This is a genomic window from Arcicella rosea, from assembly GCF_040543805.1.
GTDB classification, from domain to species: Bacteria; Bacteroidota; Bacteroidia; order Cytophagales; family Spirosomataceae; genus Arcicella; species Arcicella rosea.
Map to the genome: position 1 here is coordinate 1 of NZ_JBEUMS010000007.1, position 57,671 is coordinate 57,671.

Here is a 57,671-nt window from a genome sequence, read left to right on the forward strand (position 1 = left end):
CATTTGAAGACAGAATTTCACAAGTTGATTTATTGAGTTAGGGGGCTAGCCCCCTAACTCAATAAATCAAATGACACAGTTTAATGAACACTCCCCTTCAATGATTTTTATTTTTATTCTGCCAAGAGGTTTTTCCCTCAAGTTTATACCTTATTTTTGTGTATTAACTTAATCTACTATACATCGATGAATAAATTTTTACAAGCACTTATTGCAATTAGTTTCTGCTTTTTTCTTTCTCATCACTCAAGCGCCCAGCAATGGAAGCATTATGGGGCAAAATCAAAAGCAAATTGTTTTTTGGTTGCCAAAGATTCTACTTTATGGGTCGGTACAGATGGAGGAGTAATCCATTATGATAAAAATTATAAGGTAATTGAGTCAGATAATCATTCCAATGGTCCTGATAGCAATGTGGTTTCACTAATTCAAGATGTCAAAGGAAATATTTTAGCAAGTATTAGGATTAATCCATCTCTTTTCTTCTGGTTTGATGGTTATTCTTGGCAAAGTACTGGAAAAATGAAAATACCATTTCAACCTGAGAAAACTACTCTTTTTGAAGCTTATAATAATGGTGATGATAGGTGGAATAGTGACTTATGGCTTAGTTATGATAAAGGAACTAAGTTTATACAATTCAGTCTGGATTCTATTTACAACCAAAATGCTTTTGTCAATAAGAATATAATTGAATTTAAAACGAATTCTGTTACTGATGACGATTCGAATAATATATGGATTACCAATTATAAGTCTTTGTATTTGTTTAATGGAGCAAAATGGATTACTTACAATACTAAAAATAGCTCTCTTCCTGATTTAGCATTTCATAGCCCAATTGCGGATAGTGATAGTTCGGTTTTATTGTTGACTTCGGAAGGAGTAATTAGATTTAACTCTAAAAGTGCTAGTTACTTTTTAATTAAAACGACTAATCCTACTCATTTAATCAAAACAAAGAATGGGAAAATCTTTGTAGCTAGAGAAAAACAAATTTTAGCACTTAATGGAAATGTTTTAACTGAATATTTAACAGATAATTCATTAGCGGGTGTTACTGCTTTTGCTTCTGATGCAGAAAACAGGCTAATTATCGGTACAAATACTAGTAACTATCTTTACGACGGACAAAAACTTACGACTCTTGATTTACCAAAATTAAATCTTGAGGGAAACAACATAGGCATGATTGAACCAGATACAAAGGGAAGTATTTGGGTTGCTACATATTGGCCATCTAAACTGTTTAAAATTAATGACAGTAAAAATGAAATTCAATCATTTCCATACAGTATTGGAGCAATGGCAGTTGGGAAAGATAATACTTTTTGGATTGCTGAAGGCCAACCAGGTACTCTAAAACAATATGATGGGAATAAATGGATAAGTTATACACTAAAGGAAAATTCAAGGATAGTTAAAATAGTTGTAGATGAAAATAATTATGTATGGTGTAATGTATTTAACTGGAATAATTATCAATCTTCATTATTTTGGTTTGATGGAAATATATGGAAATCTTTAGATTTAGAAGAAAATTATTTAGGGTATGGTTTTGATATTGCACCCAAAGTGGGTGGTGGTATATGGATGAATGATTACAATTTACTCAAATCATTTGATGGTACTACTTTTACTTCGTATCCTAGTAATTCAGAAAATAAGCTGCCTGATAGAAATTTACTATTGTTGAAAACAAGTTCTAATGGAACACTGTGGATAGTTTCAGATGAAAAAAGTATATATAAATTAGATGGTAAGATTGCTCAGAAAATCCAATTCCCAACAACAATAAACTTTGATTATATCTATGATGGTCTTTTTATTGATAAAGATGAAAACCTTTGGATAGGGAGTACACATAATCTTTATAAATATGATGGTAAAACATGGAAAAAGTTTGATGCTGGAGAGGGGCCTATTAATATTACGTCTATTACACAATCAAATGATGGAAGAATTTGGGTTGGTACTTACAACGGACTTTATGTAATGACTGATTGTGTTTCAAAACCTACCATTACGCTTCAACCTAAATATACTAGTGTTTTTGAATTCCAAAAGGCTCAACTTGAAATAAAAGCCGAATCAGCTAACAGTTTTGAATGGCAATTAAGTAAAGACAAAGGACTCACTTGGAAAAATATTAGCAATTTTGATACCAGTTATGTAGGTCATCGTACAAATATCTTAACGATTAAATCATCCAATCTCTCACAAAGTAATGATATTTATCGTTGTCAAATAAGCAACGAGTGTAGTTCAGTTAACTCGGATACTGCCAGTGTAACGATAAAAAAATGTTTACAAACCCCACAAATTATACAACAACCTAATCCCCAATCTGCTATTGAAAATAGCGGTGTTCAATTTACTGTTAGTTCATCAAATACATCTACTTATCAATGGGAAGTAAGTGCTGATGCTTTGGCTTGGAAGCAGATTTCAAGCCAAGATACTCTTTACAGTGGACAGCAGACTAATACTTTGAATATAAAATCGACCAATATTTTACAGAATTCATATTCATATAGATGTTCGCTTAAAAATGAGTGTTTCCAGATTTATTCTTTATCCGCATCATTAGAAGTCATAACAATTTTAGAAAACGAAGCATTGATAGAAAAGAGTTTTATTGCTTATCCTAATCCTGCTCAGGATAATTTGCATGTCAAAGCTCCGATTAAACCTTACAAACTAACTTTACTGAGTGATAAAGGTTCTGTGATTAAACAAGTGGAAAACCAAGATATTATATCGGTGAAGGACATTCCCAATGGTATTTACATTTTATTGTTGGAAACAGATAAAGGAAAGCAAAGTTTAAAAATTACTGTGCTGAAATAAATACTAATATCAGTGGAGATGATTATTCAAATAACTGGTCTTTCAGAGGAGGAGATTAGCCGTTTGGCATAGTACAAGCTTTGTCAACTTTTTGAAAGTTGACAAAGCTAAAAAACCTACTCTACATCTACATTTTGTAAGCCACCTTTCAAGGCAATACTTTTTCCATTCCAGACAAATCTTCCTGAAAGGTTAGGAGGGAGGTTTACTTCTCCCACAATACCTGTTTTTCCTTTGCGTTTTAGTTTTACTGTAATTTCTCCTGATGGATGTGGTACTTTTCCTGATACGTTTTCTAAATCGCCTAAAGCTGGTTGAATACGTACTTCTTCAAAGCCTGGAGCATCTGGCATAATCCCACAAATGGTCGATAAAAAATCGTAATTCGGAGATGCCGACCAAGCGTGACAGTCTGAACGAGTAGGGTCTGCTTGTTCTGCAAAAGTACTTAAACCTATATTCAACATATCTCGCCAAGGTGATAATGTGCTATAATATAATGAAGCATTTCCCGATTTTTTCAAGGCTTGGGTAAGATAGAAACGGAAATAAAACGTGGCTTGAGTCAGACTTTGGTCGCTCAAAATCTTATCCATAATTGCTTTTTCGTTGGCTCTTGGCACGGCATTGGCAAGTATTGCAAAAATATTGACATGCTGACTAAATGCCTTTTTGTCGGGCGTGTCGGCTACTTCATTTTTACTTTCATCCCAACATTGTTCATAGGTAGATTTTGAGAGTAAATCCGCCAAAGTACGGTAATAAATGGCTTTGTCTTTGTCGCCATAAGTTTCAAAAATAGCCGCAGCTTGTCGCAAAGTATAAGCGTATTGGAAAGTAATAATCGAAGAATTTCCATCCGTTGCACCGTCAGGAACACCGCCAATATCTGAGATTGGATTCCATTTCCAAGGTTTTGCCCAATCCACAAAAGACCACCATCTCATTGCACCCAACATATTTTTTTGTGGGTCAATTTTTCTTTCGTACCAACCTAATACTTTTTCGATATTGGGCAGAAGCGATTTGACAAAAGTGTCATCTTTGCGGTGCATCCAATAATCGTAAGTCATAGAAACCCAAAACAAAGAGAAAGTAGGAATGATTTGAGGCGTATTGCAAGGATAGCGACTTTGCGTTAAGCCTTCAGAAGTCATTGAATTATCATAATCTGTCAAGGCTTTGCGCATCAAGCGGTCATCACCAGAAACATATAATGAAATTAACGCCTGAATTCTGGTGTCGCCAGTATATTGTAATTGTTCGTAATATGGACAATCGAAATAACTTTCGCCTGCACATAAACGAGCCGTTTGCCAGCCTACTTTCCAAATATTTTGTAAACTTGGATCATTACTTGAAAAATTGCCTTTTTCTTCAAAAGGATAACCCGTCTTGATACCATAAAAATCATTGATTGTTAAAGCTTCTTCTTTGGTTTCAATAGTGATTTCTATGTAGCGATAAGTTCTAAACCAAAGCGGTCTGAAACCTCTTTTAGCTTGTCCGTCTGGGCGAAATATATCTTGAATGCCAATAATATGTTTTCCTTCAATCTCATTCCTATTACCTTTTACCCATTTATCATCAATTAAAGCTTCTGCATAAATAAAGCTAATTTTCGCATCTTTCCCTCCGCTGACAATTATTTCTGGATAGGCCACCGTTTCAAAAGTTTGGTCGAGTAAAATAGTAGTTTTACTATTGGCAGGAATGGTTAAAGTACCTTTTCCTTTTAACCAATTATCATTGATTGTTAAAGTTTTAGAACTTTCATGTCGTCTGATGCTATTGATATTTTGATGAATTTCTTCCATTTGCGGAATTGTTCTAGGCACTAAATACCATTCAGCTCCTGTACCTGTTCCTGAAATATAACCATGTTCTAAAGTACGTGCATTTGTCCATTGACTATCATCAAATGCTGGCTTTTCCCAGTCGGTGGGAAATTTACTCGCTTCTACTTCTTCACCAGCACCCACCACAATATAAGTACGAAGTTTTCTGCCATCTACTGGCAAAGGTTTATAAGCTTGATTTTGAAACACTTTCCATGTTTGGTTGGTATTTACAAGGCTTTCTAGTTCAGTATTTCCTTGCATGATAAAGCCCGTTTTATTACTCATCTGAGCGGCAGGCATATATTCTCCAAAATTCCAAACGACAGCAGCAATGGTGTTTTTACCCTGATTGAGGTATTGGGCAATATCAAAAGTTTCAAAATTCCAGTGCATTAAATCACTTCTGGCCGGACCTGTTCCGATGAAATGTCCATTCACGAAAAGTCTATAACGATTATCACCAGAAACATTGATGATAAACTGAGCAGGTTTTTGAGCTAAGTCAAAACTTTTACGGAAATGAAACACCCCAAAATCTTTCAGATTGACATTTTGTGGAGCAATCCAATCGGCTTGCCAACGCTGTGTTAAAACCTTTTGACTTGCCTGTTGCGCTGAAAGTGGAAGCGATAAAATTAAAGAGATGAACAAGGCTTGAAGTACTTTCATTGTTGTTTTTGATTGATTGTGGATAATAAAACGAAAATACAGATTTAGCTCAGTACTTCTTGCCTGTTCTTACCTGTTAAGGAATAAATAGAGAAAATCCTTGATTGCCAAAAGACAAATAATTTTACAAGTCTTGCTATGAGCGATAAAAAAAGCTTTTATAACTCATGAAATATAGTATTTTTGAGTTATAAAAATAAAACTTATCGCTCATGCGTTGGATTTGGCAAGATAAAAATTGGGCTCATTTTGAATATGACCCATCAAAGCTACTCATTTATGAGTTAGCATTTGAGCGTAATATAGGCAAAATATGGGGAGTAATTCAGCATATTGAAGCCGAAGGATTAGAAAATTTAAAGGTCGAAATTTTATCGCAAGAAGCTGTTTCTACGTCAAGTATTGAGGGAGAAATATTAAATAGAGAATCTGTTCAAAGCTCTATTAGAAAGCACTTAGGCTTGAAAAATGATTTTCGACAAGTACCGCCTAATGCTGCTGGGGTAGCTGAAATGATGGTGGATTTGTATGTAAATTATGACAAAACGCTCAACCATGAAATGCTTTTTGAATGGCATAAAATGTTAATGAATGGGAGACGTGATATAGAAACTATTGGTAGCTATCGGATACATGAAGAACCGATGCAAATTGTTTCAGGAAATTTATCTGCTCCACGAGTGTTTTATGAAGCACCGCCTTCTGGACAAGTAAAGGCTGAAATGGATACTTTTTTGAATTGGTATCAGGAGAATTTGATTAATAATCAAAAAGTTTCAACCTTGATTTTTGCAGGTATAACGCATTTATATTTTGAAATAATTCACCCTTTTGAAGATGGAAATGGACGTATCGGCAGAGCTTTGGTTGATAAAGCGATTTCGCAACGAATGGGCAAGCCAGCACTTACTTCATTTGCTAAAGTAATCGATTCACAAAAGAAAGCCTATTACCAAGCAATACAATCCTGTAATCATCAATTGAACATAGATGCTTATTTAACTTATTTTGCCGAGTTGACGTTGCAAGCACAAGATTATACCATACGAATGGTTAGTTTTCTGATTTTTAAAACAAAGTTTTTTAATCAGTATAAAGACGTGTTGAATGAAAGACAAACGAAAGTTATATTGAGGATATTTGAAGCAGGAATAGAAGGATTCAAAGGTGGATTAAGTGCCAGTAATTATAAAACTATTTCTGGTGCATCCAACGCAACTGTTACTCGTGATTTACAAGAATTAGTAAATATGAAAGCGCTTACTAAGACTGGAACATTGAAAAGTACACGATATTGGTTGAATCAATAATAGGGTAAGTTTGGAAAGTATCAAAAAAATAAAGGCTCTTTCTGACATCAGAAAGAGCCTTTATTAGCATTAAGAAATACTACTTCGTACCGTATTTCTCAGCATATTTTTTGTACAAACGCTTTTGTTTGTCGTCCAAATCTACTTTGCGACCTTGGATGAAAGCTTGTTCTACTTTCGCTGTACGCATATCCAATACATCACCAGCAGAAACTATCAAAGTAGCGTGTTTGCCTACTTCTAAAGTACCAACATATTTATCAATACCTAAGATTTTTGCATTGTTGGCAGTGATTAATTTTAAAGCATCTTCTTTATCCATTCCGTGACCAGCAACCGTTCCTGCTACGAAAGGTAAATTACGAGTTCTCCAGTTTAAACCAATATAAGCTAAGCCAACCAAAACTCCTTTTTGCTGTAATAATTGAGGCAATTTATAAGGCAAATCAGTATCATCATCCACTTTGTTTGGCAAACGGTGCGTTGTACCGACTATAACTGGAACATTGTTTTCTTTCAAGAAATCAGCCGCTAATAATGATTCTTCACCGCCGATGATTACGATTTTCTTTACTCCTTTGGCTTTAGCAAATTGAACAGCTTCGATGATTTCTTTTCCATAATCAGCAGAAATGTAAAGATTTTTTGAACCATCAAAAAGTCCTTTCATGGCTTCCAATTTCACATTAATTACCGCTGGATTTTTTACTTGTGAATATGCAATGGCATCATCAAAAGTTTTGTCGATTTCTCTTAATAATTCATCTCTTTTATCATTTCTTTTTGTCGTTGCTGTGAAAGAAGCAAAATCAAATTCACGTTTGAAATAGCCAATCCAATTGATATGAACGCCATCGTCTTTTTTCAATACTGCATCTTCCCAGTTCCAACCATCCAATTGCATGATTGATGACATCCCAGTGATAATATCACCTTGTGGAGTAGCTTGCGTCAACAAAATACCATTACTTCTTACTGTTGGAATCAATTCTGAATCTGTATTATAAGCAATCAAGGCACGAACGTGTGGGTTGAATGGCCCAATTTCAGCTTGGTCGTCAGTAGCACGAACAGCTTCAATTTCAACCATACCTAATTGGTTAGCGGGTGAAATTAAACCCGGATAAACACTTTTGCCAGCTACATCAATTACTTCTGTATTCGCTTTGTTGAAAGTAGTATTTGCATCACCAACGGCAGTAATAATTCCTTTATCAAAAACGATTACTCCGTTCTGAATTACTTTTCCTGAGGCGGTATGAATTGTTGCACCTGTCAAAGCAATGGCTTTGGTTTGTGGTGAGCCTGCTGCCTGATTTTGAGCAAACATTGTATTCGCCAGCAATAGGAATACAAGGCTGTATATGTATTTTATGTTTTTCATTGTATGTTCTTTTGAAAAAATGTTTTAATTCAGTCTATGAGTTCATGAGTTTAAAGTTGATGAGTAAATGTAATGCGATAAATCATTCATTCACCATTCACTCAATCACAACTATTAATCATGGTCATGACCTTCAGATTGAGATACACCAGTTTCTTTATAAGCACCAGTTTCTTCAGTTAGGTCACCTTCAGAATTACAAACGAATAATCTTGGTCTTCTAACTTCTGGTTTTACCGTAGCAGCTCCGCCCGCTTTAGCATTCAACATTTTTTGAGTAATACGATTACGTTCAGCAGCAATTTTTAAACGTAATTCTTTGTCTTTCTCAAGGTCGAAATAAGTAGCACCGTCGATAATTACTTTTTCTGGTTTAGCGTAAACTGAAAGTGGATTATTATTCCATAAAACTACGTCAGCATCTTTACCTACTTTGATACTTCCTAAACGATTATCTAAATGCAACATTTTTGCTGGATTTAAAGTAACCATTTTCCAAGCTTGTTCTTCTGTCATACCGCCATACATTACTGTTTTGGCAGCTTCTTGGTTCAAACGACGAGCCATTTCTGCATCATCAGAGTTGATAGAAGTATTTACGCCAACTTTCGTCATCAATGCTGCATTGAATGGAATCGCTTCTTTTACTTCCATTTTATAAGCCCACCAGTCAGAGAAAGTAGAAGCATTTGCGCCGTGCTCTTTCATTTTATCCGCTACTTTATAACCTTCCAAAATGTGCGTGAAAGTATTTACTTTAAAGCCCAATGAATCGGCAACTTTCAATAACATATTGATTTCAGATTGAACATAAGAGTGACAAGTAATGAATCTTTTCTTGTTCAAAATTTCTACTAAAGCATCCAATTCTAAATCACGTTTTACTGGTGCTAATGCAGGATTTGCCGCCGCTGCTTTTGTTGCTTTTTCATATTCCTTTGCTCTCAAGAAAGCATCCATCATAATTTGCTCAACACCCATTCTAGTTTGTGGGAAACGAATTCTAGCACGGTCACCCCAGTTAGCTTGTTTTACGTTTTCACCCAAAGCGAATTTAATAAACCCATCTGCATTTGGAATTTTTAAAGCATCTGGAGCTTCGCCCCATTTCAATTTGATGATGGCTGATTGTCCACCAATTGAGTTTGCCGAACCGTGTAATAATTGAGAAGAAGTAACACCACCAGCCAATTGACGGTAAATGTTAACGTCTTCTGAATTCACAACGTCTTCCATTCTTACTTCAGAAGTAACAGATTGTGTACCTTCGTTTACTGATAATAAAGCAATGTGCGAGTGTTCGTCAAAGATACCATTGGTTAAATGTTTACCTGTACCGTCAATTACTTTTGCACCACTTTCCGAAAGGTTTTTACCTACTTTCGCAATTTTACCATTTTGTAAAAGTACGTCTGTATTTGCGATGATACCATCTTTTTCGTTAGTCCAAACTGTAGCATTTTTTACTAAAATCGTTTCAACTTTTGGCTTTTCTTCTGTTCCGTAGCTAGTGAAAGGATATGATAATTTTCCGATTTCTGGAATTACTTTTTTCGCAGTGTCAACTTTTGCTGGCGTTTCTTTCATTGCTTCTTTGAAAGTAGCAGTGAAAACAATCGCTTGTCCGTTGGCATCTAAACCATCACCTTTAAAATTCTTTCCATCAAAATAAGTACTGATACGAGTATCGCCTTTGTCTTTTTTAGAATCAAGTTTAAAGCTTAAAGTGAAGTTTTCGCCAACTCTAGTCACTTTAGGACTTACTTTGATAGAATCTGTTACCACAATTTGAAAATCTGGTTTTTCAACTTTACCATTAACATTCAATTTCAAGCCAGTTTTGCTACCAACAGTCAAATCATAATTTGCACGAACATCAACAACGTTCATGTTTGAAATCACATAACGTTTTCCTTTTACCCAGTTTTCAAAAATTACGTTTCCATCTTTGAAAAGATTATCAGAAGTAATCAAGAAATTCGCTAACATTCCCACTTTTAATGAACCTACTAAATTATCAACTTTCATCAATTGTGCTGGCGTAGAAGTAATGGCTGCTAAAGCAATTTTTTCATCTAAACCATATTCAATCGCTTTACGAAGATTTGCCATAAAATCTGCTTTTGATTTTAAGTTAGCACTTGTAAAAGCGAAATTCACACCTGCTTTTGATAATAAAGAAGCATTTGCTGGTGCCATTTCCCAATGTTTCATTTCTGCTAACGAAACTACAGAAGCATCGTAAGGGTCTTCAACATCTGGTGTAGTTGGGAAATTCAAAGGTAAAATTAAAGTAGCACCTGTTGCTTTTACTTCGTCAAGACGTTGGTACTCGTCGCCCATGCCTTTGATGATGTATTGTACGCCAAATTCTTTAGCGATTTTATTAGCACGAAGAATTCCTAATTTATCACCCACTTCAAATACTTGTGGAATGCCTTGATTGGCATTAAAAGCATCTAAAGAAATATTAAACTCAACTTTATTTTTTGATTTTTTGAACCAATCAGCATCGTAATAAGTCTGACGAATTAATGCCACAGAACCCATCATAGAGTTTGGATAGTCTTGGGTAGATGTTCCTTTCGAGAAAGAGTAATGAGCAGAAACTTTACTTTTCAATAAAGCGTCTTGGTCACGACCATCGCCCAATGCCAATAAAGTAGAAGTACCTCTCACGATTCCGTCTTGCACGTGGCTAATAGCGGCACCAAATCCAGCTTTACGAAATTCATCTGCAGCAGTTGGGTTGATAGTGAAAAGACTTGCCGCATCTACTTCTGGTAAAATTGCTTGGTTCCAGTTGTAAGCACCTTTTTTCTTAGACTCAAATTGTGGGTCGGCTCTGAAACCTCTTCCACCTTCACTTTTATTTTCTGGTAAACCATAATTTGAATAAGCTTCTACTAAAGAAGGATAAATTCTTTTTCCTTTTAAATCAGTAATGGTAGTTCCTGTAGGAATGCTGATGCCTTTGCCAACTGCTTCAATCACTGAACCACGAATTAATAATGTTGCACCTTCAAGCGTAGTGTTGGCATCTACTACAATTGTTGCATTGGTGAAAGCGTAAAGATTAGGTCTTTCGTCCTGAACGCCATTGCGAGGGGAGAATTGGGTTTGCGCATGAACTATTGACCCCAACAGTAGTATGTTAATAAGGGTAATAAAAAGTTTTTTCATGTTTTGTTGATTTTTGTGAGTGTGATAAAAATAATAAGGTCTAAAAATAGAGTCAAAATTAGAAATATCCTATTTCACTTTTATTTTTTCGCTCAAAGAAGCCATTGTAATGATTACTGGTTTGTAAAAGTGATAATTCATAAAGAGTTTCTTTCAGAAATTAACTGATTAGTACTCTTTTTTAAAAAAGTTTTGCTGTAAACGTTTCCGTAAACGTTTACGGAAAAATATTCAAAAAAAACCTTGAAAAGTGATATTTATTTGATATATCTTTAAGAGAAAATTATACAGATACTCTTATTTTATCTATGATAACTACAAAAAAAATAATCGACGAGGTTGCATTATGGAATGAATTTAGAGCAGGAGACCATGCTGCTTTTTCTTCAATTTATCATAACTATGTTAGTTTATTGTACAATTACAGTACAAGTATTACTGCTGATAGAGAATTGATTAAAGATTGCTTGCACGACTTATTTGTAGAATTGTGGAAAAATCATCGGAATTTAGGTGAAACAACTTCTATTCGTTATTACTTGATGGCTTCTATCAAAAGAAAATTGGTACGTCATTTAGAAACTCAACAACGCCATTTCCAGCATCAAGAGGCATATTATCTTGAAAATCCTGATTTTATTACTTCGCACGAAAACCGTTTGGTTGCTTTTGAAGAAGAACAAACTTTTAGTGATACTTTGACGGAATCATTCAAGTATTTGACAAAACGTCAGCGTGAAGCAATTTCACTGAAGTTTTTTCATGATATGGATACTGACCAGATTTCTAGTAAGATGAGTATTAACCCGCAGTCGGTTTATAACCTTATTTTTGGGGCATTAAAAATTTTAAAAGAACATATTTCCGTAGAAAGACTCACAATCGCATGATATAAATTTACTTTTTGTATTCAGAGCCAAAATCACCCGATTTTGGCTCTTTTTTTTGTTTAAATATTAGATTAGTACATTTTTTAAAAAATATATTAATAAATGAGTAGAAACTGTATTTGACCCGTCTTTTACCGATAATACAAGTTTTACTTAAAATATTTATAAAATTGTTTGAGCAGCGATTCACAAAGTACAAAGATTTTATGTCTGAAGATTTTATGTCAGACAGTTGCTTTATTGAATGGGTAAAATCAGAAAATCAGCTAGTTGAAAATAATTTTTGGCAAGCATTTTTGAAAAAATACCCTGAAAAGCAAGAAGAAATCGAAATGGCAAAATTTATTCTAAACAGTCATGAAAAGAATATTTTGCCTGAAAATGAAGTAGAATCACTCTGGAGCCGTATCAATTTAACCATTTCAATAATTTAACTATCACAATTAAATCAATCAAAAACACATGGGTATGAAATCTCTACTTAAATTAAAAAGTAATGTAGGTTGGGCAATTTGTTTGTTGCTTTTATCTATCACATTCACTGGTTTTGGTCAGGATCGATCAGTAACTGGTAAAATCACATCTGCCGACGACGGGCAAGGTATTCCGGGTGTTACGGTTGCTGTAAAAGGAACAAACAGAGGAACTACTACAGATGCAAATGGTAGCTACAAAATTGCGGTAGGTACAAATTCAACTTTGATTTTCTCTGCAATCGGTTTCAATACGCAAGAAGTAGCAGTTAGTAATCGCTCAATTATTGATATCAAACTTTCTACTGACATTAAATCAATTGATGAGGTAGTAGTAGTTGGTTATGGTACGCAAAAGAAAAGCCAATTAACTGGTGCTATTTCACAAGTGTCTGCCAAACAAATTTCTGAAATGCCAATTACCAACTTAGGTCAGGCATTACAAGGAAGAACTGCTGGGGTTGACGTTTCACAATCAGGTTCAAAACCAGGAACAACGCCAAAAATCTTGATTCGTGGTCGTCGTTCATTCAACGCTGGAAATGACCCTTTGTATGTAGTAGATGGTATTCCATTATCTGCTGGTTATGAAGATATGAACCCAAATGATATTCAATCAATTGAAGTATTGAAAGATGCAACTGCAACCGCTATTTATGGTGCTAGAGGTGCAAATGGTGTGGTTTTGGTAACGACAAAAAGAGGTGGTGTTAAAGGTAAAACTACTGTAACGTATGATATGTACGTTGGTCAGTCGGAAGCTTTAAATAAAATGACTCTTTTCAATGGTCCTGAATTTGCTGAATATGTTAGAGAATCTTACCGTGCTACAGGTATTTATAAAAATGCAGCAGGAGCTATCGTTCCAACTGGTCAGTCAGACCCAGTTGCCGATTCAAAAATTGCAGTATTAGGTGGTGACCCTAACGTAGTAGAAGGTTTAGCGCAAGGAAGAAGTACAGATTACCAAGATTTAATTCTTAAAAAAGGTTTCCAACAAAACCATACAATTGGTATTCAAGGAGGTAACGATAGAACTCAATTCTATATTTCTGCTGGTTATTTCTTGGATAAAGGGATTACTGAAGGTTTGGATTATACAAGAACAACATTACGTGCTAACATTGACCATGAAATTAACAAATGGTTGAAAATTGGCTTGTCGTCTTACATGATGTTCAGTGATAGAAATGGTGAAAACTTGAACCCTTACAGTTTCACAATTCAACAAAACCCATTAGGTGCTGCTTACAAAGCTGATGGAAGTATCAACTTTACTCCAACAAACGATGCTTTATTGACAAACCCTTTGGCTGAAATTGTTACGGGTGCTCAGGTAGATAATACAAAAAAATACAGAATTTTCAACAGTATTTATACAGAAGTGAAAATCATGGATGGTTTGAAATACCGTGTTAATTTTGGACCAGATTTTACATTATCTCGTTGGGGTAGATTCATTGGAGCACAAACTAACGCTAGAAAAGGTGGTGATGCACAAGCAAGTAACGAAAACCGTTTTGGATTCAACTGGACGCTTGAGAATATCTTGAACTATTCAAAATCTTATGGAAAACATAATTTGAATGTTACTTTACTTCAGTCTATTCAAAAAGATCGTTTTGAAATTTATGGTGCAAACGTACAAGGTGTTCCTGCTGAAACACAACAATTCTATAACTTAGGAAATGCTAGTACTGTAGTAGGTGTGGGTAGTAGTTTGGTTGATTGGACGATTAACTCTTACATGGGTCGTATCAATTATGATTACAACGATAAATATTTAGTGACTGTTACAATGCGCCGTGATGGTTCTAGCCGTTTTGGTTTGAACTCTAAATATGGTAATTTCCCAGGAATTGCTTTAGGTTGGAATATGAGTAATGAGGATTTCATGAAAGATATTCAGTGGTTAGATTTACTTAAAGTAAGAGCAGGCTATGGTGCAGTGGGTAACCAAGGGGTGTCTCCATATCAAACTCAAGGTTTGTTAAGCAGAACATCTTATGCTTGGGATAATTCAGGTGCTTTCGGATATCGTCCAAATACAATTGGTAACCCAGATTTAAGATGGGAAAGTTCGGCTACTACTAACGTAGGTTTTGATTTTAGTTTCTGGAAAGGTAAAGTACAAGGTTCTTTGGAATTATATCAAACAAACACAACCGATTTATTATTATCTGACCAATTACCAGGTTCAATCGGTTTTGGAGCTGTAACACGTAACGTGGGTGAAACTAGAAACAGAGGTATTGAATTAGGGCTTACAACTGTGAATATCAATACTGGAAGCGGTTTTAAATGGACAACTGATTTCCAATTTACTAGAAATAAAGAGGCAATCGTTTCGCTTTATAATGGTGCAATAGATGATATTGGTAACAAATGGTTCATTGGTCAACCATTGAACTCATTCTTTGACTACAAAAAAGCGGGTATCTGGCAAGTAAGCGAAGCTGAACAAGCGGCTAAATATTATCCAGGTGATAAAGGAAATGCTTTGGGTGCAGGTGTTGGTCAAATCAAAGTGCAAGATACTGATGGTAATGGTGTAATTAACGCATCAGATAGAGTACTTCTTGGTTCTGATGTTCCAGACTTTTCAGCAGGTTTAACTAACCGCTTTACTTATAAGAATTTCGACTTATCGTTCTTCTTCTTTGGTCGCTTCGGACAAATGATTGTAAGTGGTTTCCACCAAAACAACAACGCTTTGGCTGGTCGTTACCAACAAATCAAAGTAGATTACTGGACACCAAACAACCCAGGTGCGGAGTATCCTCGTCCATTCAGTACACAAGAGTTCCCTCAATATAACACTACTTTAATGTACTTCGACGGTTCATTTATCAAGTTAAGAAACATCAACTTTGGTTATACTTTCAAAGATGGCGTTGCGAAGAAATTAGGCATGGAATCATTGAGACTTTTCTCTAGTATTCAACAACCATTTATTTGGTCGAAATTTATTTCGAAATACAATGGTGTTGACCCAGAAACATCTGGAACTTCAGTAAACAACGGTATTACACCAGCAACAAAAGTGTTTACTGTAGGTATCAACGCTAAATTTTAAGCAAAAAGATGAGGTACAAAAAGTGCCTAGAAACTGTAGCTAAAAAAGTATCAAACATTAAATGAAAAAAAAGATGAATATCAAATATAAAATATTTAAACATGCAAGAATCTTAGGTATTGCCACTTTAATGCTAACTGGGCAATCGTGTTCTGATTTATTGGATGAAAAAGTGATTTCAGGTATTGGTAACGATTATATCAATACTCCTAAAGGTTTTGAAGATGCAGTAAATGCGGCTTATTCAACTCTCAGATATTATTATGGTACACAGCAAGGCTTAACCATGACTGAGTACGGTACTGATATTTACGCAACTGGTGCAGATGGTGGTTATAAAGGTTTCCACTTTTATGATACACAGCTTAACCCAACGGTTGACTATCTAGCTAATACTTGGGATGAGCTTTATCGTGGTGTTAACACTTGTAATGCAATTATTGGAAGAGCACCAGCTGCAACAGTAACTGACGCCATTAAAAAAGTAAGAGTAGCTGAAGCTAAGTTTTTGAGAGGACATTACTATTTTATTTTGTTCCAACAGTGGGGTGGTGTTGACTTGAGATTGACAGAAACCTTGAGCCCGACTAAAGTAACAAAAAGAGCAACAGAGGCTGAAATGTATAATGCAATTATTAAAGATTTAACAGAAGCAATTGCAGATTTACCAAATTCGTCAACTCAGTACGGAAGAGCTACTAAGCCTGCCGCTGAAATGGCATTAGCCAAAGTTTATTTAGCAAAAGCATATTCTTCACAAAAAGCTGCTGACGATTTTTCTAAAGCTGCTACTTTGTGTACTAGCGTAGTAAATAATTATGGCTTTAAATTGTTAGATGATTTTGCAAGTGTATTTGATGAAAATAATCAGAAAAATTCTGAAATCGTTTTTGCTGTACAATATACTTCAGATCTTTTAACAAATTTAACAAACAATACAGGTTCAGTAAATGGTGGTAACAACCTACATTTATTCTATGGTATGCAGTATGACGTACAAGCAGGTATGCAACGTGATATCGTGAATGGTCGTCCATTTAAGCGTTTACGTCCTACTACTTATTGTACCGATGTAGTGTTTGGTGAAAGAGTAAACGATTCACGCTATAAGAAAACTTTTAAAGATACTTGGTATTCGAACAAACCGGGAACGTACAATACTGCATTTGATGATTCTAAGACGAGTGTAACTTTTGCATCAGGCGATACTGCGATTTTTATTCCGGGATATGAAATGTCTAAAGCAGATAGAGCTAAGAAGAAATACCAAGTTTTAGTACCAAGTAAATACTCTGAAGCTTTATTCCCAACTTTGCGTAAGTTTTTCGATACAAAACGTCCTGATATGACTTATGAATCTGGTAGCCGTGATTACTTTGTTTTCAGATTAGCGGATACTTATTTGATGTTGGCTGAAGCGCAGTTAGGAGCAGGTAATAAACAAGCTGCAACAGATGCAATCAATATGGTGCGTCGTCGTGCTGCTTGGCCTGGAAAACAAAGTGCTATGGAAGTAACATCTAACGATATGACTTTTGATTTGGTTGTAGAAGAAAGAGCTAGAGAGTTAGTAGGAGAGCAAACTCGTTGGCTGGATTTGAAACGTTGGGGTAATCTTGTTGAGCGTGTTCAAAAATACAATCCACAAGCTGCTGCAAACGTGAAAGCTTCAAACTTGGTTCGTCCAATTCCTCAAACTCAAATTGACCGTTCAGAGGGTGGAAATGCAGGTTTTTCACAGAATCCTGGCTATTAATTTTTGAATTGAATCTACGTAAAAAAACCTGATGCTTTCACATCAGGTTTTTTTATTGATTTCATTAACTGAAAATTTAATACTCTAGCTTAATCTGTCTTTAAAGCTTTCATAACCAAAAGATTTTACCAAATCAAAAGTATCATTTTCTCTCCAAATGCCAATTGAAGGTAAATTTACACCATTAAAGGTTGTCGTTTTTACCATCGTATAATGTATCATATCATCAAAAACGATTGAATCTCCAATTTTTAAAGGTTCATCAAATGAGTAATCTCCATAAAAATCACCCGCCAAACAAGTCATCCCACCAAAACGATAAGTATGTTTGCCCGCTACTGGTTCTTGATGCGCACCTAAAATTTTTGGTTTATAAGGCATTTCTAAAGTATCAGGCATGTGTGCAGCAAAACTTACATCCAAAATTGCCACATTGATTCCTTGAGAATCAAGAATATCAAGGACTGTCGAAGTCAAGTAACCAGTTCTCCAACCCACCGCTGAACCCGGCTCTAAAATAATTTTCAGATTCGGAAATCTACTTTTTAATCCTTTTAATACTGAAATTAAATGTTCAGGCTCGTAGTCAGCACGAGTAATCAAATGTCCTCCACCTAAATTCAGCCATTTAGCTTGCTTTAATAAATCACCGAAACGCTCTTCGATGGCTTTCAAAGTACGCTCCAAAGTATAAGAATCGTTTTCGCATAAAGTATGCGAATGCAATCCTTCAATACCTTCTGGTAAAGTATCTCCTAACTGATTACGAGTAATTCCCAATCGAGAACCCGCAATACATGGATTATACATATCTGTTTCTACTTCCGAATATTGAGGATTGATACGAAGTCCGCAACTAATACCGTTTGCGATTGATTTTTCTTTGAATTTTTCAAATTGATTCAAAGAGTTAAAAGAAATATGTGATGAGTAAGAAAGTAATTCATCAAATTCTTTATCTAAATAAGCAGGTGAATATACATGAGCTTTAGAACCCATTTCTTCAAAAGCTAAACGAGCTTCATGTAGAGAACTTGCGGTTGCCCCAGCCAAATACTGACGAACCATTGGAAAAGTAGAGAACATCGAAAAGCCTTTTAAAGCACAGATGATTTCGATGCCAGCTTGTTGCTGAACGTATTGTAATAGCTCTAAATTTTTACGTAATAACCTATCTTCTAATACATAACAAGGAGAAGGTATTTGTGAGAAATCAATCATATTAAATTGAAATTGATTATCAGGAAAGTAATTTACTTGCCGTTGATTGTATAATTCTTAATTATTAAAATTGCCCGTATTTTTCAACACGGGCAATGGATTTTATCATTTTGATGTAATTATAAATTCTTTCAAAAACTTGAGTACTACTAATACTCATGCGGAAGTGTTCCGTTGATTTCTTCGTTCCAAGGCAAACCATGAATATTCAACATCGCCATGAATGGATCTGGATTTAATTCTTCACAATTCCAAACGCCAGGTTTCATCCATTCTCCTGTAATCATCATCATTGCCCCAATCATTGCTGGTACACCTGTTGTATAACTTACGCCTTGTGCTTGTACTTCTTTCCAACAATCTTGGTGTTTACAGTTGTTCCAAACGTAATATGTTTTTTCAACACCATCTTTGATACCTTTGATTTGGCAACCGATTGAAGTTTCGCCAGTGTAGTTTTCTCCTAGTGAACCTGGTTCTGGAAGTACAGCTTTTAAAAATTCAAGAGGTACAATATCAACTCCTTGGAATTTAATTGGAGCAATTGATGTCATGCCAACATTTTCCAATACTTGTAAGTGAGTAATATATTGTTGACCGAAAGTCATCCAGAATCTAGCACGCTTCAATGTAGGGAAGTTTTTTACCAACGATTCTAATTCTTCGTGATACAATACATAAGATTCTTTTGGTCCAATTCCTGGATATTCAATTGGTTTATGGATTGACATAGCGTCAATCTCAACCCATTCGCCATTTTCCCAATAACGACCTTTTTGAGTAATCTCACGAATGTTGATTTCAGGGTTGAAGTTGGTAGCAAAAGCTTTTCCGTGGTCACCAGCATTACAGTCTATAATATCCAAATAGTGCATTTCATCGAAATGGTGTTTATTGGCATAAGCTGTATAAACTTGTGTAACACCTGGGTCGAATCCACAACCTAATAATGCCATCAAGCCTGCTTCTTTAAAGCGTTCTTGATAAGCCCATTGCCAAGAATATTCAAATTTAGCAACATCTTTAGGCTCATAATTAGCAGTATCCATATAATGTACTCCTGTTTCCAAACAAGCATCCATAATGGTTAAATCTTGATATGGAAGAGCCACATTGATAACCATAAAAGGTTTTACTTGATTAATCAAAGCAACCAATTCTGGCACATTATCAGCATCTACTTGTGCAGTTTCTACTTTGGTTGGTAAACCAATTTTAGCACATTCTTCAGCAATAGCATCACATTTACGTTTTGTACGGCTTGCTAAAACTACTTCAGAAAATACTTCTGGATTCATGGCACATTTCTTTACTACTACATTTCCTACGCCACCTGCACCAATAATTAAAACTTTCTTACCCATTATTTTTTGATGTTATCTGTTAGATGTTATTCGTAAATACGTTAATGTACTCACGCCAAACAAGAATATATCTGCAAAATTAGTTAAAGCTGAGAAATTATGGGAGATATATAGATTAAATTTGTATTGAGTCATTGTAATTGTATGAATTGCCCTGTAACATTTAAATGTTAATGTTTGGTAAAAAGAGTTGTTTCTAACTAAAAAAGTTTATTTTTGTTAAGAATAGCCTATGTTAGGATTAAAAGTTTTGTACGTGTAAGTTTTTATTTTCTTGATTTTTGTGATTAGAAATTTTAACCTCCTCTACAATATGCTTCCAAATATCAGCATCCTCTTTACTAAATTTAATTATTTTGTCATTAAATATTTGCAAAATAAATACTGGTATGTAGTTATTTGCTTATTGATTTTTCTCGTTTTTTCATTTATATATTTTCCAGAAATTATCAGGAAAAGGATTAGTAATGATTGGACAAGTATTGACATTTCGGTGCAACAATTTGTTAATAATAAAATAGAAAAACCTTTACAACCCACTTTGGATTTTCCTCCTGAAGACCATTTTCGAAAGCGAGATCTTAGAATTACTCCATATTTGTTGGCAAATGTATTTAGTTTAAATTCTCTTCGATTATTCTATCTTCAGATTTTATTGCTTCCTGTATTTATCTGGTTTTCAATCAAAATAATTAATCGAGTCACCAAAAATGCAGCCATAAGTTTCTGGGGAACCATTGCACTACTGTTTTCTTATGTTGGAAATTCGTTTAATTACGATACACTTTTTTACGATTCTTACGCCTACCTTGGTTTGTTGATTGCCCTGTATTTTTATAAAAGTTCAATAAGTATTGTATTTTTATTAGCAAGCTATTTTGTTGATGAAAGAAGTATCGCTCCCTCTTTGATTATTCCCTTATTTGCTGGATTGACCAATTTTTCTTTAGAGAAAACAGCAAAAGATTTTAGAACCACTTTTTCGAAGCTCATTACAGACAATAAATCATTTTGGATGGTTTGTATCAGTGTGTTGATTTACATTTTTATTCGAGCCTTATTTTATAAGAATTACCATTTAGATACGCCCATCGGAAAACATAGTGGTGTTGCTTTAGGGTTAGGTTTTATTCATGGTACAAAAATTCCTTTTGCCATTTTCTCTTCATTAAAGTTAAACTTACTACTTATTCTAGCAGCGTCTTTTTACTTAATTAAAAAGAAATATTATTTTGTAGCTTTGTGGTTTGTTGGAATTTTTACTACTTGTTTTTTAATAAGTACAGCCGTTGAAGATGTTACAAGAAGTTTGGCTTATGCCTTTTTACTTGTATATGTAGTCTATTTGTTGGCTGAACAAATCGAAGAGAAAGCAAGTAAGTTTATTTATTTTATCGCTTTTATCAATATTTTAACACCAACTTATTCATTATTATTGAGCTTATATAGAATAGAAGCTTTTAGTTGGTTCGTTCATTTTTCTCAGAAATTCTAAATTATTAATTTATAGAAGACTCTTTGTTTTCTTTCTCATTTCCATGAATCAAACCAATACCGTTTTTATTACTGCTTTGAGTATCATTTTGGTCGGATATTTTTTGAAGCGCCAAAATATTGTTTCTGAAAAAGAAGGAAAAATTATTTCTAAATTATTAATGCACACTACTTTTCCAGCGTTGATGTTTTTAACGATGAAACGTGTGCATTTTGAATTTAACCTCTTGTTATTGCCTGTTATTTCTTTTTGTTTTTCATTGCTTACGATGTTTACTGCTGCAAAATTATTCAAAAATCAGACGCAGAAAATGAAAGCGATTTTGATTATGGGAAGTGGAGGTTTTAACCTCGGACTTTTTGCTTATCCGTTGATTGAAGGTATTTGGGGACAAGCTGGAATGGTATATGCTGCCATGTTTGATTTTGGAAATTCTTTTGCCGTTTTTGGCTTAGTATATGGCACAGGGGTATTTATGTCGGATAAAAATGAAAGTGTAAGTATTTCACAAAATGCCAAAAAAGCTATCTTGAAAATATTTACTTTATTGCCTTTTCAAGCCATACTTTTGGGTGTTTTTGTAAACTTAGCAAAAATAGAAATTCCCACGATTGTGATTGATGTGATTGATGTGATGGCAAGAGGAAACAAAGTAATAGTCTTGTTAATTATGGGAATTTATTTGAATATTTCTACTTCTGGAGAGATACTCAAGAAGGTTTCTAAAGTACTTTTAATTCGTTACTTCTGGGGATTTCTGTTAGGATTTACTTTCTTTTATTTGTTGCCTGTAGAGCAATTGTACAGAAATGTGTTGTTAATTGTATTAATAATCCCCGTTGGAATGACGATTTTACCTTTCTCTGACGAATTAAATTATGATACCAAAATTGCAGGAATGCTGGTAAATGTTTCTATGCTGATAAGCTTTGCAATGATGTGGGCTTTGGTGATTGGGTTGAATTTGGCTTAGAACGGCCTACTTGCCTTAGCAAAACACCCCATCCAATATTTGCTGTAAAGATTATCTTCTCTGATACCTTTTGAAGAGGAGGAGTGAATAAACATTACTTCTGTTTTACTTCTCAATTCTGTGATTAGTCCAGCGTGATTAATATTACTTACGTTTCCTTTATTGGTTACGAAAAACACCCAATCACCAGGGCGAAGGTCATCAATTGATATTTCTTTACCAAAATCTGATTGCTGATAGGAAATTCTAGGAATTTTAAAACCAAATTGATTATAAACACAAAATAACAAACCTGAACAATCCATTCCATTTCTATCTGTTCCCCCAGCTCGGTATGGAACACCTGTATAGCTTCTTGCAGTTGAAATTAAACTATTGATTGTTTTGGCATTGTAAGTTTTAGAAGTATTAGTTGGAGGAACTGATTTTGGATGAGTAACCACAACGTTATTATCTTCTTTTTTACGAAATAATTTACAAGAATCTAACAATACAACTACACCAATTAGTACAGAAAAACGATAAAAAGTATTCAAATGGTTTTGTTTCATAAGGAATCAATAATATAAATTTGTTAAAGCTGGATTGTTCCGCTTTGAGCATTTTTTAACATTTTTACGGTAACATAAAGTTGACCAGTATGGCGTTGCGTATGTTCTGCAGCATGAAAAAGTAAGCCTAAAACATTCGTTGGTATTCGTTTTCTTCCAATTCCTCTTGCTTCCAACAATGTTTTTTCGTCTATATTTTTTAACTGTGTCAATGCCTTGTTCACTTGATTGTTAAAACGTGTAAGTAATGACTTTACGTTTACATTGTATTGATTTTTTACTGATTCTAATTGTAATAAATCTAATTGTTCTTCGCTCAACATCTGGTCGTTGGCATAAGTAAAAAGTCTATCTAACACACCCGCTAAATGCTGTAAATGAAAAGCCACTGAAGCACAACCCGCAGGAGATTCCCAAAGTAATTCTTCTGGAAAATCAATCATCATCAGATTTACTTCCTCACGAGCTTGCAAAATTGCATGAGCCACAGGTTGTAATAATGGAGCCAATCCAGCAATTGGTCCACGCATCCATACTTCTAGGTTGTTCATTTTTTGGGGGATTTTTGGAAGAGTAGCAAGATGCAAGATTAAAGATACAAGATGCAAAAGTCAGGATTAATAAAAGCGAGTTAGGTAAGTCGTTTTTATTATTTTTCCAACATCTCTTTTTCTTGCTTCTTCTGTCTTGAATCTTGCTTCTTGTATCTTAAAACCAAATACTAAACCGCCTTCATACTCAAAGCAATTCTTTTTCTGGCGATATCAACTTCCATTACTCTAACTTGTACTTGTTGTTGTAATTTCACTACCTGATTTGGGTCGGAAACGTATTGGTTGGCTAATTGGGAAATATGCACCAAACCATCTTGTTTTACGCCAACATCTACAAAACAACCAAAAGCAGTAATGTTCGTAACGATACCCGGAAGTACCATTCCTTCATATAAATCTTCTACTTTCTTCACATTTGCATCAAATTCAAAAGCTGTTAATTGTTCACGTGGGTCACGAGAAGGCTTTTCTAATTCTTTTAAAATGTCTTGAAGCGTCAGTAAACCAATTTTGTCGTTGGCATAAGCATTCAGATTTAATTGTTTTCTAAGTTCTACAGAACTCATTAAATCTTTCACAGAACACTTCAAATCCTTTGCCATTTTTTCAACAATTGGATACGTTTCTGGATGAACTGCTGAATTATCCAAAGGATTTTCTGCATTTTGAATTCTCAAGAAACCTGCACATTGTTCAAATGCTTTTTCACCTAAACGAGCAACTTTCTTAATTTGCTGACGAGATTTAAATTCCCCATTTTCTTGACGATACTTTACAATATTAGCAGCTAAAGATGGTCCCAATCCAGCAACATAACTCAATAAATGTTTAGAAGCCGTGTTTAAATTTACGCCAACGGCATTCACACAACTTTCAACGACTGTATCCAAAGTTCCCTTTAGCATCGACTGGTCAACATCGTGTTGATATTGCCCAACACCAATTGATTTTGGGTCGATTTTTACTAATTCTGCCAAAGGATCCATCAATCTTCTACCGATAGAAACCGCTCCACGAACTGTTACATCTTTATCTGGAAATTCTTCACGAGCGATAGGAGAGGCGGAGTAAATGGAAGCGCCTTGTTCTGAAACTACAAATATTTGTGGTACTTTTTTGAAAGCTAATTTCTTGACAAAATCTTCAGTTTCCCTTCCTGCTGTACCATTTCCAATCGCAATGGCATCAATTTGATACTTTTCTGCAATTGTTAAAACAGTATTTTGTGCTTCAATTGATTTGTCAAAAGGGTAAATAACAGTATCTGCCAATAAATTTCCTTGGGCATCTAATACAACAGTTTTGCAACCAGTACGATAACCGGGATCAATAGCCAATACTTTTTTCTGACCCAGTGGCGAAGCTAATAATAACTGACGAAGGTTTTGCGCAAAGATTTTAATGGCTTCGGTGTCAGCTTTTTCTTTTGAAAAACCTGCAAATTCATTTTCAATAGAAGGTCTCATCAATCGTTTGTAGCAATCTGTAATAGATTCTTCCACGATTTTTTTAGCATCTGGTAAGCCTTTCAAGAAAATTCTATCTAATGCTCCTAAAGCATTGTCTTCTTCTGGAGAAATACTTACGCTTAAAAATCCTTCTTCTTCGCCACGACGCAAAGCCAATAAACGATGTGAAGGTACTTTTTTCAAGGGTTCGTAGAAATCAAAGTAATCTTTGTACTTGATTCCTTCTTCTTCTTTGCCTTTTTTTACTTTGGCATAAACCATTGCTTCACGCTCAAATACTTTTCTAACAGCATTTCTAGCCTCCACATTTTCGTTAATCCATTCTGCAATAATATCTCTTGACCCTTGTAAGGCTTCTTCTACATTTGCTACTTTATCATTCAAAAATGCTTCTGCTTTTTTAAGTACATTAGCCTCTTTTTGTTCAAAAATCAATTTTGCTAAAGGCTCTAAACCTTTTTCAATTGCAATACTTGCTCTTGTTTTACGCTTTTGTTTATATGGTAAATAAAGATCTTCTAGTTCTTGTAAATAATAAGCATTGTTAAGCTTTTCTAACAATTCTGGCGTCATTTTTCCTTGTTCTTCAATGGATTTTATGATGCCTTCTCTGCGTTTATCAGCTTCTTTGAGTTTACCTAAAAGTTCTTTAATATCAAGGATTTGTACTTCATCTAAACTTCCCGTTGCTTCTTTTCTGTATCGTGCAATGAACGGAACTGTTCCACCTTCCTCTAATAAATTAATTGTATTCTGAACTTGTGTTTGATTTACGCCAACGGTTTTGGCAATAATTGAAAGCTGTGTTTTATTCATGAATTTGTATGAAATATAAACTTGTCGGAACAGTGATTAATACTTATCCAACAAGGTTTGAATCTTGTTTTTGGTCAAATAATGGTTGACTTAAAAAGCTTTTTCTCTAAATGATATTTGATTTTTTATTCGCTAAAATACGGATTTGTTTTATTCATTCCTCAACATTTCGATATGTTCGATGCCGTCTTCTAAATAAATTTCACTAACTTGTTGAAAGCCAAAAGATTCATAAAATTGCTTTAAATATAATTGTGCACCGATTCTGATGGGACTTCCCGCAAATATTTCTTCCATCATTTCAATTGACTTGAGCATTAAAGTTTTGCCAAAACCACCGCCACGAGCTAAGGGAGAAGTAACCACTCTACCAATTGAGGCTTCTTCGTATGAAATACCAGGTGCAATTAGGCGAGTATAGGCTACAATTTTTTGGCTACTGGTATCAAAGCCAATAAAATGAAAAGAAATTAAGTCTTTATCGTCTAAATCTTGAAAAGGACAATTTTGTTCAACAATAAAAACCTCATTACGAAGTTGTAGAATTTGGTATAATTCGATTGTAGTTAAGTCTCTGAAATGCTTGAGGTACCAGTGAATGTTCATTATGAAATTAGTTTTGATGAGTAATTGATACAATCGTGAATATACAAAGTTTATTATCTTTGTAAAACTCAAACTTTCAAATATGCTAAATAGATTTATCTGGATTTTATTGCTGCTGTTTACTTTCCAAGTAGGGAAGGCACAAAATTCGCTTCCTGAATACGAGTTAGCTTACAAAAAAGCATTAGAATTATATAAAAACCACGAGTACGAAAAAGCTAAAATTGCCTTCACGAATCTCTCCAATAATCAATTAGGAACTGTCCTAGTACCTAATTCTTTCTATTTTTCGGCATTAAGTGCGATTCATCTGAAAGAATATTCTGTAGCGAAAACTACTTTGAAGAGTTTAATGGTGGCTCACCCCACTTGGGCTGATAAAGCTGAAATTAACTTTTTGTTAACGATGTTAGCTTTTGAAGAGAAAAAGTACGCAGAGGCTTTTACGATTGCTCAGAAAATCCCTGCTGATTCCCTACAAAATGATTTGACGGAAATGAAAACATTTTATGTCCGTCAGATTGACAATTCTAAATTAGTCCAAGAATTATCTAAGAAGTTTCCCAACGAAACTATTTTGTCGGATAAAGTTCAACAAAATATCGTCATTAATACTACTTCAGCAGGTGTCACAAAATCAAGAACAACCAAAGGTTATTTGAATTTTGGATTGTTATTGCCCGTGGAAGTTGCCAATATGAGTGCTGATAAAATTAGAAGAAATCAGTATGCTTTGGATTTATATCAAGGTATGAAATTGGCAAAAAATCAATTATTGAAAGAAGGAATTACCTTGAATTGTTTTGTTTATGACATGACAAACGAGCCTGATGAAATGCTTGAATTAGTCAATAATCGTTCTTTTCAGATGATGGATTTATTGGTTGGGCCACTTTATACTGAAACCAATAAAATTGCAACGGCTTATTGTGATGCTAATCAGATTCCGATTGTGAACCCGATGTCGAACAATCAAAAGATTTTGAATGATTATAATTTGTCTTTTTTAGCACAACCTTCTTTAGTGATGCAAGCTACCAAAGCGGCAGATTTTGTAAGCAGACAAGCATTTATGGGAAGAAATACCGCTATTTATTATTCAGATGTTCAGAACGATTCTATCATGGCGGTAAGCTATCGTGAACAAATGGAAAAAATCGGGTATGAAATAGTGAAATTTGAGAAAATTAAATCTTATTCCGAGGATATCATCAGTAAATTACCTGAAAAGAGAGTAAGTCATATTTTTATGTCAACCTCTGATAAAAAAGCGGGACTTTCGATGATTACGGCTTTGAATAAAAAAGAAATAATGGCTCCGCTTGTTACAACGGCGGAGGCTTTTAATACTTATAATTTGAGTAACGGTACTTTGTCGGGAAGAGAAATTTATTGTATCAATCCAGAATTTATTGATAATGATAAACCAGAAGTAGATAGTTTTCGAAAGGAGTATTTAGGGAAATATGGCGTAATTCCTTCTTATTATGCTTTTCATGGTTATGATTTGGCACTTTTCTGGGGAAGATTATTCGGTAAAAATGGTTATAACATTCGTAAAGGCTTGGATACTCCAGCTACTTATAACAATACTTATTCTTTAATGGGTTTTAATTATTTCAAATCACAAGACAATCAAATTTGCCCAATTACTACTTTAGATAATTTTAAGTTTGTATTGGCTAAGTAAAGACTTTGGGGACTTTATGACTAGAAGACTTTAGGATTTGGTGACTGGAGGACTAAAGGACTTTAAGACAAAAGGGACTTTATGGATAAATGGATAAGATATTTTACATTGTAAAATGATATTTTCTTTAAATCCTTCAGTCATCAAGTCTTTTAGTCCTGAAGCCCTCACTTTTAATAAAAAAACAATGACACAATCAGAACAACTTTTTCAAAAAGCTAAAAACTTTATTCCGGGAGGCGTCAATTCGCCAGTGAGAGCATTTCGTGCGGTAGGTGGAAACCCAATTTTTATAAAATCAGCAAAAGGTGCATACTTACATGATGAAGATGGTAATTCATACATAGAATTAATTAATTCGTGGGGACCAATGATTTTAGGTCATGCCAATGAATTAGTAGAAAAAGCTGTTTCAGATGCTATTCAAAGTGGTTTTTCGTTCGGAGCTCCAACCCGTAGAGAAGTAGAAATGGCTGAATTGATTTGCTCAATGATTCCATCGGTTGAAAAAGTACGCATGGTAAACTCTGGAACAGAAGCAACGATGTCGGCAGTGAGAGTCGCTCGTGGCTATACTGGAAAAGATAAAATGATAAAGTTTGAAGGAAACTATCATGGACATGGCGACTCATTTCTAATCGCCGCAGGTTCTGGCGTAATGACTTTCGGTAGTCCTGATTCACCAGGCGTAACCAAAGGCGTAGCCAACGATACTTTAACCGCTCCTTACAATGATTTAGCAGCCGTTCAAACCTTAGTAGATGCCAATAAAGGAAATATCGCTTGTATCATTCTTGAACCCGTAGTCGGAAATATGGGTTTGGTAAAACCCGTTGAAGGTTTCTTGGAAGGTTTAAGAGCAATTTGTGATAAAGAAGGAATCATCTTGATTTTTGATGAAGTAATGACAGGCTTCCGTTTATCAAAAGGAGGTTTCCAAGAACGTTGTGGCGTTACTCCTGATATGACGACGATGGGAAAAATCATAGGCGGAGGAATGCCAGTAGGCGCTTATGGCGGAAAAAAAGAAATCATGGATTGTGTTTCACCAGCAGGACCAGTGTATCAGGCAGGAACATTGTCAGGAAATCCGATTGCGATGGCAGCAGGTTTAGCAATGTTGAATCACCTAAACGAAACACCTTCGGTTTATACACGTTTGGAAGAAGTAGGAGCCAGATTAACCGACGGCATGAAAGCAAACATGAGTAAATTAGGCTTGAATTATACCTTAAATCATGTTGGTTCAATGTTTACGCTATTCTTTACCGACCAAGCCGTAAACAATTTTGAAGATGCCAAAACATCCGACACTGTAGCATTCGGAAAATACTTCCAAGCCATGTTGAAAAGAGGAATTTACTTAGCACCATCTCAATATGAAGCTATGTTCCTTTCAACAGCCTTGACAGACGAACATATAGGAACCATTTTACAAGCCAATTACGAAAGTTTACAAGAAATTCAATAGCTCGGATTTGCAATCTGAGAACATTTTACCATCAAAATACTTGATGAAATGGTCATCTGGTAAGATTGAATGAGCATCTAGTAAAGTGAAATGGTCATCTAGTAAGATTGAATGAGCATCTAGTAAAGTGAAATGGTCATCTAGTAAGATTGAATGAGCATCTAGTAAACTGAAATGGTCATCTAGTAAGATTGAATGAGCATCTAGTAAACTGAAATACTCATCTTGTTAGATTAAATGAGCATCTAGTAAACTAAAATGGTCATCTAGTAAGATTAAATGAGTATCTAGTAAACTGAAATACTCATCTTGTTAGATTGGATAGACATCTAGTAAAACAATAACTGTAGGTCGGGTTTCCAACCCGACTTACCCCAAAACTTTCTAAACAAGAATTTTTTTTGGAAATTCATCCTTGTGAACGACCGCAATGTAACTCTTCATCGGGTTGGAAACCCGAGTTACGGTTTTGATTATCAACTCGACCTACAGGTTTTATGGAAAATAGCAAAAAAATATTACTCATCGAAGATGATAAAAGGGTTTCTGATAGTCTGAGAAATGGATTAGAGAAAAAGAATTATATCATCGAACCCGCCTACGATGGTTTTATGGGTGCTAGTTTGGCTACTAATAATACGTATGATTTAATTTTGTTAGACGTCAATTTGCCTTTAATGAATGGGTTTGAGGTTTGTAAAATTATTCGTCAAAATAATATTCTTACACCGATTTTGATGCTTACGGCGATGGGAGAGGTAGATGATAAAGTAAAAGGCTTAGAAGAAGGTGCTGACGATTATATGGTTAAGCCTTTTGAATTTAGAGAGCTAACCGCTAGAATTCAGGCTTTGATTCGACGTGCGAACCAACTGCAAGAGGTGAGTACGGAGATTTTACGAGAAGCCAATTTGGCGATGAATCTAAGAAGTAAAACTGTAAGCCGAGACGAGCAAATTATTGAACTAACAGCCAGAGAATTTGAACTGTTGGAATATATGCTCAGAAATAAAGGTAGAGTATTATCCAAAATGGATATTGTAGAAAATGTTTGGGATTTGAATTTTGATACCAGTACCAACATCGTTGAAGTATATATTAATTACCTTCGTAAAAAGATAGATCGTGAGTTTGAACCTAAACTTATTCATACCAAAACAGGCTTAGGATATGTATTGAAAACTCTGTAAGTCGCATCTGTAAAATAAACTACGTTCTTGTATGTAAAGTGTTGTATTAAACTTCAAAACTCATCACTCACAATTCATCACTCTTGATAATACATGCAAATTCGTTATAAAATAGCCATTCAGTTTACCATCATTGTAGCGATTATCTTGCTGATTTTCTCTGCCATAGTTTTTCTTCGGGCAGAAAATCAACGCAAAAAAAACTTTTACGACCGTCTCCAAGCTCGTTCAAATACAACCGCTCGTTTGTTGGTTGATGTCCAAGAATTTACACCAAGATTATTGAAATTAATGGATAGTAATTCGTCTTTGCGTTTATCTGACGAAGAAGTATTTGTCTATAATTTTAGAAATGAACTTTTGTATGCTAATGTAGAAAAGCGAGCAGATTATCTTAATAACCATCTATTGGAAATGGTTCGAAAGGAGGGAAGAGTAACTTTTGAAAGTAATCAAAGACAAGTAATTGGGATATTATTTGAAGGAAAATTCGACCGTTTCGTCGTATTAGCTTCTGCGACTGATAGTGTTGGAATTGAACAAAAAGAGAATCTTATCAAAACCTTGGCAATAGGTTTACTGTCGGGAATACTTATCACAATAGCTTTAGGAGTGTTTTTTGCGAGTCAAGCTCTGAAACCGATACAATCGGTAAATGAAGAAATTTCTAGAATTACGGCACATAATCTTAAAAAGAGATTAGATGAAGGCAATGGTAAAGATGAAATTGCAGCCTTGGCGGTAAATTTTAATAGTATGCTTCATCGACTAGAAATGGCATTTATTCAGCAAAAACAATTTGTATCACAGGCTTCGCACGAACTCAGAACACCCTTGGCTGCTTTAAAAACTGAAGTACAAGTAGGCTTGGATGAAGAGTATTCTGCCAAGGAATATCAACAAATATTAAAGAATATTTTGAATGATACCGAAAGACTTATTCAATTATCCAATGGTTTGCTACAATTAGCAAAAGCCACAGATGATGGTGAAAAGTTTATTTTTGAAGTACTGAGAATGGAGGATATTTTACTGAATGCCCAACAATCTGTACAGCAAATTCATCAAGATTATCGCATTACTTTTGATTTTGAAATCATTCCAGAAGAAGATAACCTTACTTTGATTGAAGGAAATCAAGTTTTATTAGAAAACCTGTTTGTCAATTTGTTGGAAAATGCCTGTAAATACTCTGCCAATAAACAAGCTAATATTTTGCTAAGTTTTGATAAAAAGTATTGTATCGTAAAAATTCAAGATAAAGGAATTGGTATTTCAAAAAGTGATTTGCCCAATATTTTTAATCCTTTTTATCGTGCCAGAAATACCAATAATATTAAAGGTTTTGGAGTGGGTTTATCGGTAGCGAAACATATTATTGAACTTCACAATGGAATCATTCAAGTAAAAAGTAAATTGAATTTAGGAACAGAATTTGTCGTAAAAATTCCTCATCAATAATATTTTGTGTTTTCTAATCAAATTCTAATATTAGATTAAGCTCTTCTTAAGGTTAGTAATAGACCTTTGTACTACAAACAGTGTTCTTCATATTTGAAATAAAGAATCAAGATTTGATATACATGAAATAATGATGGGATTTCTGTTATAACGTAGTAGAATAATTTGATCTGTTAAGGAATCACCGTTAGTTATGCTGACGGTGATTTTTGTAAATAACCATACTAAGAAATATTAACCAAATTGATATATACTTAAACCACAACGATGCAAACTTTACTGATTCTTATTTTTGTAATTGGCTATTTGGCTATTGCTTTTGAACACACTATTCATCTCAACAAAACAGCTACTGCATTAATTACTGGTGTATTATGTTGGACAATCTACATTCTTTTCGACCATCAACCTGCTACTGTTGGTGAAGAATTGTCGCATCATTTAGGCAGTGTTTCTGAAATACTTTTCTTTCTTTTAGGAGCGATGACTATCGTGGAATTGATTGATTCTCACTATGGATTCAAGATTATTACCGATAAAATTACCAGTAAAAACAAAGTGACTTTACTTTGGATAATTAGTTTGATTACCTTTTTCTTATCGGCTGCTTTAGATAATCTTACAACTGCCATTGTGATGGTTTCGGTATTACGAAAACTGATTAAAGATAAAGAAACAAGAATGTTTTTTGCAGGAATTGTTATTATCGCTGCCAATGCAGGCGGTGCTTGGTCGCCGATTGGAGATGTTACAACTACGATGCTTTGGATTGGTGGACAAATTACGGCAACCGCTATCATCAAAGGATTATTGCTTCCGAGTTTAGTTTCGCTATTTGTGCCATTGATTTATTTGTCATTTACAATGAAAGGAAATATACAAACAGCTTCAGTACAAACCTCTAAAATTGAATTAGAATCGAATACTTATCTGGCTAGAAAACATTCTATGATTATGTTGGTAACAGGTTTGGGAATGCTTTTATTCGTACCCATTTTTAAAACTATTACTCATTTACCACCTTACATGGGTGTGTTATTGGGTTTAGGAATTGTTTGGGTTGTGTCTGAAATACTTCATCATGGCAGAGACGATGCGGAGAAAAAACCTTTTTCTGTTGCTCATGCACTAAGTAAGATTGACTCTTCAAGTATTTTATTTTTCTTAGGAATTTTACTAGCGATTGGTTCTTTAGAAGCAACTCATTTGTTGACGGGTCTCGCTACTTGGATGGATAGCACTATTGGCAATCAAGACGTAATTGTGTTTGCGATAGGTTTGGCTTCGGCGGTGATTGATAACGTACCTTTAGTGGCGGCATCAATGGGTATGTACGATTTAACAAGTTTCCCGACTGATTCAAAACTTTGGGAATTTATGGCTTATTGTGCAGGTACTGGCGGAAGTATTTTAATCATTGGTTCGGCTTCGGGAGTAGCCGTCATGGGAATGGAAAAGATAGATTTTATGTGGTATTTAAAGAAAATTAGTTTACTGGCTTTTGTGGGTTATTTGGCGGGAGCAATTACTTATTTGATTCTTTTTTAACAGATAATAGCGAGTTGTGAGTTTTATTCACAACTCGCTATACCATAATTGTGATTGTCGCTACCACAGAATCATTTTCTTGCGTTAAAGCAAAAGATGCTTTATCTTGAAAATTCAATAATAAACGTTTTTGTAAATTCTTCATTCCAACGCCTTCATCGCTTGCTATACTTGTAATTTTTCCTGTATTGATTACTTTTAAAGTAAAAACATTCTGACTATAATCTGAAACGATTCGCAATTTTCCCCCTAATTTATTCTTACCAATTCCATGTTTAATGGCATTTTCTACCAATAGTTGTACCGACATCGGAGGAATACTTAAATTCAATGTTTCTTGCTTAATATCGAAAGAATAATCTAAACGTTTTTCATACCTTATTTTTTCAAGAAAAAGGTAATCTCTCACTAATTTCAATTCCATATCCAAAGGCACTAATTGCTGATTGCCCATGCTCAAGGAAGTTCTAAGTAATTGAGAAAGCTCTGTTAAAGCTTGACGAGCAAGTTCTGGGTCGAAAATGGTGAGTGCTTTAATACTATTGATAGCATTAAAAAGAAAATGTGGATTGAGCTGATTTTTAAGATTTTCAAGTTCGGCGGTTTTTAAGGACATTTCTGCATTTGCCAATTGCAATTCTTTTCTTTGTGCTTTTCGATTGCTTAAAAAGAGATGAAAAAACAAGAACCAGATGATAACGTAACGAACAGATTCTATAAAGAATTGATAATAATCATAAGGTTCTAAAGCGATGCCCATACTTGGTTTTCGGTAACGTTGAAAACCAAAGAAGTAATCAATTAAGAAAAAACCAAGCCCCAACAGTAATGAAGATACTAAAGGGAAAACAATCATTTGTCCGTTTTCACGGTCTTTATTAAGATATGTTTTTGCATAAAAGTGCGTAAAAAGAAGACCTACCAAGAAGTTAATCGTTAAGTAGGAACCCAATTGCATGGGCTGTTCAAAGTATTTTGTTGTCGGTTGTCTAAGAACAAGTGTCGTAAAGAGCCACCAAGAAATTTGCATTATCCAGTAAACTCGGTAGGAGAAAAATTTCATATTAGATGTACAATGTTGAACTGATAGATTATTTCTCAAACATAAAGGTTTTTTCTTAAAAACCAATGTCAATTACCAAGGGTTGAAAGATAAATCGTCCTTGATTTGTTAAGTAAATACCTCTACAGCCTGCCTCAAATTGTTGCGAGAAACGTAAAAGATGGAACTGTGCAGTAAAATCAAAACCGATTGAGGTAAAGTTTCCTTTATCTGAACCTTTGTAGATGACAGTTTTCCCATTTTGCGTTTCTGTCCAATTATAATTGGTTTCACCTTGTCCAAAATCTGCGAAAAAATTAGCTTTTAATCTTTTTAGATAAACTAATCTACCAAAATTCCAATCGGGGTCAAACAGCGGTAAACGATATTCTACAGAACCAGTACTAAGGTTTTCAAAAGCACGATAACTATAACCTCTAGGAAAAAACGTTGGGCTACCAAAAATATATAATTTATTATTAGGAGAACCATTTGGGTTTTTGAAACCACTTTGGTTTTGTAAAGCAGCTCTCAAACGAATGCTATGATGTTTGAAGAATCCCGGTACATACATACTTCCCTGAATAGATGTCAATCCTCCATTCAAATCTCCGCCGAAAGGCATATTTCTTGCGTAAAAACTAATACTTTGTCCCCAGCGTGGTGCAACATCTCTCAAGGCTCTTTTTAATTGTCTTGAATATATGAAAGTATAAATTATTGAGTTGACATTTCCATTGAAACTTTCAGAAAGATAACGGTCTTGTAAATCATAGCCTGATACTTGTGTAATAGCCGTATTTACACCAATTTCCATAGATTGATAATACTTAGAACGAGTGAAATTAAATGGCAAACTTACTCCCAATACCATTTGTTGTTGATTCCATTTATCCGATCTTAAACTATCTCTAGGACTACTTTTGTCTATATAAATATCAGTCTGGCGTTGTCCATTGGTATAATTCAAATTGATTTTCGGATACCAAGCTTCAAAACTTAAATCAGCGAAAAATTGTCCAGTTTTTTCGTTGGCATTGTATGAATAACCAGTACTGATGGCAGTAGTACTTAATAAATCTTGAGAAGAAAGACCAATATTAAGATTGTTACTGTTTGAACTAAAAACAGCTCCCCAATTATAAATATTAAAAATATTGGCTTTGCTGTAAGGTTTGGTTTCGTAAGCTTGATTGGGAATATTTTTAAGTAAATTTTCACCTGCTTCTTGTACCAACATCTGCCCAAAAAACTTAACAGGTTTATTTAGAGATTCATCAAAAGGCAAGAAGTTTGCAGGATTAAAAGGCATTTCAACAATGCGATTACCGTTTTCAGTAAAATCGTTGAAGTAAAGCGTTTTTCCATCAGTTGAAACAACTGGATTAAAAGCACCAAATTTTCGATTGCTTACTTGAAAACGCTTTTGTGTTTTTGTATCAAATGCAAAAACATTATCAATTCCAGTTACACCAGAATTGAACAAAATGTAATTTTCTACTTTTACTGGATGAGCAATGTTTTCTGCAATTGGTGAAAATAATTCTTTTTCAAAACTGTTTTCAGGATTAATCGTAACAATGCTTTTTTTGCCATCAAGCAATTTTACAACAAGAATTTCATTGTTTTCTGTCCAACGTGGATGTAAGTAAAAGGCATTTTTAGGATTTTGAATTCTTGAAATTTCTTGTCCATTTTCAGCATCTAAAATCACTAAACTACATTTGTTTTCAGGACTATTTTCTATGGCTACAATCTTACTCGCATCGTTTGATAAAGCTGGTGCCGTAAATTTTGTTTTGTGAGTAAGTGTTTTTGTTGTTTCTGTATTGAAATCATAGATTTTGATGACAGAAAAATCTTTTTGTCCCCAGCGTACATCAAAATTAAATTCAGACCAAACTACTTTTGGACCTGCAGTAGAAAGCATTCCTGCATTGTTGAAAATACCTAATTCAAGTAATTTCTCTTCATTATTTTCTTTGTCCAATAATACAAATTGTTGAATATCAGCCAAGCCTGATTTTAAGGCTAAAATTCTGCCATCTGGTATGATTTGTGGAAATTCGTATTGAGTAAAAAACTTATTTTTAGCAGTTTTCAAAGGAGAAACAGTCGTTTCTTGAATATTTTTTAGCTGTGTTTCCCAAGCTTGTTTGGCATCATCAAAAGCATTTTTGTAAAGTTGCTCTGTTTTTAAACCTGTTACTTTTTTAATATTATTTGAAAAAGAAAAAGGATAAAAAGGCATTTTGTATGTTCCTTCCAAAATTTTATCCCAAGCATAGGCTCCGTATTTAGTTTTCATAAAAGACGTCATCAAATAACCATTTACATAATGATTAGGAATGAAATTTTTATATGAACCACTTACGGCTTTAGCATAACTGTAAGCTCCTTTTGTTAGCAATTGTGTACGCAAAGCCATATCGAAAGTTGGAATTTTCCCTCTTCCCGAATGAGTTAATACTGATTCTGTTCCAACGGCATCACCTTCTGCAAACCAATTGGGAACAGCCAACGAGTTGACGATGCCCCAACCATTACTTCCAAAAAGAGTGTGCATTAATTTGGTACTTCCTGTTAATGCTTTGTCGTATTGAACGATGTGTCGAAATTCGTGAACTGCCAATAAATCTAACCAATTGTTGGTGCCGAGTAAAGTATAGTCTTGCGGAGGAGTAATGTAAAATTCTGAACGACGAGGAAACAAAGTAACAAAGCCATTTGAAACACTCGTTTGATTTTGGAGAACAATGGAAATCGGACGTGGGTTTTTCCCAAGCGTTTTACTGACAGGCTGGTAAACGGTTTCTAAAACGTTGGCGGTTCTTTCGCCTAATGACTGAATATTGCTAGGGAAAATTAAGCGAAAGTGAGGTGTTTTAATCTGCGACCATTTTAGTGAAGCAGGGTTTTGAGATAAATTGACAGCGTTTTCTTGAGCAAAAATTTGGCATCCACCAATCATGATGAATAAAAAAAATAATACTCTTCTCATAGATTTTACACAGTAAAAATTGGTTAGGAAATGGAAATAGTCGCTCCACGAGAACGACTATTTTTAATTTTTTACTATAAATATGCTTCAAATTTTTGATATAAATCTACAATATAAGCTCTGTTCCCATTTGGATTTTTCAGGCTTTTTGTGAATTCATACCAGAAACCATCACCAATTGAAATAAATTTTCCAACCGTTTTTGGTTCAGCTTTTTGTGCTTTATCAGTGATAAAATCACCAATGAAAATGTGCTGTAATAAATCGCTGGCTTCTTCCCAAGAAAGATTTTTGCTTTCTTCAATACCATTCGTAGTGGTTGACGCTAGTACTTTTCTGTCGGTATAATGTAAATTCAATTCAAAGGTTGAAGTACTTTTATCTTTTTCAATCTTTTTGAAAACCAATTGAAAAGGAGCTTCTTTTCCATAAGTTTCATAAACAGCTTGCGTAAGTTCTTGAAGTAAATATTCCCAAGCTTCTTGGTTGCTTGGATTTCCCTTTATTTTTTGATTGATTGAAATTTCCAGAAAATTTTGTTCTTCTTCCAAGGCTTTGGTATTGAATTTTTCAGAAGTTTTGCCAATCAGATTCAGGATGGGTGCTTCCCAAGCTTTTGATAATTCGCCTGCCCAAGCTAAGTCTTCATTGCCAGTAAAACCTTCTTCCAAGATTTCTTCGTCGGTCAATTCATCTCTGTATGTATAGGCAATCTCAAATTTTGTATCAATAAAGTTTTCTTTAAAATCTAAAGTGAGGAGAATTTGGTGTGAAAAAGGAGGAGGCAAAATGTCTGCCGTCTCGAATTTGATTTCTAATTGTGATAATTTTTCTACTTTCATGCTTTCTATTTTCCTTAGTCATGTTGACTTCGCTATTTTTTTGACAAATTTAATCTTTTTATTGTGGCTTTTTTATCAATTTTTCCTGTTGGAGTTTCCGAAAAAGCAGAAATAGTAAAAATATTTTTAGGAATTTGATACGTATCCGACACGCTTTTTATGTCTTCAATTAATTTACGTTTTATTTCATCGTCCAGATTTTCAGATTCAAGTACCAAAATCAATTTTTGTCCAAGGCGTTCATCAGCCATGCCATAAGCAAAAAAACGATTGATATGAAGTGATTCCAGCAAGCTTTCAACGGTATTTTCTACTTTCTCTAACTGAATTTTTACGCCACCACTATTGATAATATTATCAAAACGTCCTAATAATTTAAACTCATCTTCAGCAATTATTTCAACCAAATCGTTGGTTTGTACTAATTCAAAATTGCTGGCTGCTGCCAAAATATTCAAACAATTGCGTTCGTCAATGCCAATTTTCACGCCTGTTAAAACTTTGAAATTTTGAGAAGTATCCTCTCCGTTAATCCTACGAATGGCAATGTGCGAAACCGTTTCTGTCATGCCATAAGTACTATAAACTGGAACTGATAATCTTTGAATTTGTTCAACCAGTTGCTGACTAACTGCCGCTCCACCAACGATAATGGCTTTCATTTGATTTAAAGTATTCAAAAAATGCGTGTTATTACTCTCTAAAATACTTTGTAATTGTAAAGGAACAAAGGCGGCAAAATCAATCTTTTGATTTTCAATATTTAATAATGGATTACTTGAAGGAGGAATAATTAGCAGTTTCAGATTCAAAACCATACCTCTTACCAACATCATAATGCCAGCGATATACTCTACATTCAAGCAAACTAAGGCTAAATTTTGTTCTTTCAAACCAAAAGTTTTGCCTGTTAATAAAGCACTCGCTTCCATTTGCTTTCTGCTCAATGAAATGGGTTTAGGTTCACCCGTTGAGCCTGAAGTTTTTAGAATAAAGCTTTCTTGTCCATCTAGCCAAATTTTACAGAAGGCTATTACTTTTTCTTCATATTCCGAATTGGGCTTCGGTAAATTTTCATAATCGTCAATCAACATCATTTCTCAAATAAAAAACACTCCTAAAAATACCAAAGTTAGCATTTTTGAGGAGTGTTCTTAATAAAAGCTTAGTTTTTCTAAGATACTCTTAGCGTGTTCTTAGCACTATCAAAAGAAGTAGAGAATTGTGTGAGTGGACTAGCTGCTGGGCCATTAAGTACTTTGCCTGTCAAATCAAAATTTGAACCATGATTTGAACAATTAAAACGGTTGTTATCTGCTTGAAAATCAACAGTTGTACCTTCGTGTGTACATCTTTTAGCAACTGCGATATAATTTCCAGCTTTAGTTCTAGCAACAATTACATCGCCAGTTACGATTGCCTTGCCATCAGTTTTTAAATCAGCAAAACTTGAACTTGTTAAATCTAAGGTGAAATCAATTGTACCTTTTGAGATTGTATTATTGCCTGTTAAACCAGTTGTTGTTCCACCTGTTCCACCTGTTCCACCAGTATTACCATTGTTGTTATTGTTTGAAGGCGTTGGGTCTGATGAATTTGTACAACCTGACATACAGTTTTGTAAAATTATCGCTCCAACACTCACTCCAACGAGCGATAAGAATTCCTTGCGTTCCATAGGATTTTGAATTTAGATTAAATGAGAAGATTTACTTTTTTACCCATACGCCAAAAACTTTGGCAGGGTTGCGTTTGTTATGATTATTAAATGATTGAAAAATATAATTAAAAGGTTTTCGGTATAAAATAATAGCCTGAATAAGCTTTTATTTGTAGGAAAAATGTCTTTTTAAGAATCTATTTGATAATGTTTTTAAAGGAATAATCTTTTGATTTTTTATTTTGTAGATTTATTATCTTCATTTTACTTGAAAAGTAATTATATTATCTTTATTTGTTAATTTTGGTAGATACTTGTGAGTGTTACATTTAGGATATTTACGTTTTTAAGCTAAAGACAAACGCTAATAAAAGTTCAAATCATTTCATCATTCAATTAATTAAAAGCTCGTTATGGCAGCATCTGAAGATAAATTTTTAAACCCTATCAATAAAGATAAAGTAGCCGAAAATCCTGGTTTACTTCCTTACGCTCACACGGCAGGTAGCGCCGTTATTAAACCCGAAGATTTAGGGAAATCAAAAGGTCGTTCAGTGTTAGCAATGCGTCAACAAACTGATAGACAAATGAATCAGTTGTACGAACAAATGGAAACCTTGGCTCGTCAGGCAAAATTATTAGCCCAACGCAAAGAGATTTCAGAAAGAATTTATGACGCTGCCATTGGTTTTGAACCCATTATTAATGAAACCTACTACATGTACGAGAAAGAAGATGGTACGGATTTACTTTCACTAATTGCACCAAATGAATGGGGGCGTTCGTTTAAATACAGTCGATATTTAGCGAAGTGTTTATTATTGGCAGACCATACTTGGGATGTACACTATAATGAAGAAGCTTGAAAAGAATAATTGGAGCTTTGTAAATGAGTGATTAATTTTGAAGTCATTTACTTTAAAAAGCATAAACATTATAATATACAATAATATGAAGTGGGAAACCCTTAAAGAATACAAAGAGATTTTATTTACTTTTCATGAAGGAATTGCCAAAATCTCAATCAACCGTCCTCAAGTGCATAATGCTTTTACACCATTGACGGTGAAAGAGATGATTGATGCAATGAATATTTGCCGTGACACAGAAGAAATTGGCGTAATCATTTTGACAGGTGAAGGCGGAAAAGCATTTTGTTCGGGTGGTGACCAATCAGTTCGTGGACATGGAGGTTATGTTGGTGAAGATACAGTGCCAAGATTAAACGTGTTAGATTTACAAAGACAAATTCGTTCGATTCCTAAACCTGTTGTGGCGATGGTAGCTGGCTGGGCAATTGGCGGAGGTCACGTTTTACACGTTGTTTGTGATTTATCAATTGCGGCTGAAAATGCACGTTTCGGACAAACGGGTCCAAATGTTGGTTCTTTTGATGGCGGTTTTGGTGCATCATACTTGGCTAGAGTAGTTGGTCAGAAAAAAGCTCGTGAAATCTGGTTTTTATGCGATCAATACAATGCAGAAGAAGCACTTGATATGGGCTTGGTCAACAAAGTAGTGCCTTTGGATAAATTAGAAGAAACAACCGTAGCTTGGTGTAAAAAGATTTTAGAGAAAAGCCCATTGGCTTTAAGAATGCTGAAATCATCATTCAATGCTGAATTAGACGGACAAGCAGGTATTCAGGAATTGGCAGGTAATGCAACTTTATTATATTACTTGTCTGAAGAAGCAAAAGAAGGCAAGAATGCTTTCTTAGAAAAACGCAAACCAGATTTTAGCAAATTCCCTAAATTTCCTTGATATTAACTTCCGAAAGTTTAAACGCTTTCGGATTTTTTATTTAAAAGTTTAACTTGTAAATTTTTAGATTTGTCAGGCGTCAGCATTTTCTGAAATTCCGCTGTTTGAGCGGAGCGAGGCGGTTCGCCGCTGCGATTCGGAATTTCTTGATTTTCTTTTGTTACTTTTCTTGTATCAAGACAAGAAAAGTAAGGTCTTGCGAAAGAAAATATTGTTTTTCGGGGTACGAATAAAATATAATTTATTAAAATGAAATTACTTTAAAAAAAAGTAATTTCATTCAGGATTTAAAACAAATAAATACATTATTATTATGAATTATTGGCTCGTAAAATCAGAACCTTTCAAATATTCTTGGGATGATTTCGTTAATCAAGGCACAGGCATGTGGGATGGTGTGCGAAATTTTCAGGCACGAAATAATTTAAAGGCCATGAAAGTGGATGATTTGGTTTTGTTCTATCATTCAAATGAAGGAATGGAAGTAGTAGGAATTGCCAAAATTGTAAAAGAGGCTTATCAAGACCCAACTACTGAGGATAAAAATTGGGTAGTTGTGGATCTTGTTCCTGTTGAAAAGCTTCCTAAAACGGTTACTTTAAAGCAAATGAAAGCCGATGAACGATTGAAGGATTTATCTTTAATCAAACAATCTCGCCTTTCGGTTGCACATATCAAACCTGAAGAATTTGATATCATCATTGGTCTTGCTCATGAATAAACAAGCTCAAACATTTAATTTTAAAATATGAAAACCGTCGTTAAAAGTATTACTTTTTTTGTATTGATGACATGCTGTTTTCAATTCTCTCAAGCCCAAAGCGTGAAAAGAGTTGAAATCCCTTTGCCTTCAAGCAATTCCGAACTTTTCACCATTCCAATCAATGAACAAGGCGTTTTGGTACTTACTCAGTTAAGTAAAACCAATTTTACACTTACTAGATTTGATACAAATTTAGACCAAATTTGGTCGATAAATGGTACTATTGACGGAAGTTTGGATTATGTAAAACATTGTTATGATGGTAAAAATTTGTACTTACTTTTTAGCCGCTACAGAAGTAATGTTTATGAAGTAGTTAAAGTAAATATTGGACCAGGTTTTATTGAGAAATACCAAATCATGTCAGTTGATAGAATGGAAGTTTCTGATTTTCAGGCAATCAATGCTTCTATTTTTATTGCAGGAATGGTGAATAATCAACCCGTAATTTTATTTACAAATCTTGTAGAACGCAAAACAAAAGTATTACCAAGTGCTTTGAAAAGCCAAGCTGAGATTCAATCAATGGAATTGGATACCAGTACTGCTATCGTCAATGTTACTTATGCAGTAGGAACAAGAGGTAAAAACTATCAATTGGTTGTAAAATCGTTTGATGAAGACGGCAAGCAAATTTCGCAAGTAGTGATGAATCCAGAAAATGAATTTGCCATGATGAATGGGAAATTGAATTTAGTTTCAGATTCTACCGAAGTAATGTTTGGTACTTATGGACATAAAAATTCAATTGGTTCATCTCGTGGACCAACTTCACAAGGAATTTACTTTTCTAAGTTGCTCGACAATGAAATTACCGATTTAAAATTCCATAGTTTTACTGAATTCAAGAACTTCTTCAATTTCATGGGCGAACGCCAAAAGGAAAAGCAAGAAAAGAAAATTCAGGATAAGAAAGAAAAAGGAGAAGATTTACGTTTAGATTATCGTTTGTTAGTTCACGACATCATCAAACAAGACGATAAGTATATCATGGTTGCTGAGGCTTTTTATGCAGATTATCGTTATAATAATTATAGCCCATTTGGTACTTATAATGGTTTTGGTAGTCCATATAGTTCGTTTTATAATCCTTATCGTTGGGGCTATGGTTATTATGGTTTGTATTCGCCATTTAGTTCATATTATAGTCCGTGGGGTTGGGGAAACAGATATTATGGAAACCAACAGACTTTTGACGGTTGGATTTATACTCATGCAATTGTAGCTGCTTTTGATGAAAAAGGGAATTTACTTTGGGATAACAGCATCGAAATGAAGGATGTAAAAGAACAAAAGCTAAGTGAAAAAGTAAAAGCATCTGTAAAAGGAGATGAAATTACACTTTCATACAGCAACAAAGGGCAAATTTTCACTAAAATCATCAAAGGCGACAAAGTACTTGAAGATACACAAAGTGCTAAAGTAGCCACTCAGTTAGAAGGAGATAAGGTAAAACAAACAACTTCTGATGCAATTGATTATTGGTATAAAAACTATTTCATTGCTTCTGGTTATCAGCGAATTACGAATGATAATGAAGGTGGAAGAAGAAATGTATTTTACATGAATAAGATTTCATTTTAGTTCAAACAAAGGCTTTTGAGTAACTTGCAGCGGTATCTAGGGATACCGCTTTTTTTATGGATGAAAAAATCATTACAGATTTCATAGACATTACATTATGCAACAAGAAATTATTAAACTTGAAACCCCACAAAACTGGAAAGAATACCAATTGATAGATTCTGGAGGTTTTGAGAAATTAGAGAAATTTGGTAAATACATTTTGCGCCGTCCAGAGCCACAAGCTGCTTGGGATAAATCGATGCCAGAAGCAGAATGGGAGAGAACGGCAAACGCTACTTTTAAAAAAGATAAAGGTTCGCAAGAAAAAGGAGAGTGGATTTTAAAAAAAGGAATGGAAGAGCGTTGGTTTATGCCTTATAAAACAGATGCTTTAGATTTGAATTTTAAGTTAGCACTTTCTTCTTTCAAACATGTTGGTATATTTCCTGAACAAGCTTCAAACTGGGAATTTATCATGGATAAAGTGAAGAAACTTCCTGTTAAAAACCCGAAAGTACTCAATATATTTGCTTACACGGGTGGTGCTTCAATTGCTGCTAAACAAGCTGGAGCAGATATTACTCATGTTGATTCTATCAAACAAGTAATTTCATGGTCGAGAGAAAACATGGAAGCTAGTAACTTAGAGAATATACGTTGGGTTGTTGAAGATGCGCTTAAATTTGTAAAGCGTGAAGCCAAGCGTGGTAATATTTATCAAGGAATTATTTTAGATCCACCCGCTTATGGTCGTGGACCAGATGGCGAAAAGTGGATTTTAGAAGAACAAATCAATGAATTATTGAAAACTGTAGCACAAATTCTTGATAAAGAAAATTACTTCTTAATCTTGAATATGTATTCGATGGGCTTCTCTTCATTAATTGTTGAAAATTTAGTCAAATGTTCTTTTAGCCAAACTCAAAATCATGAATTTGGTGAATTATATCTACAAGATGATTTTAACAAAAAACTTCCTTTAGGAGTGTTTTACAGATTTGCTAGCGTTTAGTGGGCTAATACTTCGATAGCTTTTAATAGAATTAAAAAAAGCACGAAATAGTACATTTTTTTCATTGGTATGTTTTATTTTTTAGTGGTTAATTATTTGATACAAAAGTAGTTATATTCTATTCGTTTTTCAAAAGAAAATATTTCAAAAAAACAGTTTTTATAGAAAAATAATATTGTAGCAGAATAATTAACCACCAAATTTTTACCAAGCAATTCTATTTATTACGATATACTCTTTCGTAAAATAATGGAAAGATAAATAATGTTAGAATCGTTGCTCCAATCATTCCGCCGATTACCACAATCGCTAAAGGTTTTTGTGATTCCGAACCAATTCCTGAAGAAGTAGCTGCTGGCAACATCCCAAAAATTCCCATCAAAGCAGTCATCATTACTGGTCTTACTCTCGACTGGACTCCTTGCATTATGGATTCATGAAGTGATAATTTTCGATGAAGATTATCTTTAAATACTTCAATCATGATAACACCATTTTGAATACAAATACCGAAGAGCGCAATAAAGCCAATTCCTGCCGAAATACTAAAATTTGTACCAGTAATTAAAAGTGCTAAAGAACCACCAATGATGGCAAAAGGTACATTCGTAAACACCAAACCGGCATCTTTCAAACTACCAAACATTAAATAAAGGATAAAGAAAATCGTAAGCATTGAAATTGGAACTACTTGAGCCAAACGTTTTGAGGCTCTTTGTTGGTTTTCAAAATCACCTTTCCATTTCATTTCATAACCTTTAGGTAAGGAATGTACTACCTTGTTCACTTCTTTTTGTGCTTCTTCGATGGTACTTCCCATATCACGACCACGTACTGAGAATTTCACGGCGATAAAACGTTTTGTATCTTCTCTGAAAATCAAACTTGGTCCAGTCAAAGTACGAATAGTAGCAATTTCTTTGATTGGAATTTTTGTTCCGTTCATTGTTGGTACCATCAAGTCGCCAATTTCAGCTTCTGATTTACGATATTCTGGTTGAAAACGAATTCTAATATCAAATTTACGTTCGCCTTCAAATAATTGACTTGCCGTTTGTCCACCAATTGCCATTGACACAACCGCCTCTGCATCTGCGGCTTGAACACCGTATAAGTCCATTTTTTGTTGGTCAAGTTCGATGCGTAATTCAGGCTGTCCTAAGTTTTTGATGATTCCTAAATCTTCAATACCTTCAATTTTTTTCAAAACATCGTTTACTTTTTCTGCTTCTTTTTCTAAGTACTCAAAATCTTGACCATAGATTTTTACTGCAATAGAGCCTTTTACACCAGAAACTGCTTCTTCAACATTGTCCATAATTGGCTGAGAAAAACCAAGACTTACTCCTTGGAATACGTCTAATTTCTTTTGCATTTGCTCAATTAATTGGGCTTTTGTTAAACCACTTTTCCATTCTTTTTGCGGATAAATATCAACGTGAAATTCAACATTATAAAAACCTGTTGGGTCAGTACCATCATTTGGTCGCCCAGCTTGTGACATTACTTGTCGAACTTCTGGAAAACCTTCAAATACTTTACGCATATCGTTTGCATAACGAACAGATTCATTCAAACTGATACTTCTTGGCATGGTGGCTCTTACATAAATAGAGCCTTCGTTCAATTGTGGAAGGAACTCCGTTCCATGAATTGTGAGTGTCCATAAACCAACTATGGTTGTGATTGCTGTAATAATAAAGGTTTTCTTTTGATGAGAAAAACAGTAATTAAACAGTTTCATTGAGTATTTTAGAATAGCATCGACAAAGAAATTAGATTTTTCTTTAACGTTCTTATTCATCAAAATACTCACCATTACAGGAACAAGTGTCAGCGTAAAAATCAAAGCACCCAACAAGGCAGCACCCAATGTCCAAGCCAAAGGTGTAAACATTTTTCCTTCTACTTTTTGAAAAGCAAAAATCGGCAAAAGGGCAACCAAAATAATTACTTTAGAAGTAAAAATAGCTTTACCCATTGAAGTACCAGTACGTTTAATCAGCGATAATTTAGCTAATTTATTAAAACGTTCCATACCAACTTCGTGGGCTTTATGGGAAAGTACCACAATCAATCCTTCTACAACGACGACAGTTCCATCAATGATAATCCCGAAATCAACGGCTCCTAGTGAAAGTAAATTCACAGACATTCCCATTAATTTCAAACAAGTAAAGGCAAAAAGTAATGCTAATGGAATAATCATCGCCACAATCAAGGATGCTCGCCAGTCAGCCAAAAAGATAAGTACCATTAAAGTAACTAGAACAATTCCTTCCATTAAATTATGAGAAACTGTTTCAATACAGAAATCAAGTAAGGTTTGACGATTATAAAAAGCCTTAATGTTGATGTCAACTGGAAGAATTTTAGTATTCAATTCTTCAACTTTTTCATTCAAACTTTTGATAACTGCCGAAGGGTCTTCGCCTTTTCGCATGACAACAATTCCTTCAACGGCATCATTATTTTGTCCACGTCCTACTTGTCCTAATTTGGGTAAAGCTGATTCGTTAACAGTCGCAACAGTTTTCACATAAACTGGAACACCGTTAATATTTTCAACCAAGATATTTTCGATGTCAGAGATTTTGGCTAGTAAACCAATTCCTCGTACAACATAAGCTTGATTGTTTTTAGTGATAACATCGCCACCAACGTTAATATTACTTTTTTGAACCGCTTGAAAAACATCTAACGGTGTAATATTATACGCTTGTAATAGATTCGGATTTACACTTATTTCATAAGTTTTTACTTCTCCGCCAAAACTTACAATATCAGCAACGCCCGGAACTGACCTTAAATTTCTGTCAACTACCCAGTCCTGAATTTCTTTCAGTTTTCTGGCACTCAAGGATTTGGAATCTAATGTATATCTGAAAATTTCACCCGTTGGCCCATAAGGAGGTTGAATTTCAGGTTCGACGCCATCAGGAAGGCTTAATCCTTGTAAGGCATTATTGATTTGAATTCTAGCAAAATTATTATCAACGCCATCATCAAACATTACAACGACAACCGATAAACCGAAAAGTGTTGTTGAGCGAACAGTCGTTTTTTTCTGTACTCCATTCATTGAAATTTCGAGTGGAGCAGTTACAAACTTTTCTATTTCCTCTGCACTTCGCCCTTGCCACTGAGTAATGATAGTTACTTGGGTGTTGGTAACATCAGGAAAAGCATCTATGGGAGTATTGATAAAACTAAAAATACCTCCAACAACGATAACAGCCGTGAAAAAAAATACGGCAAATTTGAATTTAAGCGATAAAGCCAATAGTGTCTTCATTGTATCGATTCCTTAATTATTTAAGGCATTATAGATCATTAATTGATTTTTTACTACTACTTTTTCTCCTTCAGCTAGGCCGTTGAATACAAAAGCTTTGTTGTCTAATACTTTTGCTACTTGTACTCTTCTGGCTTCTACCTCTTTAGCATTTTTATAGACGATTACAAAATTTCTATCTTTATCGAAAATGATAGATTCGGAAGGAATTGATACAATTTTTTGATTGTCAGAATAGCTCACAGTTACTTTTGCGAACATTTCTGGTTTTAGGATTTTTTCAGGATTGGGTAAGTTGATTCGTACTTGCATCGTTCTTGTTTGTGGGTCAAGAACATTGTTGATTTTATCAATTTTTCCTTGAAAAACTCTGTCTGGATAAGCTACTAATCTAATGGATGCTTGATAGCCCACTTTGATTTTAGCTATGTCAGATTCATAGACATTGGCAATGATTTGTACGGTAGAAAGGTCAGCCACCGAAAAGAATGGACCAATGTCGCCTTCACGATATGCCATTTTTTCTGAAATATTTCTGTTCACATCTACGATATAACCATCTATTGGAGCTTTTACAGTATAAAATGAATTTTTTACACCATAGATGCCTGAGATTTCGTTGGCTCTTCTCAAGGTTCCTTCTGCTTTCAAAAGTTCATTTTGAGCGATTGTAATGTCTTTTTCAGAAGTTAAACCTGATTTATACAAGTCTTGTTGTACTTGTAAGTTTTTTTGTGCTGTCAGAAAATCAGACTTTGCGCCTACAATTTGGTTTTCAACATCAGCAACTTCAGAACTATGAATAATTGCCATAGATTGTCCTTTTCTAACATAATCGCCGAGTGTAACAGAAATTTTTTCAATTACACCATCTACCAAAGGTGAAACTTTTACTTGTTTTTCCTCAAATGGCGCAAGCTTTCCAGTCAATTGTAATTCACTTGAAATATTTTCAACAACGGCTGGTGCTAGAACCAATTCCTTACGAAGTTTATCCGAAAGAACGAATTCCTCTGAATTATCTGTCTTTGTCTCTTCTTTTTTTGATTGACAAGCTAGGCAAGTAGCCAAGAGAAAGCCTATAATGATTTTATTCTTTTTCATGATGTACGTGAAATAGTGTTTTAATTTTAGCAAAAAAATAGTGGTTCTTAAAGTACTTTTTTCCCAACAACAAAGTTGAGTTCTTCGATTGAACGCATTCTATCACTTTTTAGAGCATTGAGCTCTACAACCGAAGTTTTGTATGATTCAACAAAATCTACAAATTCAATTAAAGAAATATTTCTTTTCTGATAACTAGCTACAGCTCCTTCAATCAATGTATCGAAACTTCCAATGAATTTACTATCAATACTTTGTGCCAAGCGATTATTCTCTTGTACTTTCATAAAAGCCCTGAGTACATCATTTTGTAAACTTGTTTGCGCTTGTTCCAACGTTTTTTGAGCAGCCTCAATCCTGAAAGATGATGTTTTGATATTTCCTTGGTTTTTATTGAAAACAGGAAGGTCTATCTGTAAAGTAATAGCGTGATAGTTTGGAATGAAACTTCCGTTGCGATCATAAGAATAGCCAAGTCTAAGATCAGGCGTAGCCATCGCTTTTTGTAAAAGCAAATTTTCTTTTTCGTAGCGTACAGAAGCATCTTGCATTTTTAAATCATAGCGATTTTCAAAAGCCGTTGCTGTTAATTGTTCTAGTTTTAAATGATTAATGCCAAGACTATCTAATGCTTTTTCATCAATTTTTGGAGCAATAAAAGAAGTCTCTTTCGTATTGAGCAATGTCCTTAAAATGCCTTGTTTTTCGATAATCTGTTGGCGAAGCTCATTTTGTTCTTTTTTCAATGAGAATAAAAAGGCTTTTAAACGAATTACTTCTTTCAAAGGAATATTGCCTTTGCCATATTGTTCTTCATAAGCAACTAGCAGTTTCTGAAATGTCAGAATTTCCTCATCATACATCGCTACAGATTTTATAATGAAGAAAGTATCATAAAAATTAGTTCTTAATTCAATCGCTAAAGTTCTCAGTAAATCATAATAATTGTATTCGCTAGCTTCAGTATTGATTTTCGCTAACTCAATCTGCCTGTTACGTTTCCCTGCTAACAAAAAAAGTTGCTGAATTTGAAATGCTCTTTGTCCCATATTTCCGAGTGGGAGAGGCGTTTTTGTTTCTTGATTATAGATTTGCTGTTCTCCCGAAAAAGTTGGGTTGTCCCACAACTTAGCTTGAATAATTTGGGCTTTAGAGGCTTCGATATTATACTTTTGAGCCAATAAAAGTGCGTTGTTTTTTAAGAAAATTGCCTCTACGTCGTTTAAAGCAAGTTTCAAAGTATCCTGCGAGAATGTCTTGAAGCAAGTCAAAGACAGCAGAATAATCCATAAACGTTTCATTTTAGTGATATTATAATGAGAGAAAAAGAGAATACAACACGGTATTGTGCATTAGAAGTACATTTAGCTTCTAATGAAATTGATAAAATAATAAGCATAAGATTAGGCAAGACAGTAATTAGACTATCCTACAAAATCATTATATTATTTTTAAAATAAAGGAAGGAAATCAAAGACGAAGTACTCTGATTTGTAAATATATTTTAGGAAGATAATTGAGTATTAATTGATGACTGAATACATAGTTTTCACTGATGTGATTAATGTAAACATGATGTGCATCTTTACTTGTTTTCGAGAACCATAAGGTGTAAAAATCTTCATCATCATTATCATCGGATTCCTCAGAATTAAAATGATTAGTGGCTACAAAATCATCAACTACATCTGGAGAATCAGAATGTGTACTTCGGGTAGGAAGTTTAAATTTGGTAACTTTTGAAGAACTAGCTTGTTGGAATTCCTTAGAACATAAAATTCCCTTTAATCCTAAACTTAGGAAAATAAAGGGAATTAGATATTTGATGAATTTAAATTTCACAAGATGTAAGCGGTACTTAATTGAGTTTGTAACGCCTATTGGTCAATTTTATTTCTTCTTTTCTTTTGGAGAAAACATAATTGACATTCTTTTTCCTTCTAAACGAGGTAGTTCATCGGCTTTTCCTACTTCTTCCAAACCTTTTGCAAAGTTTAGTAATAAGATTTCTCCTCTTTCTTTGAATACGATTGAACGACCAACAAAGTGTACATAAGCTTTTACTTTTGCACCTTCTTTCAAGAAGTTGATGGCATGTTTTAATTTGAAATTAAAATCGTGGTCATCAGTATTAGGCGAGAAACGAATTTCTTTCAATACTGTTTTTGCAGCGTTTGCTTTAATTTCTTTTTGTTTTTTCTTTTGTTCGTATTTGAACTTAGCGTAATCTGTAACACGACAAACGGGAGGATCTGCTTTTGGTGAGATTTCTACCAAATCCAAACCTTGCTGAACAGCGATAGCCAAGGCTTGCTTTATGTCCATGATGCCTTGCTCAACGTTTTCACCAACTAAACGTACATTTTGTACTCCTTTGATGAGACCATTTATTCTGTAAGGCTCTTCTTCTCTACGATTATTTCTAAAATTGTTATTCGGGCGTAACGCCATATTATCTAAATGATTTGTTTTAAAATGATACAATAGCAGGTTTGAGAACTCAAAATTGAACTGCCAATGCTAATTTAACGGAAAATTCGTATAAAAGGTTACAAATTAACCCTTTAATTACGAATCTTCCGAAAGCTAATTCAAAAAATAAAAAAATGCAAGTTTAATTTTTAGTTCTTATTCCTTGAATCGTACAATATTTTTATTTATTTCTCCTTGCATGAGGCTAATAAACTGGTCGATTGACATCATTCCTAAATCACCTTCACCTTTTTTGCGGACTGAAACCATCCCTTGTTCCGATTCTTTTTCACCAACAATCAGCATGAATGGTAATTTATTAACTTCTGCATCACGGATTTTACGACCAATCTTTTCATCTCTATGGTCAATATAGCCACGCAAATCGTTTTCTTGTAAACGCAAGAAAATTTCGTTGGCATAATCCTCGTATTTTTCAGAGATGGGCAATACTGCCAATTGCTCTGGTGATAACCAAAGAGGGAAGTTTCCAGCAGTGTTTTCAATTAAAATTGCTACAAAACGTTCTAGTGAACCAAATGGCGCTCTATGAATCATCACTGGGCGATGTTTTTGGTTGTCTGAACCTGTATATTCTAATTCAAAACGTTGTGGTAATTGATAATCGACTTGAATTGTACCTAACTGCCATTTACGTCCTAAAGCATCTTTTACCATGAAGTCTAGCTTTGGTCCATAGAATGCTGCTTCGCCTAATTCTACTACAGTTGGTAAGCCTTTGGCAGCCGCAGATTTAATAATCGCAGCTTCGGCTTTATCCCAATCTTCGTCTTTACCGATATACTTTTCTTTATTTTCTGGGTCACGTAATGAAATTTGTGCCGAGTAATTATCAAAACCTAAAGCTTTGAATACATACAAAACCAAATCAATTACTTTCATGAACTCGTCTTCTACTTGGTCTGGACGACAGAAAATATGAGCATCATCTTGTGTAAAACCACGTACACGTGTTAAACCATGTAATTCTCCAGATTGTTCGTAACGATAAACTGTTCCAAATTCTGCTAAACGCAAAGGCAAATCTCTGTAACTACGAGGTTTTGTCTTATAAATTTCACAGTGATGAGGGCAGTTCATTGGTTTCAAGAAAAATTCTTCACCTTCATCTGGAGTAAGAATGGGTTGGAATGAATCCGCACCATACTTCGCATAGTGACCAGAAGTAATATATAATTCTTTAGAAGCAATATGTGGCGTAATTACGGGCGAATAACCTGCACGCACTTGGGCTCTACGCAAGAAATTCTCTAAACGTTCACGCAACATTGTGCCTTTTGGTAACCACAAAGGTAAACCCATACCTACTTTTTCAGAAAAAGCGAAAAGTTCTAATTCTTTTCCCAATTTACGGTGGTCACGGCGTTTGGCTTCTTCTAATAAAGTTAAGTATTCGTCTAATTCTTTTTGTTTAGGGAAAGTAACCGCATAAACACGTGTCATTTGTTTACGAGAAGTATCACCTCTCCAATAGGCACCTGCTACCGACATTAATTTTACCGCTTTGATAAAACCAGTGTTCGGAATGTGTGGCCCACGGCATAAGTCTGTAAAATTCCCTTGCTGATAAAAAGTGATTGAACCATCTTCCAAACCTTCTAACAATTCAAGTTTGTATTCATCACCTTTTTCAGTGAAGTATTGAATGGCATCAGCCTTAGAAACTTCAGAACGTTGATATTGGTTTTTCTGACGAGCCAATTCCAACATTTTATCTTCAATTTTCTTAAACTCATCAGCACTAAGTGCTTTTTCACCCATGTCAATATCGTAATAAAAACCAGTTTCGATGGCTGGACCGATACCGAATTTTGTTCCTGGATGCAAGGCTTCAATAGCCTCTGCTAATAAGTGCGCTGACGAATGCCAAAAAGTAGATTTACCATCGGCATCATTCCATGTCAGTAATTGAAAATCGCAATCATCATTGATAGGCAAAGAAGCATCAACTACTTTACCATTTACTTTTGCTGCTAAAACATTTCGGGCTAATCCTTCTGAAATGCTGAGGGCAATGTCCATCCCAGTTGTTCCCTGAGCATACTCTCTGACATTACCGTCGGGTAATTTAATTTTAATCATGGGGTTTGTGTTTGTTTTGAGCCTTGTTTTGGAAGAAAATGTTCTACAAATAACATTTCTCATCAAAACGGAATCTCAAACGGCTTGTTTTAATTGTGTTGAGTAATATTTTGGCAATATTGGGTCAAAAGTATCTCTTTCATCTACAAAATACAAGATAATGTATTTTTAGTTATTCAGAATTCCTTTGGGTTTTAATGGTCGAATACTGGTTGTATCAACTTTTCTAGCGGGTGTTTCAAAGCTCGGATAAGAAGTTGTGTCAAACTTTGTATCCAAATCTGTTGGATAAGCACCATACTTTTGTTTGTGTTGTGATCTATATACTCCGTTCAATGCTCTGTAATCTTGACTATTGCTGGCTAATAATTCACTGTAATAAGTTTCTGCTTTGGCAAAATTGCCAGTATATTCTAAACATTGAGCATATAAAAATTTCACTTCTGGATACTTTGCATTTTGGTGAAATGCTTTTTCAATAAATGGAAGGGCAAAACGATAAGCTCTTGATTTAAAGTAAATCATTCCTGTGTTAAAATTAGCTTCAATCAATGAACTATCTAATGTAATTGCTTTATTGTAACAAAGAATTGCGCTATCTAATTTCCAAGATTTTTGATAAGTATTTCCTTTCTGTAAAAATAAGTTTCCGTTTTTAGGATGAAACCTTAAGCCTTTGTTGGCATAAAGCAAAGCCAAATCATATTCACGAAGGTTTGTGTGAATTTGAGCCAATTTCAAGTAAACAGGTAAAAAGCTAGGTTTCAAACTTAATGTTTGCTGAAAATATCCTAAAGCAGTAGCCGTATCAGCCATTTTGGCTGAAATTTCTCCTTGTACGAAATATGTTTCACCATTGTTGGGAGAAATTTGTAAGGACTTTCTTAAATAAGCTTTCGCCTTCTCAAACATATTTAATTGCTGATACAAATCGCCCAAAAGCGTATAAAGTTCTGGCGATTCAGCATTCAATACTTCTGCTTTGGATGCGGCTTCAAGAGCCAATCCCGGTTGATTGGAAGCTCTAAGAATTAAAGCTTTTGCTTGAAAGTAAGTACCAACGTTGGGTTTGATACTGATAGCAGTATTAATGTCGTCGAGGGCGTCACTTATTTTTTCATTTTCCAAATAGAGTAATGAACGCTTATAATAGTTTTCTGAACTACTTGGTGATGCTTCAATAGCATCTGTTAAAAAAGCAATGGCGGCTTCTCTACGAGCTTTTTCTGTTACTTCTGGAACTGGAGGAATGTTGATTCCTTTTTTTGATTCAGAAATACAGGCACTTACTAACAATAAAATAGATAGAAAATAAAGAGATATGTTTCGATTTTTTTTCATTAATCAAAATTACAAACTTAGGCTTTGAATTTATACCTTAAATGATAAAATCTTTCAAATAAAATACTCTCGTGCTTCATTTTATTTGAATTAGGAGTATGGTCTATCATATTTTTCCGTATCTTTGCAACCTATTTTACAAAATTTATATTTTTCATTTAAAACGTTTAATAAAATGCCAAAAATTAAAACCAAATCTGGAGCGAAAAAACGCTTTAAGGTTACAGGATCAGGCAAAATCAAGCGTAAGCACGCTTTCCACAGCCACATTCTTACAAAAAAATCTACTAAACGTAAGCGTAACTTAGTTCACGATACTTTAGTAAGTTCAGCTGACATGGACAGAGTAACGTTAATGTTAGTATTGTAATTCCCGTTTCTTGCGATTCATTCAATTGAAACAAATTAAAATTTAGTTATTGTTCAACCAGAAAATTGGCTCATTAAGTGTTAAGCATTAACCGCCATATTTCAAAAAACAACCAAGATTATGCCACGTAGCGTCAATCACGTAGCGTCGAGAGCAAGACGTAAAAAGGTGCTCAAATTAGCTAAAGGTTTTTACGGAAGAGGTAAAAACGTTTGGACGGTAGCGAAGAACAAAATTGAAAAAGGTCTTCAATATGCTTACCGTGACCGTAAGGTTAAGAAAAGAGATTTCCGTGCTTTATGGATTCAGCGTATTAATGCTGCTGCACGTCAAGAAGGTTTATCTTACTCAGCTTTAATGGGTAAATTAAACAAACAAGGTATCGAGTTAAACAGAAAAGTATTAGCTGACTTAGCAATGAACCACCCAGAGGCGTTCAAAGCGGTAGTAGCGAAAGTAAAATAGAAAGATTAGAGCGATTCACTGAATCGCTCTTTTTTTGTTTCTATGTTTCTATCAAAATTGTTTTTACGCCAATCCATTTGTTTTCTTCATATATTCCAAACAGAAAAACGTCAATTTCTACTGCTCCGATTTTTAGTACTTGAATGTCTGTTAATTTTTCAGTGAGTAATGCTTGTAATTTTATGGCATTGTCAACATACTTTTTTTCTTCTTCGCCAAACCAATCTTCAACTCTGGTTAATGGTTCGAAGAAATCTTCGATAGCAATCGCTTCAACTTCTTTGTCGGGTTCAATTCCATTAAACATTTTAAACTCTTGTACAGAAATACTTTCAGCAGTAGTGTATTCCATTTCAAAGTATTCAACAGCTTCGTCAGATTCACTTGGGTATCGTAAATCTTCAATTAGTGGTAGAATTTGTTCTTTCATAGTGTTCACTTCGTTTTGATCTGTGCTTGTGTCGAGCATTGTATTGATTAATTTAGAATTTCCTGATTCTTTTTGAATAATTCTTGAAATTAGAAAAATCTGTCTATACTTTTACTCAAAATCATAAAAACTCACAAAAACAATTCCAGATGTTAGAACAATTAATGGGTCTTATTCAAGACCATTCTCAACAAGCTATTGTAAAAAATCCAGCTATACCAAACGAAAAAAATCAAGATGCGATGCAAACTATTATGAGTGCAGTAACTAATGGTTTGAAAGGTCAAGCACAAAATGGTGCTGGTGGTTTGGGAGCTTTAACAAGTTTATTAGGCGGACAAACGGGCTTAAATGCAAGTACTTTGATGTCGAACCCAATTGTAGCGAATATCGCACAACAAGCTATTACAAGTTTAATGCAAAAATTTGGCTTAGATAAAACGGCGGCGGCTGGCATTGTATCACAGGTTTTACCAAATGTTATGAATTCTTTAATTACTAAAACCAACGACCCGAACGATACTTCATTTAATTTGAATGATATTACTGGTGCTTTTGCTGATGGTCAGTTTGATATGAATGATGTAAAAAATATTGCAG

Annotated in this window: 43 protein-coding genes (1 of these 43 running past the window's edge); 21 read left to right on the top strand and 22 right to left on the bottom strand. The window is 34.4% G+C overall.

The window, feature by feature from the left end; all coding sequences use genetic code 11:
- Positions 1-186: 186 nt before the first annotated feature.
- Positions 187-2,850 (top strand): two-component regulator propeller domain-containing protein, encoded by a 2,664-nt coding sequence (locus tag ABID42_RS10375; RefSeq protein WP_367283609.1) that lies wholly within the window; start codon positions 187-189, stop codon positions 2,848-2,850.
- Between the two features lie 116 nt (positions 2,851-2,966).
- On the opposite strand, the gene ABID42_RS10380 is transcribed toward ABID42_RS10375, so the two are convergent.
- Positions 2,967-5,360, bottom strand: coding sequence for an alpha-L-rhamnosidase-related protein (locus tag ABID42_RS10380; RefSeq protein WP_367283610.1), 2,394 nt, complete (start codon positions 5,358-5,360; stop codon positions 2,967-2,969).
- Positions 5,361-5,572: 212 nt separating this feature from the next.
- Between ABID42_RS10380 and ABID42_RS10385 the strand changes: the two genes are divergently transcribed.
- On the top strand, positions 5,573-6,670 hold the full coding sequence (locus ABID42_RS10385) for a Fic family protein (RefSeq protein ID WP_367283611.1): 1,098 nt from the start codon (positions 5,573-5,575) through the stop codon (positions 6,668-6,670).
- Positions 6,671-6,749: 79 nt separating this feature from the next.
- Here the strand turns inward: ABID42_RS10385 and ABID42_RS10390 are convergent, their stop codons facing one another.
- A complete protein-coding gene (locus ABID42_RS10390) occupies positions 6,750-8,054 on the bottom strand; it encodes an amidohydrolase family protein (protein ID WP_323258803.1) in 1,305 nt (434 codons plus the stop codon).
- A gap of 114 nt (positions 8,055-8,168) precedes the next feature.
- The gene (locus tag ABID42_RS10395) at positions 8,169-11,237 is read right to left on the bottom strand and encodes an amidohydrolase family protein (protein ID WP_367283612.1); all 3,069 of its coding nucleotides are present in this window, start codon (positions 11,235-11,237) and stop codon (positions 8,169-8,171) included.
- Between the two features lie 308 nt (positions 11,238-11,545).
- Here ABID42_RS10395 and ABID42_RS10400 point away from each other — a divergent pair, with 308 nt between their 5' ends.
- The 4 genes from ABID42_RS10400 (at position 11,546) to ABID42_RS10415 (ending at position 17,432) form a co-directional block, all read left to right on the top strand.
- Positions 11,546-12,127 (top strand): RNA polymerase sigma factor, encoded by a 582-nt coding sequence (locus ABID42_RS10400; protein WP_367283613.1) that lies wholly within the window; start codon positions 11,546-11,548, stop codon positions 12,125-12,127.
- Positions 12,128-12,333: 206 nt separating this feature from the next.
- Positions 12,334-12,561: a hypothetical protein gene (locus tag ABID42_RS10405; RefSeq protein WP_367283614.1), complete on the top strand. Its 228-nt coding sequence runs from the start codon at positions 12,334-12,336 to the stop codon at positions 12,559-12,561.
- 34 nt (positions 12,562-12,595) lie between these two features.
- On the top strand, positions 12,596-15,676 hold the full coding sequence (locus tag ABID42_RS10410; RefSeq protein WP_367283615.1) for a SusC/RagA family TonB-linked outer membrane protein: 3,081 nt from the start codon (positions 12,596-12,598) through the stop codon (positions 15,674-15,676).
- Between the two features lie 73 nt (positions 15,677-15,749).
- Complete coding sequence (locus tag ABID42_RS10415) at positions 15,750-17,432, top strand: RagB/SusD family nutrient uptake outer membrane protein (protein WP_367283616.1); 1,683 nt, start codon at positions 15,750-15,752, stop codon at positions 17,430-17,432.
- An 84-nt stretch (positions 17,433-17,516) separates the two neighbouring features.
- Here ABID42_RS10415 and nspC read toward each other — a convergent pair whose 3' ends face one another.
- Together nspC and ABID42_RS10425 are read right to left on the bottom strand one after the other, a co-directional pair.
- Positions 17,517-18,653, bottom strand: coding sequence for a carboxynorspermidine decarboxylase (gene nspC / locus ABID42_RS10420; protein WP_367283617.1), 1,137 nt, complete (start codon positions 18,651-18,653; stop codon positions 17,517-17,519).
- Between the two features lie 149 nt (positions 18,654-18,802).
- Positions 18,803-20,017, bottom strand: a complete 1,215-nt coding sequence (locus ABID42_RS10425; RefSeq protein ID WP_323258810.1) for a saccharopine dehydrogenase family protein — start codon at positions 20,015-20,017, stop codon at positions 18,803-18,805.
- Between the two features lie 370 nt (positions 20,018-20,387).
- Between ABID42_RS10425 and ABID42_RS10430 the strand changes: the two genes are divergently transcribed.
- The gene (locus tag ABID42_RS10430; RefSeq protein WP_367283618.1) at positions 20,388-21,512 is read left to right on the top strand and encodes a hypothetical protein; all 1,125 of its coding nucleotides are present in this window, start codon (positions 20,388-20,390) and stop codon (positions 21,510-21,512) included.
- Positions 21,513-21,555: 43 nt separating this feature from the next.
- A complete protein-coding gene (locus tag ABID42_RS10435; RefSeq protein WP_367283619.1) occupies positions 21,556-22,485 on the top strand; it encodes an AEC family transporter in 930 nt (309 codons plus the stop codon).
- On the opposite strand, the gene ABID42_RS10440 is transcribed toward ABID42_RS10435, so the two are convergent.
- From ABID42_RS10440 to ABID42_RS10455, 4 genes are all read right to left on the bottom strand, one after another.
- Positions 22,482-23,036, bottom strand: coding sequence for a C40 family peptidase (locus ABID42_RS10440; protein WP_367283620.1), 555 nt, complete (start codon positions 23,034-23,036; stop codon positions 22,482-22,484). The genes ABID42_RS10435 and ABID42_RS10440 overlap by 4 nt on opposite strands.
- 23 nt (positions 23,037-23,059) lie before the next feature.
- A complete protein-coding gene (locus tag ABID42_RS10445; protein WP_367283621.1) occupies positions 23,060-23,587 on the bottom strand; it encodes a DinB family protein in 528 nt (175 codons plus the stop codon).
- 170 nt (positions 23,588-23,757) lie between these two features.
- Positions 23,758-25,875, bottom strand: a complete 2,118-nt coding sequence (locus ABID42_RS10450) for a Tex family protein (protein ID WP_367283622.1) — start codon at positions 25,873-25,875, stop codon at positions 23,758-23,760.
- Positions 25,876-26,025: 150 nt separating this feature from the next.
- Entirely contained in the window at positions 26,026-26,481 is a 456-nt protein-coding gene (locus tag ABID42_RS10455) for a GNAT family N-acetyltransferase (protein WP_323258816.1), read from the bottom strand.
- An 82-nt stretch (positions 26,482-26,563) separates the two neighbouring features.
- Here ABID42_RS10455 and ABID42_RS10460 point away from each other — a divergent pair, with 82 nt between their 5' ends.
- The 5 genes from ABID42_RS10460 to nhaD all read left to right on the top strand — a co-directional run bounded on the left by ABID42_RS10460 (position 26,564) and on the right by nhaD (position 33,841).
- Positions 26,564-28,171 carry an ABC transporter substrate-binding protein gene (locus ABID42_RS10460; RefSeq protein ID WP_367283623.1) on the top strand — a complete coding sequence of 536 codons (1,608 nt, stop codon included), beginning with the start codon at positions 26,564-26,566 and terminating at the stop codon, positions 28,169-28,171.
- A gap of 187 nt (positions 28,172-28,358) precedes the next feature.
- On the top strand, positions 28,359-29,642 hold the full coding sequence (gene hemL, locus ABID42_RS10465) for a glutamate-1-semialdehyde 2,1-aminomutase (RefSeq protein ID WP_367283624.1): 1,284 nt from the start codon (positions 28,359-28,361) through the stop codon (positions 29,640-29,642).
- 497 nt (positions 29,643-30,139) lie between these two features.
- Positions 30,140-30,832 (top strand): response regulator transcription factor, encoded by a 693-nt coding sequence (locus ABID42_RS10470; protein WP_323258819.1) that lies wholly within the window; start codon positions 30,140-30,142, stop codon positions 30,830-30,832.
- 93 nt (positions 30,833-30,925) lie between these two features.
- A complete protein-coding gene (locus ABID42_RS10475) occupies positions 30,926-32,293 on the top strand; it encodes a HAMP domain-containing sensor histidine kinase (RefSeq protein ID WP_367283625.1) in 1,368 nt (455 codons plus the stop codon).
- Positions 32,294-32,560: 267 nt separating this feature from the next.
- Entirely contained in the window at positions 32,561-33,841 is a 1,281-nt protein-coding gene (gene nhaD / locus ABID42_RS10480; RefSeq protein WP_367283626.1) for a sodium:proton antiporter NhaD, read from the top strand.
- 37 nt (positions 33,842-33,878) lie between these two features.
- Here nhaD and ABID42_RS10485 read toward each other — a convergent pair whose 3' ends face one another.
- The 5 genes from ABID42_RS10485 to ABID42_RS10505 form a co-directional block, all read right to left on the bottom strand.
- Complete coding sequence (locus ABID42_RS10485; protein ID WP_367283627.1) at positions 33,879-34,904, bottom strand: sensor histidine kinase; 1,026 nt, start codon at positions 34,902-34,904, stop codon at positions 33,879-33,881.
- A 55-nt stretch (positions 34,905-34,959) separates the two neighbouring features.
- A complete protein-coding gene (locus ABID42_RS10490; RefSeq protein ID WP_367283628.1) occupies positions 34,960-37,884 on the bottom strand; it encodes a BamA/TamA family outer membrane protein in 2,925 nt (974 codons plus the stop codon).
- Positions 37,885-37,958: 74 nt separating this feature from the next.
- Positions 37,959-38,726, bottom strand: a complete 768-nt coding sequence (locus ABID42_RS10495) for a hypothetical protein (RefSeq protein WP_367283629.1) — start codon at positions 38,724-38,726, stop codon at positions 37,959-37,961.
- Between the two features lie 32 nt (positions 38,727-38,758).
- Positions 38,759-39,823, bottom strand: coding sequence for an AMP-binding protein (locus ABID42_RS10500; RefSeq protein ID WP_367283630.1), 1,065 nt, complete (start codon positions 39,821-39,823; stop codon positions 38,759-38,761).
- A gap of 77 nt (positions 39,824-39,900) precedes the next feature.
- Positions 39,901-40,404, bottom strand: coding sequence for a QcrA and Rieske domain-containing protein (locus ABID42_RS10505; protein WP_367283631.1), 504 nt, complete (start codon positions 40,402-40,404; stop codon positions 39,901-39,903).
- Positions 40,405-40,799: 395 nt separating this feature from the next.
- Between ABID42_RS10505 and ABID42_RS10510 the strand changes: the two genes are divergently transcribed.
- The 5 genes from ABID42_RS10510 to ABID42_RS10530 all read left to right on the top strand — a co-directional run bounded on the left by ABID42_RS10510 (position 40,800) and on the right by ABID42_RS10530 (position 45,491).
- Positions 40,800-41,252: a DUF2452 domain-containing protein gene (locus ABID42_RS10510; protein ID WP_367283632.1), complete on the top strand. Its 453-nt coding sequence runs from the start codon at positions 40,800-40,802 to the stop codon at positions 41,250-41,252.
- 85 nt (positions 41,253-41,337) lie between these two features.
- A complete protein-coding gene (menB, locus tag ABID42_RS10515) occupies positions 41,338-42,150 on the top strand; it encodes a 1,4-dihydroxy-2-naphthoyl-CoA synthase (RefSeq protein ID WP_262887511.1) in 813 nt (270 codons plus the stop codon).
- Positions 42,151-42,463: 313 nt separating this feature from the next.
- A complete protein-coding gene (locus ABID42_RS10520; protein WP_367283633.1) occupies positions 42,464-42,871 on the top strand; it encodes an EVE domain-containing protein in 408 nt (135 codons plus the stop codon).
- 27 nt (positions 42,872-42,898) lie between these two features.
- A complete protein-coding gene (locus ABID42_RS10525; RefSeq protein ID WP_367283634.1) occupies positions 42,899-44,497 on the top strand; it encodes a hypothetical protein in 1,599 nt (532 codons plus the stop codon).
- 97 nt (positions 44,498-44,594) lie between these two features.
- Positions 44,595-45,491, top strand: coding sequence for an RsmD family RNA methyltransferase (locus tag ABID42_RS10530; protein WP_323258830.1), 897 nt, complete (start codon positions 44,595-44,597; stop codon positions 45,489-45,491).
- 217 nt (positions 45,492-45,708) lie between these two features.
- Here the strand turns inward: ABID42_RS10530 and ABID42_RS10535 are convergent, their stop codons facing one another.
- The 7 genes from ABID42_RS10535 to ABID42_RS10565 form a co-directional block, all read right to left on the bottom strand.
- Positions 45,709-48,786 carry an efflux RND transporter permease subunit gene (locus ABID42_RS10535; protein ID WP_367283635.1) on the bottom strand — a complete coding sequence of 1,026 codons (3,078 nt, stop codon included), beginning with the start codon at positions 48,784-48,786 and terminating at the stop codon, positions 45,709-45,711.
- Between the two features lie 12 nt (positions 48,787-48,798).
- Positions 48,799-49,890: an efflux RND transporter periplasmic adaptor subunit gene (locus ABID42_RS10540; RefSeq protein WP_367283636.1), complete on the bottom strand. Its 1,092-nt coding sequence runs from the start codon at positions 49,888-49,890 to the stop codon at positions 48,799-48,801.
- A 47-nt stretch (positions 49,891-49,937) separates the two neighbouring features.
- Positions 49,938-51,191 carry a TolC family protein gene (locus ABID42_RS10545; RefSeq protein ID WP_367283637.1) on the bottom strand — a complete coding sequence of 418 codons (1,254 nt, stop codon included), beginning with the start codon at positions 51,189-51,191 and terminating at the stop codon, positions 49,938-49,940.
- A 169-nt stretch (positions 51,192-51,360) separates the two neighbouring features.
- On the bottom strand, positions 51,361-51,732 hold the full coding sequence (locus ABID42_RS10550) for a hypothetical protein (protein ID WP_323258834.1): 372 nt from the start codon (positions 51,730-51,732) through the stop codon (positions 51,361-51,363).
- Between the two features lie 48 nt (positions 51,733-51,780).
- On the bottom strand, positions 51,781-52,341 hold the full coding sequence (infC, locus tag ABID42_RS10555; RefSeq protein WP_184136626.1) for a translation initiation factor IF-3: 561 nt from the start codon (positions 52,339-52,341) through the stop codon (positions 51,781-51,783).
- A 177-nt stretch (positions 52,342-52,518) separates the two neighbouring features.
- Positions 52,519-54,465, bottom strand: a complete 1,947-nt coding sequence (gene thrS, locus ABID42_RS10560; protein WP_367283638.1) for a threonine--tRNA ligase — start codon at positions 54,463-54,465, stop codon at positions 52,519-52,521.
- A gap of 168 nt (positions 54,466-54,633) precedes the next feature.
- Positions 54,634-55,806 carry a tetratricopeptide repeat protein gene (locus ABID42_RS10565; RefSeq protein WP_367283639.1) on the bottom strand — a complete coding sequence of 391 codons (1,173 nt, stop codon included), beginning with the start codon at positions 55,804-55,806 and terminating at the stop codon, positions 54,634-54,636.
- A gap of 175 nt (positions 55,807-55,981) precedes the next feature.
- Here ABID42_RS10565 and rpmI point away from each other — a divergent pair, with 175 nt between their 5' ends.
- Both rpmI and rplT read left to right on the top strand, forming a co-directional pair.
- Positions 55,982-56,176: a 50S ribosomal protein L35 gene (rpmI, locus tag ABID42_RS10570; protein WP_323258837.1), complete on the top strand. Its 195-nt coding sequence runs from the start codon at positions 55,982-55,984 to the stop codon at positions 56,174-56,176.
- Positions 56,177-56,296: 120 nt separating this feature from the next.
- Positions 56,297-56,641 carry a 50S ribosomal protein L20 gene (rplT, locus tag ABID42_RS10575; protein ID WP_184136617.1) on the top strand — a complete coding sequence of 115 codons (345 nt, stop codon included), beginning with the start codon at positions 56,297-56,299 and terminating at the stop codon, positions 56,639-56,641.
- Between the two features lie 40 nt (positions 56,642-56,681).
- Here the strand turns inward: rplT and ABID42_RS10580 are convergent, their stop codons facing one another.
- On the bottom strand, positions 56,682-57,071 hold the full coding sequence (locus tag ABID42_RS10580; protein WP_367283640.1) for a nuclease A inhibitor family protein: 390 nt from the start codon (positions 57,069-57,071) through the stop codon (positions 56,682-56,684).
- Positions 57,072-57,220: 149 nt separating this feature from the next.
- Here ABID42_RS10580 and ABID42_RS10585 point away from each other — a divergent pair, with 149 nt between their 5' ends.
- Positions 57,221-57,671: the 5' portion of a DUF937 domain-containing protein gene (locus ABID42_RS10585; protein WP_367283641.1), read on the top strand. It continues 77 nt past the right edge of the window; 451 of the gene's 528 nt are visible here — the first part of the coding sequence; its start codon is at positions 57,221-57,223; its stop codon lies off the right edge, out of view.

Bases quoted from the DNA above. Each gene is read 5' to 3' on its own strand.
- ABID42_RS10495 (WP_367283629.1), bottom strand. From the start codon at position 38,726: ATGAAAGTAGAAAAATTATCACAATTAGAAATCAAATTCGAGACGGCA.
- ABID42_RS10470 (WP_323258819.1), top strand. From the start codon at position 30,140: ATGGAAAATAGCAAAAAAATATTACTCATCGAAGATGATAAAAGGGTT.
- thrS (WP_367283638.1), bottom strand. From the start codon at position 54,465: ATGATTAAAATTAAATTACCCGACGGTAATGTCAGAGAGTATGCTCAG.
- ABID42_RS10425 (WP_323258810.1), bottom strand. From the start codon at position 20,017: ATGGGTAAGAAAGTTTTAATTATTGGTGCAGGTGGCGTAGGAAATGTA.
- menB (WP_262887511.1), top strand. From the start codon at position 41,338: ATGAAGTGGGAAACCCTTAAAGAATACAAAGAGATTTTATTTACTTTT.
- ABID42_RS10485 (WP_367283627.1), bottom strand. From the start codon at position 34,904: ATGAAATTTTTCTCCTACCGAGTTTACTGGATAATGCAAATTTCTTGG.
- hemL (WP_367283624.1), top strand. From the start codon at position 28,359: ATGACACAATCAGAACAACTTTTTCAAAAAGCTAAAAACTTTATTCCG.
- ABID42_RS10535 (WP_367283635.1), bottom strand. From the start codon at position 48,786: ATGAAGACACTATTGGCTTTATCGCTTAAATTCAAATTTGCCGTATTT.
- ABID42_RS10435 (WP_367283619.1), top strand. From the start codon at position 21,556: ATGAATCAAACCAATACCGTTTTTATTACTGCTTTGAGTATCATTTTG.
- ABID42_RS10520 (WP_367283633.1), top strand. From the start codon at position 42,464: ATGAATTATTGGCTCGTAAAATCAGAACCTTTCAAATATTCTTGGGAT.
- ABID42_RS10455 (WP_323258816.1), bottom strand. From the start codon at position 26,481: ATGAACATTCACTGGTACCTCAAGCATTTCAGAGACTTAACTACAATC.
- ABID42_RS10395 (WP_367283612.1), bottom strand. From the start codon at position 11,237: ATGAAAAAACTTTTTATTACCCTTATTAACATACTACTGTTGGGGTCA.
- ABID42_RS10445 (WP_367283621.1), bottom strand. From the start codon at position 23,587: ATGAACAACCTAGAAGTATGGATGCGTGGACCAATTGCTGGATTGGCT.
- ABID42_RS10460 (WP_367283623.1), top strand. From the start codon at position 26,564: ATGCTAAATAGATTTATCTGGATTTTATTGCTGCTGTTTACTTTCCAA.
- ABID42_RS10565 (WP_367283639.1), bottom strand. From the start codon at position 55,806: ATGAAAAAAAATCGAAACATATCTCTTTATTTTCTATCTATTTTATTG.
- ABID42_RS10545 (WP_367283637.1), bottom strand. From the start codon at position 51,191: ATGAAACGTTTATGGATTATTCTGCTGTCTTTGACTTGCTTCAAGACA.
- ABID42_RS10500 (WP_367283630.1), bottom strand. From the start codon at position 39,823: ATGATGTTGATTGACGATTATGAAAATTTACCGAAGCCCAATTCGGAA.
- nhaD (WP_367283626.1), top strand. From the start codon at position 32,561: ATGCAAACTTTACTGATTCTTATTTTTGTAATTGGCTATTTGGCTATT.
- ABID42_RS10410 (WP_367283615.1), top strand. From the start codon at position 12,596: ATGAAATCTCTACTTAAATTAAAAAGTAATGTAGGTTGGGCAATTTGT.
- ABID42_RS10415 (WP_367283616.1), top strand. From the start codon at position 15,750: ATGAATATCAAATATAAAATATTTAAACATGCAAGAATCTTAGGTATT.
- ABID42_RS10400 (WP_367283613.1), top strand. From the start codon at position 11,546: ATGATAACTACAAAAAAAATAATCGACGAGGTTGCATTATGGAATGAA.
- rplT (WP_184136617.1), top strand. From the start codon at position 56,297: ATGCCACGTAGCGTCAATCACGTAGCGTCGAGAGCAAGACGTAAAAAG.
- ABID42_RS10505 (WP_367283631.1), bottom strand. From the start codon at position 40,404: ATGGAACGCAAGGAATTCTTATCGCTCGTTGGAGTGAGTGTTGGAGCG.
- ABID42_RS10580 (WP_367283640.1), bottom strand. From the start codon at position 57,071: ATGAAAGAACAAATTCTACCACTAATTGAAGATTTACGATACCCAAGT.
- ABID42_RS10450 (WP_367283622.1), bottom strand. From the start codon at position 25,875: ATGAATAAAACACAGCTTTCAATTATTGCCAAAACCGTTGGCGTAAAT.
- ABID42_RS10540 (WP_367283636.1), bottom strand. From the start codon at position 49,890: ATGAAAAAGAATAAAATCATTATAGGCTTTCTCTTGGCTACTTGCCTA.
- ABID42_RS10530 (WP_323258830.1), top strand. From the start codon at position 44,595: ATGCAACAAGAAATTATTAAACTTGAAACCCCACAAAACTGGAAAGAA.
- ABID42_RS10440 (WP_367283620.1), bottom strand. From the start codon at position 23,036: ATGAAACAAAACCATTTGAATACTTTTTATCGTTTTTCTGTACTAATT.
- rpmI (WP_323258837.1), top strand. From the start codon at position 55,982: ATGCCAAAAATTAAAACCAAATCTGGAGCGAAAAAACGCTTTAAGGTT.
- ABID42_RS10490 (WP_367283628.1), bottom strand. From the start codon at position 37,884: ATGAGAAGAGTATTATTTTTTTTATTCATCATGATTGGTGGATGCCAA.
- ABID42_RS10375 (WP_367283609.1), top strand. From the start codon at position 187: ATGAATAAATTTTTACAAGCACTTATTGCAATTAGTTTCTGCTTTTTT.
- ABID42_RS10390 (WP_323258803.1), bottom strand. From the start codon at position 8,054: ATGAAAAACATAAAATACATATACAGCCTTGTATTCCTATTGCTGGCG.
- ABID42_RS10380 (WP_367283610.1), bottom strand. From the start codon at position 5,360: ATGAAAGTACTTCAAGCCTTGTTCATCTCTTTAATTTTATCGCTTCCA.
- ABID42_RS10475 (WP_367283625.1), top strand. From the start codon at position 30,926: ATGCAAATTCGTTATAAAATAGCCATTCAGTTTACCATCATTGTAGCG.
- ABID42_RS10525 (WP_367283634.1), top strand. From the start codon at position 42,899: ATGAAAACCGTCGTTAAAAGTATTACTTTTTTTGTATTGATGACATGC.
- infC (WP_184136626.1), bottom strand. From the start codon at position 52,341: ATGGCGTTACGCCCGAATAACAATTTTAGAAATAATCGTAGAGAAGAA.
- ABID42_RS10510 (WP_367283632.1), top strand. From the start codon at position 40,800: ATGGCAGCATCTGAAGATAAATTTTTAAACCCTATCAATAAAGATAAA.
- ABID42_RS10405 (WP_367283614.1), top strand. From the start codon at position 12,334: ATGTCTGAAGATTTTATGTCAGACAGTTGCTTTATTGAATGGGTAAAA.
- nspC (WP_367283617.1), bottom strand. From the start codon at position 18,653: ATGATTGATTTCTCACAAATACCTTCTCCTTGTTATGTATTAGAAGAT.
- ABID42_RS10385 (WP_367283611.1), top strand. From the start codon at position 5,573: ATGCGTTGGATTTGGCAAGATAAAAATTGGGCTCATTTTGAATATGAC.